The sequence below is a fragment of the Brasilonema sennae CENA114 genome (genome assembly GCF_006968745.1).
GTDB classification, from domain to species: domain Bacteria; phylum Cyanobacteriota; class Cyanobacteriia; order Cyanobacteriales; family Nostocaceae; genus Brasilonema; species Brasilonema sennae.
This window is the reverse complement of record NZ_CP030118.1, coordinates 1,417,009-1,474,679: the sequence shown is the minus strand read 5'-3', so window position 1 is coordinate 1,474,679 and position 57,671 is coordinate 1,417,009. Positions and strand designations below refer to the sequence as shown.

Below are 57,671 nucleotides of genomic sequence, written 5' to 3'. Positions count from 1 at the left end.
CGTCTTAATGATAAGTCTTTCACCGGACATGATATCAGCCCTGCTGGGTCATTTCTTGTTGCTTAGTCTAAACTCCAGTAAAAATGAGCGGATTTTGAATTGAGGAATTAATTCGGTCCTAGAAGGACGGGGCTTGTACCGACCAACCCCCAATCTAAAATCTAAAATTTAAAATCTAAAATCGTCCCGGTCAAATTACTGCGGAGGATTACTATATCTTCTGCAATAAGTTGAGTTATATCGTTTCACTTTAAGGTTGATACAATTAGACCGCTCCCCCGCATCTTGTGCATCTTGTGCAAGTCAGATGAGGGGAGGAAGACGTCCTCGCCGCTTTTTTCCCCTGCATCCTTGCACCCTTAAATACATCTGTTGCGCCTGCACACCCACTCACCTTCGCCCACCGAACGTGATTGATTGGTTTGTCGTCCTCATTACCCACAGTTTTCATAAGGCTTAGCTGATTTTTCCATCTCATACCTCTACTGGCAGATTTTTCGCTTGTTTTAGCCAAGCACTTCAAACATCCGCAACATCACGAAGGCAATTCAAAGAAATATATTAGTTAACAAGTGTACAATCATACCATTTCATCTTTTTAGAAAAGTTATACTGTTTTTTAGGTTCTACCTGGGAATTACGCAGAAGTGGCTTTGCCACTTCTTTTTCTAAAAGGTAAGGCAAAAATAATATCCTTAAGAAAATGAGAGCTGTCGCCGACACCCCAAAGAACACAGCCATACCACTCAGCAGTTCACCTATACAGTACTACAGATTTAGTTAATGATCGCCTGCGTAGACTGCTATTGCGTTTGACCAATAGCTTTGGGTGTAGGAGTGTAGGGGTGTAGGCGAGCCACTGCCCTTCGGGTATGCCCTTGGCGTGCGCTTGCGCTTACGCCAGATGCCTGGCTGTCGGGAAACAAGGACCGCAGCCGGTTGTCGTCACCTCCTGCGCAGCGCTGTCTCACCGTGGGCTGGTCTCCCGCGTTGAGGCATGTGGCGTGAGCCAGTGGGGTTTTTTATGAGCTCGTCTTTAGAAGTCAAAACAATACACAAGTATCTACAACAATAGTAGAGTATCCACAAAACGACTATGTATAAACAGCACTTTGCAGGCGCATCCTTGCTTTGGTATTGGCGGACTATAGTTACGTTGTTCCAGGTAAGTCCTCTAGATGCTAAATCTAAGTTAAGAGACTTATGGTATACTAAACTCTTTAGTTGAGTAGAGACTTTAGCAACGCATAGAAAAATTTTGTTGACAATTAGCAATTAATAAGTAAATCAACCAAATTAAACGTAAAGGGTAGCAAAGCGATCGCAAGAATCGTATTTTATGTTTTTTCAGGTTGACTTATGAAGTTTTTTTGCTTGTTAGCTTACATCTTAAAATAAAGAGAAAACTCTACGCATAAGGTATTTGACCTGTGTTGAATCAAGATGAAAATTTGTTTTTAATTGGTCAGGTGACTGCTTTGAGCGGAGTTCCTATTAGGACAATTCGCTACTATGAAAGTTTGGGTTTAGTTCAGTCTATCGGACGAACAGAAGGAGGTTTCCGCCAATTCTCATCAGATGTGTTGACTCGTCTTTCTTTTATTAAATGTGCTCAAAGTTTAGGTTTAAGCTTGCAAGAAATCGGCGAAATTCTTGAAGTTTATGACGGAGGTAAACCAGCCTGTGATCAAATTCATCACAAGCTGAAAGATAAGATATTAGATATTGATAAACAAATTGAACAGTTATTGACCTTGCGAGAAGAATTGAGAGGATTACTGTCCGGATGGAACAGCTTATCAACAAAGCCGCAAGATACAATCTGTCCCATAATTCAGAACCATTGAACAACGGTAGGGAGATACCCTAAAATGAAAAGCTGTTTTCACGCCCCCGGTTTGTTGTGTAGCTGAAGCTACGGGCAATATAAGCTGTCGCGGGTGTTGCGTCCTGTAGTTGGATTCGTACCTGAGGCGACTTTGCACAATTTCTCTTGCTCATATTTACGCAGCAGCACATCAGTGAAATCTGCTCCGTCAATAATAGCACGATCAAACCTGGCGTTAGCAGCAGAAGCACCCTCCAACACCGCATTTGTCAAATTTGTCTTAGTGAAAAGAGCCGAGTCTAAAATAGCATTTGTTAAGTCAGCTGCTTCAAAATTTACTGATTCCAGTTTTGCAGAAAACAGACTGACGCCGCGCAAATTAGAGTGACTAAAGTTACTGTTGCGGAGGTTAGTTTGATTAAAGCTGGAGTCTGTCAAGTCACGTCCTGAAAAATCAGACCCGATCAAAGTTTCTTTATTGTAGTCAATTGCTAGAGCTTCTGGAGCAAAACCTGCAAAACCAACAAATGCAGTGATGCAAATGACAACCCAAAGTAATAAACTGAGTGTGTTTACCCAAATTCGATTGCTGAACTTACTCATTGTACTTTTCACCAATGGCAGACGATTCTCCATATCATTATCTCGATATAGGTATCGCAGGAGAAGACCTGGTAGCTGAATGGTTACAATCCAATGGTTGGGTCATTTTGCACCGTCGATGGCGTTACCGTAACGGAGAAATTGATATCATTGCCCAATATGATGGACAGCAACAGCCAAGGAAACAGCAAGAAAGAGCACAGACAAACACACAGAGTGAAGGAACAAGGGAAACCTCACTCCTTCACTCTTTGACTCCTTCACTTTCCTCATCTCCCATACTGACATTTGTGGAAGTGAAAACTCGCAGCCGAGATAATTGGGATGCAGGGGGAAGAAACGCCATCACAAAACAGAAGCAAACAAAACTCCAACAAACGTCTTTAATGTTCTTAGCTAAATATCCCCAGAAGGCAGACTACCCTTGTCAATTTGATGTTGCTATTGTCTACTGTCAACAAATATCACAAGGGTTCAGCCTAAGCGCAGCCGAAGGGTTCACTGCGCCTACAATTTCTGAACAAGCTATAGCCACTTTATCAATAAATGGATATTTGTTGATGCTACAAGAATATATTCCAGCAGCTTTTGATACTTAAACCTATATCGTCATATAACAGGTAATATAAGTCAAAGGTATCAGGCTAGTGTTTCTGGACAATAGCCCAAACCTCTGACAAACTGTTGCCGGAACGCCTCTATTTCCTCTTTTTCTGGGTTACCATGAGAGACGATCGCTACCTGATAGCGACGCATCACGTCAACTGGACACTGTCCTGCTTCTAAACTCCAAAACGCCATTTGTACCCGCATTTTTGGCTCGTAGCTAATTCCTAATTCACTGAGAAAAGCCCGAATATCCCCATCTTCTTGAGGTGAGACGTGACGTCTTAGTTTGACTCTCACCACCCAACCATCAATCTGATGAATGACGGTGACGAACGAAACAGGTATTTGGGGTTTACCGTGCAAGAATTGAACAACTCTTAGAGTTAGACTGGCATTTGCCAGGTAATATAAGTATTCCATCGGTGTGTTTGGGATCAAAGCCAATCCTACTTTTTTATTATCCGTATAAAGACCCTAGTGCTGGCTAGGGTAAAAGCCCCCGTTTTTAGATAGGGAGGTTTACCCAATTTTCATACAGGTATTTCCGTGTGAGCTAATTGCATTCATGACAAAGTTATAGAAGGATAATTCGGTGGGGATCACGGGATTCTCTATAAAAAAAGCCAAAACAAGTTTTTAGACAGTCGAAATATAAATGCAGCAACAACGAGCCAAAACCAATTTAAACCCAATATCTAGTCCTCACAAGGAAGACTTGGAATTAGATCGTTCCCTAACTGGATATGACTATGAATTACCTCAAGAACTCATAGCCCAAAACCCAGTGGTACCCAGGGATCATTCCAAGCTTTTGGTAGTAAATGCCCAGGATACAGGTATAAAAGTAGAACCAAGACACTGTATTTTCCGAAGTTTGCCAGAACAACTCAAATCTGGTGATTTACTGGTAATGAATAATACTAAAGTTTATCCGGCACGTTTGTATGGTCGTAAATCTACTGGTGCGGAAATAGAAGTATTGTTGTTAGAAGAACGCCAGCATAATTGTTGGTTAGCCTTAGTCAAGCCAGGAAAACGTTTCACACGGGGAGCGAAGATTATTTTTGAAGCAAAGGCAAATTCCTCATCTTCCCCATCCTCCCTCACTGCGACAGTCTTAGAAACAGACGAGGCGACTGGAGGGCGTCTTTTGCAATTCAATTTACCAGAGGGGATGTCTTTAGTACAGATGTTGGATGTATTTGGTGAAGTTCCTCTACCACCTTACATCACTGCATCTGATGCCCAAGGCGCTCAGTATCAGACAGTTTATGCTAAAGTTCCAGGAGCAGTAGCAGCTCCGACAGCAGGGCTTCACTTTACGCCAGAATTACTACAGAGGTTGGGCGATCACGGAATTCATCAAGCTTTTGTCACATTACACGTTGGCGTAGGAACATTTCGCCCTGTAGAAGTGGAGGACGTAAAAACCCATAAAATGCATGAAGAATGGATTTCAGTGCCTTCCTCCACGGTAGAGCAAATCCGTGCAACTCAAGCATCTGGTGGCCGAATTGTTGCTGTAGGTACAACAGTAGCACGCGCATTAGAAGGAGCTGCAGCCAAAGGTGAGTTGCAACCATTTTCTGGCAAAACCGATTTGTTTATCTACCCCGGCTACCAATGGCGAGTTGTAGATGGTTTAATTACCAATTTTCACCTACCGCGTTCTAGCTTGCTGATGTTGGTGAGTGCTTTAATTGGTCGGCAACGTTTGTTAAATATATATCAGCAAGCGATATCATCTCAATATCGCTTTTATTCTTTTGGTGATGCAATGTTGATTTTGCCAGAAGCAAGAACGCTTAACAGTGAACAGTAAACAGTGAACGCTTAACAGGGAACAGTGAACAGTGAATACTTACCAAGGTTATGGGAAACAAATACTGATAACTGATAACTGATAACTGATAACTGATTCAAATAGGTAAGCGATTAATATCCTTATTGCAGCCAATCACAACCATTGCCGAACCGCGATCAAGACGCTGACTGGGATTAGGATTAATTTGGAATTTACCATCTTGACTAACAGCCAGCAAATTTAAACCATAGCGGTTGCGAAGTTGTAATTCAGCGATTGTTCTGCCATGAAATTCGTCTGGTACAATCAACTCTACAATACTGTTATCTGGATCAAGATCAAATCTGTCTAGGATAGAGGGTTTTGTAAGTGTTCGCGCTAAAGCAGAACCCGCTTCATACTCCGGAAACACAACGTGATCTGCTCCCACTTTGTGCAACAATTTGCAATGAACTTCACTAGAAGCTTTTGCAATGACATGAGGTACACCACCTTCTTTGACGTTCAATGTTGTGATGATGCTTTCTTGGATGTAATTTCCGATTGCTACAATGACCGTATCAAATTCAAAAATTCCAGCTTCTTTTAGTGCTGCTGGTTCAGTTGAATCTAATTGTAAAGCATGACCAGTTATATGCTCAGTCAAGGCTTGAGCTACCCGTTTTTCATCTATATCTGTAGCTAGCACTTGATAGCCGAATTTGTGCAGTGTTAAACAGACTGAACGACCAAAACGACCTAACCCAATAACAGCAAACTGCTGATTGTCCTTACGCAGACTACGAAAAAATCCTAATGATGCCAAATTCACAGTTGTTATCCTTATTAACACTGTTTTTTTAGTACAAACTCGGTGATAACAAGTTTGTAAAAACTATTTTTTTCTTATTCTGTAGATTTTATCATCTTGGTATACAAGATGATAAAATCATTGATTATGAGTGATTTTTTATTTCTTCTTCTGTCAGTACTCCATTATCCTACAAGTAAGTTTTCTTCTGGGTAATGAATCCTAGTCGGTTTGGGGTCTCCGAGCATAGCTGACATGAGTAGTAAAATACCGACTCTGCCAATATACATTGTCACAATTAATATGAGCTTTCCGGCAGCAGATACGCTGCCCGTAATGCCAGTGGAAAGACCCACCGTAGCAAAGGCTGATACAACTTCAAAAAATATTTGAATAAATTCTAATTTTGGATCTGTTAGTGCAATTAAAATAGTAGATGCAATGACAGTTGTTACAGAACCAATAAAAACTCCAACAGCTTTTAAAATGACATTTATTGCTATCTTGCGATCGTACAATAAAACCTCTTCTTTTCCCTGAAGAATTGCCTGAGTACAACTGGTCAGAACTCTTAAAGTTGTCGTTTTAAGTCCGCCTCCTGTACCGCCTGGGCTTGCACCAATAAACATGAGTGCAATCATAATAAACAAACCAGCATTTGTCATTTTACCTATATCTATGGTATTAAATCCAGCAGTTCTAGGAGTTACAGATTGAAACCAAGCGACTAATAATTTGTCAGGCAAACTCAAATTACCAAAAGTTTCCGGATTTCTTAATTCAACAAAGAAAAACGCAACTGTCCCAAGGACTAAAAGAATTAATGTTGTGCTAGTAGCAACTTTAAAATCTAGAGATAAGAAGAGATTTGTTTGTTTTTTGAGTAGGCGATGCTCCAGCAGGGAGCCGCGCAAGGCGCGATCGCGCAACCAAAAGTAACTTTCTAAAATGACCTGATAACCAATACCCCCAAAGATAATTAATACCGTTATCGTGAAGACAACTAAAAACGATGATTGGTATCCAATTAAGTTATCTTTAAACAAACTGAAACCAGCATTATTCCAAGCGTTAATGCTATGAAAAATCGCTAACCAAAGTCCTTGATTCCATCCATACTTGGGAACAAAAGCGAATAGTAATAAAAAGATACCTGTGATTTCAAAAATCAACGTTGTTGCAATAATAGAGCGGATAATTTGAGCACTCCCTTGCATTCCAGGTCTGTCTAAAGCTTGTTGAATGGCAACTTTTTGTCGTAGGTCAAATTTACGACCAATAAGCATAATCAAAAATGTGGTGGTTGTCATATAGCCTAAACCACCAATTTGTGCTAAAAGCGCAATAAAGAATTGACCCCAAAAAGAGAAATAGCTGCCTGGATCTACCACTGATAAGCCTGTCACACAAACTGCTGATGTTGAGGTGAATAAAGCAACTATTGGGTTATTCCACGCACCATCACTGGTAGAAAAAGGCATCATCAGCAGGATAGTTCCTACAATAATGACTGCGAGAAATCCTAAGCAAATCGTCCGAGAAACAGTCATAGAAATTAGTCTTTTTTATAACGCTTTATAGTTATATAAAGATAGTTGTCTTTCGCCATAAGCAAAAACATCCTAATCTAATTAAAAACACACATGGTAGCCTACTGTATGTGTTTATTTATGTCTTCATTATTGCTTCCGTTATGAGTCCAACACTTTACGAGCAAATTCAGCAGTTTTACGATGCTTCCTCCAGTCTGTGGGAACAGGTTTGGGGCGAACATATGCACCACGGTTACTACGGTGCAGATGGTACACAGAAAAAAGAGCGTCGTCAGGCGCAAATTGATTTAATTGAAGAAGTTATCAGGTGGACAGGAGTCCAACAAGCTGAGAACATTTTGGATGTCGGTTGTGGAATTGGTGGAAGTTCTCTGTATCTGGCAGGAAGATTTAATGCTAGAACAACAGGAATTACTCTGAGTCCAGTACAAGCTGCAAGAGCAACAAAACGCGCTTCTGAGTTTGGGTTGAGTGCAAGAAGTCATTTTCAAGTGGCTGACGCTCAAGCAATGCCTTTTACTGATAACTCTTTTGATTTAGTATGGTCACTAGAATCTGGTGAGCATATGCCGGATAAGAGCAAGTTCTTGCAAGAGTGTTATCGTGTGCTGAAACCCGGTGGAACCTTGATTATGGTGACTTGGTGTCATCGACCAATTGATAATTTACCCCTGACGGCGGATGAGGAGAAGCACTTAGCTGAGATTTATCGAGTGTATTGTTTGCCTTATGTGATATCTTTGCCACAGTATGAGGTTATTGCTCGTGAATTAGGGTTACAAAATATTCGGAGTGCTGATTGGTCGAAGGCTGTTGCTCCTTTTTGGGATGTTGTGATTGATTCGACGTTTTCTCCAATGGCGATTTGGGGTTTGCTGTGTTCGGGTTGGGGTACTATTCAAGCTGCGCTGTCTTTGGGGTTGATGAGTAGGGGTTATGAACGCGGGTTGATTCGGTTTGGGTTGTTGTGTGGGAATAAGTAACGATTAGCAACAAGACAAGCCAGTGCGTTGGGCGGGCAACGAACGCCCGACTTGTAGACGCCGGAGGCGGTGAGACAGCGCTGCAGGAGGGTTTCCCGACCTAGGCGACTGCGTAAGCGCAAAGCGCACGCCAAGGGCGAACGCGTAGCGTCTCCGCAGGAGATACCCGAAGGGCTTCCCGCTTTCTTAGCACCTGGCGTGCCAAGAACGCCAAGACAAAAACGCCAAGAGGAGAAAAGAGAATGGATCAGGTTTCATCAAGAGGGTTTCAGGGGAATTGGTTTTATAGTTTTTGGAAGTTTTCGCGTCCGCATACGATTATTGGGACGAGTTTGAGTGTGTTGGGGTTGTTTTTGATTGCTGTTGCTGTTAGCGATGGTAGTTATTCTTTATTTCCCCTTTTGGGTGCATGGGTTGCCTGTTTGTGTGGCAATATTTACATTGTGGGGCTGAATCAACTTGAGGATGTGGCAATTGACAAGATTAATAAGCCTCATTTGCCTGTTGCTGCTGGGGAGTTTTCTTTAACGACTGGCAAATGGATTGTCGCTGTGACTGGTGTTTTGGCGCTGGTTGTTGCGTTGCTTCAAGGATCATTTTTATTTGGAATGGTGGCGATTAGTTTGGCGATTGGTACTGCTTATTCTTTGCCACCTATTCGTTTGAAGAGATTTCCGTTTTGGGCGGCGGTGTGTATTTTTTCGGTGCGTGGGGCGATTGTGAATTTAGGACTGTATTTGCACTACAGTTGGGTTTTTGAAAAGAGTTCGTCAATTACAGCGGCGGTATGGGTGTTGACGGTGTTTGTTTTGGTTTTTACTTTTGCGATCGCCATCTTCAAAGATGTCCCTGATATGGAAGGTGACTTACTGTACAATATCAAAACTTTGACTCTCCAAATTGGTAAGCAAGCCGTTTTTAATCTTGCTCTTTGGGTGATTACTGTTTGCTATTTGGGGATGATTGGAGTTGGTGTGTTGCGGCTGGCTGAGGTGAATTCTGTTTTTTTGGTGATGACTCATCTCGTCGCGCTAGTTTTGATGTGGTGGCGGAGTAGACAAGTTGATTTGCAAGAGAAAAGTGAAATTGCTCGTTTTTACCAGTTCATCTGGAAATTGTTTTTCTTGGAGTATCTGGTTTTCCCTATGGCTTGTCTTTTGGCTTGAAGATTTCAAGAAAATATTACGAACAATCCAATTTATAAAAGTGAGGTAAGTAAGTGGAAATAATTAAACGCGAATTGATATTCTGTTTATTTACGCCCATCTACTTATCATTAGTAAAAAAAATAGAAATTACTTTAATACCTGTTATATCATGTCCGGGTAATGACTTACGATTAAGCGCCAGTTTTCAGCCACCAATGAAAAGCCGTTAAGCCACGGATTAAATCTGGCTGTTGGAGTAAAGATTGACACCGATTAAATAAAACATCCTCTAAATCATGGAGTGTCTCAAAAGATTGATTAGCAATTGGTTCGTCTACTAGACTCCACAGCCTTTCTGCGGGCTGTAATTCAGGTGAGTGAGATGGCAAAAATGTTAAATGTAGCCCTTCTGGAATCTCTAAACTCTTACTGGTATGCCATCCGGCTCGGTCAACAGCTAACATAATGCGTTTCTTAGCACCATTACCAAATTCCTGAGCAAAATCGGCTAAAACCTGATTAAACAATTCTGTATTCACATAAGGAAGAATCCACCAATAAGTTTCTCCGGTTTTGGGATGTACAAAAGCATACAGCCATAACCATTTAAACCGCCAATTCACATCAGCGATTGGTGTTTCCCCTTCTGGTACATAAACTCGTCGCAAAATCGGTTTAAGTCCTAAGCGTTCGCGAAGCGTTGCCGAAGGCATTTGCTCATCCTCACACCACAACTGAACTTCTGCATTCGGATAAGTAGCTTGGATTTGTTCTACTTCTGTTGCGAGTTTTTTTTCCAGGCTTCTTGCTCAAAATAATCACTTTTTGTGTGAGATGGGCGGGGTACTCTGAGTCTAAAAGTCATCTGCCTCAATATCTCCCATCCCCTCTGTCGGCTGATGCCAGTTCCTGTCGCTTGAGTTAACCAATCTGCTACCTTTCTCCCGTTCCATAATCCTCCATCCGGTGCTTTTTCTTGTAACACCTGCCATAACTGTGCTTGCTGGATATCATTTACTAATGGCTGTGTACCTTGATTTAACTGTCTGCGTTAAGCGTAGCTCTGCCCTAGGCAATCCCCTAATCCTTCCACGCCTGACTCGTTGTATCTTTTTACCAATGCGTATATCCATGTTCTGCTGTAGCCAGTGATTTCCTCCACTTCTTCCGTTTTTTTTCCTTGTGCTATTAACCAGATAATCTGATACTGACGGCTTTCTATGCCATCTTTAGCTTGACGGTAAAGTTTTTCTAGCTCTTCTAGACTCAGATGTGCGGCTACACTAATTCGTTTCGGCATTAGTCATCTTTGCACTCACTTCTTTTATCATAAGCGATTACCCGGACATGATATTACCCGGAACATAGGTTTTATCGGTTTTTCTGTTGTCACAAATTCAGAAGCACTAACCGAAAGTGCTGCTGCTATATGTAGTGCATCCATTGCTGCCAAACCATCTAGTTGCCAATGCTGCATCTAGGAGCGAAAAACCCCCACATAACTTACAAAAATTCTTAAATTCTATTTGCTGCTTTTCTAGTTGGTTTGTAAAAATATCGGAATTCGCTGCTCGATATCGTAACTCGTTACAAAAACTTCTTTGAGATTATTTTCTAGAGGAGCATTACCAAAATATTGCCTTAAAATTTCTTCTTTGCTTTCGGAAGGATATTTTGGCTGAAGAAATATATCCTCTAATGGGCCAAGTAGTCTTTCAAACAATGGCTCATAAAATATTTCTACCCCATACTCAAGAAATAGCTGTAAAAGAAAGATCCTCAGCAGTGTATTCAGCTACTGGCAAGTTATCAGATACATCGGAAGTTAATCGCGGTTTAGTTAGTCCAAGTGCTAAAATTCCGCCACTGGAAGTGCCAGTAATTAAATCAAACAAACTGAATATAGGCTTTTGTGTCCGCCTTTCAATTTCTGCTAGGAGTAATGCAGGAATAATGCCCCGAATACCGCCTCCATCAATGGAAAGTATTTTATATTTGGGACGGGCTTTTGTATTCATGGTTTCTGGCGATTCTTCCCGAGTTAATATTTGTGCTTGTTGGATATTGACGGGATCTTCAGTTTGGTCTGTTTTGGTTTCCTCGTCATGTGGTTCGAGAGCGATCGCAGTTGGAATAATCTCGGGTTCTTCGCTGTTTATTTCTGTCTGTTGAATTTCCTTTGGTTGGTTTTCGTCGTCGCTTACTAACGATACCGTTGCTGCTAATAAATTTGTAGTTAGTGGTGAGATATTTTCTTCAGGAATAACTCCTGTCTCAGTTTGGATCTCTTGTTGAATATTTTCTTGATTGGATGATTCTGCTACAAATGGAACTGAATTTGATGATTGTGTTGCGAATGGAATTTCTGCTAAAGTCCAAATAGGATTACCACGAAAATTTCCTTGATAGGACTTTCCCTTTTGGTTTTTGACAGTTGTACCTTGCCCTTCGTCTAATTTCCAGTAAGCCACTAATCCTTCTTCATCTGCGACTATTAGCCCACAACGATGAGTCTGGATTTCTGCTTGAGTACAAGGATAATTCCAAACGCTAATGTTTGCTAATTGTCCTTTGAAATAGACTTGTTTATGTAACGTTGCTCCCAGGGTTGTAGAACTTGTGGCTTTGTTGAAAGATGAACCTCTAAGAGAATCCTTGTATTCGCGCTCGTCAAGATATACGGTTAGCTGACCACTATTAAAAACAATAGCAAAAAAGTGCCATTGTCCTATAGTTAATTCTCCTTGCCCAAAGGTTTTGATATTTTTGCTAACACTTTCATCAATGTAGATATCTAGGCTTCCTGCTTCACTGATGCCGAATTCAAAATTATCGCTATATCTCTCTGAAGAACAGGCAAAAAATACATTGCGCGTCCCGTAACTAGTGGCTTTCTTTGTTAATTCATGTGGCATTACCCATCCTGAAACTGTAAAAGCTGAACTTCCTTGAGCGAAAACGCCGCTAATATCGTTTCTGCCAAAATCTATATAATCATTTAGTCCATCAAATGTTAAAACTGTTTGTGTATTTACTAGGTTTATCACAAGAGTTTCATCTCCAAATATTAATAATTCGTACTTTTAAATAAGGTGTTTAATATTAATGAACTTCTTCGTTAATATTAAACACCTTTAAAAATAGAAGACAAGAAAAATACACAAGGCTCAATCCCCTAATTTTTATTAATTCAGTAATACTTCTGCGATCGCCGGCGAAATGGGGCAGTGTGGTGAATATATCTCCATCCAAAAAAATTCCCCGACTGGGTTAACTTCGAGGAATACATGGCGACCATCGGGGGTGACAATAATATCAATTGCTCCATAGTTTAAGCCAAAAGAAGCCATAGTGAACAAGAAAAACCCCAATTTTTTAAAAAAGTCGGGGTTCTGAACAAGGACAATTTTTACAAATCAAAATAGAAAACTATTCTTTCACAGGCGAGAATTCAACAGATTGAACAGATTGTCTAACCGCTAAACTCTCAGCCATTTCAACACACTTGAGTTCTTGTCATAGCGGTACGTCAAGCCATTCCTAGTAGTAATAGAATCTCCTTTGCTTGCCTTACTTTTAATAGTGTTAATGGAATAGTTAGTTAATTGACTTATTTCCTTATGAGTGAGCTTTTCACTTGTGATTGTTTCTGTCAATATTTGAGATTCATTTTGCGACTCACTATTAGGCGCGCTTTGAATATTTATTGCTTTTTGATTTCGATAATCCTGCACAGTCACAAGTTGCCAGTTGGAATCTTGTGAAAGTTCCAAAACCCATTGATGATAATCAAACAGGCTTTCCCGATGCCCAACACTGATAAATGTTGTTTTCGTTAGTTGTAGTTTTTGATACAAGCTTTCCTCATTTTGCAAATCTAAAGCACTCGTTGCTTCATCTAATATAGTAAAGCTAGGATGAGTAACTAACAGTCGTGCAAAAGCCAAGCGTTGTTGTTCTCCTATCGATAATATATTCTCCCAAGGAACTTCTGTATCAAAGCCATCGACTCGACTGAGTAAGTTTTGTAGGTTGACCTGTTGCAAAACTTCTTTGAGTTCTGCATCAGTCATTTGACGACTGGTATTAGGATAGAGCAATTGTTCGCGCAAAGTTCCCAAAATTATGTAAGGACGTTGGGGTAAAAATAAAACTTCCTCTAAAGGAGGTCGCACCAGACGACCAGTCCCCGCGTTCCATAAACCAGCGATCGCTCTTAATAGAGAACTTTTACCTCGACCACTAGGGCCGACAATCAATAAACCTTCTCCTGGTTGAACAGACAACGATAAATCTTCAACGATTACCTGTTCATAGTTGGGCGTTTGTAAGGTGACATTTTCAAAAGCAAGATGCTTTTCTTCTATTATTTTAATAGTACTGATATTTTCGGGTTGCTTAGTTACTTCTTCTGAAGCATCTGAAAAGTCAGATAAACGCTCAACATAGCTAGAAAATCTTCCCGAAGTTCCAAATTCATTAATTCAATCTGCCATAGCGTTAGCAAACAAACCAGTAGCTAAACTGGCTTGACCAACTTGTCCGAAATCAATTTCACCATTAATATATAATGGTCCCAGTACTAGAAACGGAAATATTTGGATAATAGCCTGATATCCTCTGTTAAAAATTTCCTTACCTCTTTCCCAATTAATCTTGCGTTCAATATTTTTTAGGACATTACTGAATCGGCGCTGAATTATATTTGATTCTTGCTTTTATCCTTGAAAAAAAGCTATCGATTCAGCGTGATTACGAAGATGAGTTAGGGAATAATTATATTCAGCTTTAAGTTCAAGTTCCTCTTGATTAATCTTATTCAATTCTTGAGTTAAATAAATAGCAATCAAATTTCCTATAACCGTATAAACAAGCATAACAATAGCGATCTGTTGGGAAATTGACCAAACAATTACTAAAAAAGCCGTCATTTCCAGCACTTTTTCTAAGAAAGTAGCTGAAAACGAGGTGGTAATCCACTCTCCTTGGGGTGTGTATACTTCTAATCCTCCTCCTTGATCCTGAAATAGTAAGGTGATGCTGCCCAAATCAGTGTGTTCAAAAAAGCGAGTTTGTCCTAGTTTTGGCGCTTGGGAAATGTTGGGATAGTAATTGAAAACTCCGGCGTGGTTTTGCTGAGAATGTAAATCGGTAAAGTAGGAATTTGGTAGTTGCAGGGCGATCGCCAATGCTTCTAGTATATTCAAAGCACATTCTTGGCTAGCTTGAAAGAATTGCTGCAAAACTTGACGAAATGCCGGCGGATTTTCTGGCCATTGATTAGGGACATCCAATGACTCTGTATAATCATCAGCCCCGGATTTGTTTGGGTCAAATTCAATAGTATTTATCTAAAAATAGAATTGAATCTTCTGCCATTGCCTGATTCAAGAATTATTCCTCACGCATTAAATCACAAGTGCTACATAGCGGGATCGAATTAAATTCATATTCATGTGTTCTACCAATATAATCTTTAACAGAACCCACAATACCTGTTCCATTTACATCTATACAACAGGTGTTGATACTTCCATTCCACAAAACTACAACTCGCTTTTTAGTTTCAAAAATGCACGGCTTTTGCTTTTTTATCGTACTAGTTAAACTTCTGCGTGATGTAGTTTTAGAAGTTACTTGTCCAGCCCAATCATGCTTTTCCTGCTGATGAGGATTATAGGTATAGACGATAGACAAAGGAATAGATTTTTCCTGAAACATTTGTTGAATGCGTTCTTTCTGCCCAATAAGATGTTCCGACAGATAAATATCGTGTATTCCTAATTCAGACAAGCCCCATGCCATTGCCTCATCAAGGAGTATACCGTTGGTGATAAAATTGCACTCAATTCCTTTTGTTTTAGTATAGGCGATAAAATCTAATAATTCAGGGTGAAGTAGGGGTTCTCCAAAATTGTTAAGAAACAAATCTTTTTGTCCACATTCAATTGCTAATTCAACAACATCTACAAATGTAGAAAAAGACATATTTCCTTTCGTTCTACCTTGAGATGGGTGAGGACAGTAAGAACAGGTTAGATTACAAAAAATTGAGATTTAAACTTGATAGATATACATAGTTTTGAAGCCGTAAAATATTAACAACTACTCAATACAATCATTCATTTGTGCGTGGAGTGCATGAGTTTAGTAACATTTGTGGTAAACGGCGCGATCGCCTCCTGCAACAAAAGTGTCAATGCAGTCTTTCCCACGAGAAACCGCCGCCGGTGCAGAAGTACAGTAACCACCAAGATGCTGCCAATCACTCCAGACGGAACCATCCCAACTCTTGCGGTACATTGCACCATCACAGCCAACAGTAAAGATATCTAGCCGATTTTCCGTAACATAAGTGGCAGCGACACCATACTGGCAATACCCTCCCAAATTTTCCCAACCACTCCAGGTTGAGCCATTCCAGTGCTTGTGATAAATCGCACCATCTCCGCCTAAAACAAAGGTATCAATGCAGTCTTTCCCACGAGAAACCGCCGCCGGTGCAGAAACACAGTAGCCTCCGAGATTTTCCCACTCATCCCAGGTTGAACCATTCCATCGCTTGTGGTACAGCGCACCATCAATGCCAACATTAAAAATATCTAGCAAATTCTCACTACCAGAAGCGGCGGCGATTCCATAGTGGGAATACCCGCCAAGGTTTTCCCAACGACTCCATTTTGAACCATCCCACCATGTGCGGTAAGTAGCGCGATCGCTACCTAAAACAAAGGTGTCAATGCGATTCAACCCCCAAGAAACCGCAGCTGGCGAGGAAATACAATAACCACCAAGTCTTTGCCAATCGCTCCAAGTTGAGCCATCCCACCATTTATGCCATAAAGAGCCAATACTCGCTGTGAGTAAAACATCCAGCCGATTCTCTGACCAAGAAGTGGCTGTAACACCATACTGGCAGTATCCGTCTAAATATTCCCCATCAGTAGAAAATATTGGCATATCTTCTTTAGAGGCGGGACTCATCGCCGGAAATGGCATACCCCGATCCTGAGAAATTGCTGCTGTAGTTGGAAAACTGGTTGTCATTGGCCTGTTTTCTTGCTTTGTGTTCTTTGCGTTCTTTGCGGTTCGTTAAAAAACTGACTTTGACAAAGAGTTAAGCCTTAACTGACCCTTATTGCATAACACTTGTGATAAATTGCGCGATCGCTACCCAACACAAAAGTATCAACACGCTTTGGCGCAGAACCAACCGCAGCCGGCGCAGCAATAGAATAGCCGCCGAGATTATTCCACCCAACCCAATTTGAGCCATCCCAGTACTTCTGGTACACAGCACCGTTACGAGCAATGATGTAAATATCTAGGCGATTTTCAATTCCCGAAGCAGCCGCAACACCATACTGGGAATAGCCACCGAGTTTTTCCCAACCACTCCAGCTTGAGCCATCCCAATACTTTTGATAGATGGCGCGATCGCTACCCAAGGCAAAGGTGTCAATCCGGTTTAATCCCCAATAAACCGCAGCTGGTGTAGAAATACAGTAGCCCCCCAGCCTTTCCCAATCACCCCAGATTGAGCCATCCCAACACTTTTGGTATATGGCTCCATCCCAGTTGACGATAAACAGATCCAGCCGATCTCCCCAAGAAGCAGCCGCCACACCGTACTGAGAATATCCGCCAAGATTTAGCCAATCGCTCCAGGTTGAACCATCCCAGCTTTTATGATACACAGAGCGATCGCCTCCAATCACAAAGGTATCAATCCGATTCTCTCCTCTGGCGATCGCAGCTGGTGCAGAAACACAGTAGCCCCCTAGTCTTTCCCAATCACTTCAGACTGAGCTATTCCACTTTTTGTGGTACATAGCGCTATCTTTGCCAATGCTAAAGACATCCAGCCGATTTTCTGCCCCAGAAGTGCCAGCGACACCGTACTGAGAATAGCCGCCAAGATTTTCGCCATCCATTGCAAAGGATGGCATATCTCCTAACGAAGCAGCCCCCATCATCGGGTATGGGGTTGGTGAAGGATAGGGCATACGTACAGAAGCGTCTTGAAGTTCCATTTCAAGCGGTGGCATCTCGTTAGATATTTCCTCTGCCGTTGTTTGGCTTGTTGTCATTTGCTTTTAATTTTTTCAAAACTAAGTTAATAACTTGGAAGCTGAATTAATTACGAATTACGAATTATCTAAAGTATGTAAAATTACTTTGGCAGCTAGTTTATGTCCCGCCGGATTCCAATGACCATCAATATCAAAGTAAAGCTTTTCTTGCTTGCTATTTTTCTAAAATCATCAGTTAAATTGACACAAGTTACATTTTTTCATTTTGCAACATCACATAAACGCTGATACCCAATATCTTCATTTTTGAGCAAACCTACATTTTCAGGAAATAACTGGACGTAATCTTTGATATAAGCTGATTCTTTTGAAGGTACGATAAAAACAAACAGCTTAACTCGATTTTCTTTGGTCAAACGAATGATTCGTGATAATGCCGCTTCTACTTTGAGAACTCCATCAGATGTCAAATAATCGCTATCTACACCAACTCCTGACTCAGGTGTTGCCAGCGATAAATTAAATAGAGTTCAACCATTTTTTGCTTCTTTAAAGATAGATTTTCCAGTTTTTACTGCCAAGCTTTTTTTACTATTTTTCAAGACAAACTGGTAGAGAAAGGTTTTTTCATACCAAGGCGAAAAACTTCTTTCTTTCAGTGTATCATATATCTTTTGACCAATATCCGATGAATAATTAGTCAAATCATTAGCAACTATAGATAAGACGGCTGTCTGAGGTTTATATTTGGCGATCCATTCATTAAATAATGTTTCATATTGAGCAAAAGAATAACCGGGAACACCTAAATTAATTACTGTCTGCTGCAACTCTGATTCTACCAGTCTGGGAAATATTATTTCTTCACTGACCCATTGACCCCATGTAAATGAATCTCCAATAAAATACAAGTTAGATTTTGTCTAATCTCTCCCTATATTGCGAAATCCATAACTATCTGTATTAGCAACTTCTGTAACTTTTGCTTCTTGCCAAATAGTTTTGAAGTCTTTCAGGTTTGATTTAGGTTTGTAACCTAATTGAGCATCTGGTTGAATAAATTGATAAAAAATTTGCGCCTTGGATTTTTGTGGGGCAGCAACTCCAGTAGTAATGGCAAAAGTTTCGATGATTAACAGCCCAACTATAACTCCAGCCAGCATGAGCAATAAATTTTGTAGCCAACGCTTTATTTTTCCCATTAATTCCTACTCTTAGAGGTTGTTTTAAAAGTATTTGGCTGTGATTTTAGGCACTTATTGATTCCCCCTAACCCCCCTAAAAAAGGGGGGTTAGGGGGAATCAAAGTCCTCCTTTTTAAGGAGGATTTAGGAGGATATAGAACCTTTTGATACCGACAAGAGGACTTTTAAAACATCCTCTTACAATTACGAATTACGAATTATTTTGGACAATCCCTTTTCGCACAGTGTTTTAGCAACAATCTCCCCTGCTAACTGATGTCCCAAAGCATTCCAATGTCCGTCGCAACGAAAAGTATTATCAAACCCATGTAAGCAGACATTATTCTGCTCGGCATAAGCCTGAAAATATTCTCCTAGATTAATAGTAGTAAAACCTTCACGTTCTCCTAATGCTGCAATCCGCTTTTCTGGGTAAAACCAATCTGTTAACCCTGACACTTCCTGATGATGACGCACGACAGGATCGGGATTAACTTGCAGGGGAGTTGTTAGCGTTACTACAGCAAAGTTTGGTTTTTTAGTAATTGTTTCATTATATATTAAACTAATTAGTCCTTCTGTTTGTTGCCATTCAGGATCAGTTGCAGTGTTGTATGCAAGCCATTCTGTTTGCTTTAAGAAATTCTGCCATTCAGGGTCAATATAGGGAGAAAGTGTTGCAGGTTGTGTTGCTAACTGGGGGTCTTGTTTTTTATTATCTTGGTGAGGAAGTGGTAAAGCGTATTTTGCTTGTTTTAAAAGCTGTAAAATCCGTAAACGATCTTGAACTTGGAGATAAGCCTGATGCCACCATGACTTTTGTGAGCGATAAATATCCATATTTACAAATGAGTCATCAAGCACCCAATTATCATCTCGATCAACAAAATAGGGTTTCATGAGGGCGCTATTATCCATAGCAGTCTGACTCACCATTTTTTCGGTGAGACTGCGGGAGTTGTTGATGACATCGTTACCTGGATAAAAATTCAGAAGTACGAGGTCTGGTGAATAGTCCCAGACCTTTTCTTGCAAGGCGATCAGTTCTTGATCGGTTCCATAACCATTCACTCCGAAGTTCATCACTTCTACGTCACGACCTGCTAGGGTGGGACAATTTTTCAGTTCGCGTTCAATAACGGCGGCGATTCCTTGTGGTTGTGGCAGCTGGCGTGCTTCTGTAAAAGAATCTCCCAGCAAGGCAATGCGAAAAGTGTTCTCTGGCTTAACCTGCGGATGTTCTTGGTCGTGAAAGCCGTCGCTGTTGTATTGAACATAAGCTTCTCCTTCGTCCCGAACCCACCCAGCCGCATAAGGTCGTCCTGCCCAACCTCTATGTTCATCAATCGTTTTAATCAAGGTCGTATAGTAGAAAAAATCAAGTTAACATTACTAATTTTTAAACATGTTCTCCGCCAAATATTAATTTTCGATCTATATATTGAGACTTACTCTGACTCAAAATCAATGCAGTTAGTACCAAAGGCGTACCAATCAAACCGCGTACTCCAAACTTCTCACCGAGTAGCCAAAAGGAAAAAACGGACGTGAGTACCGGATCGAGGATACACAATAGCGCCGCCTCGGAAGCTGAAATCCATTGCTGACCTATTGTTTCTAACCAGGTAGTACCAGCAGTCCCTACCAGACCGAGATAGAGGACAATGCCATAGTTATTGCTCAGCGTCTCAAATTGCCCGACGCTTAAATCCGGTACTGCCCAGATGGTACTTAACACTGCTACAATCCACAGTTGGATGGCAGTCAAGGATAGGGTTAAGTGGCGTTGTGCCGTTTGCTGAAGTACCAGCATATAAACCCCGTACATGAAGGTGTCGCCAAACAATAACAAGTCACCCATGCCTAGAGAGCCATTTTCCCAGCACATAATGCCGATGCCTGTGAGGGCAACTCCGGCGGCGAGTAAAGTTTTAAGTAGCAAGGGCTGACCGAATAACGCCCCCAGCAGGGGTACAATGATCACATTTAGGCTGAAAATGAATCCTCCCCGGTTGGCATTGGCAGTTTCCAGCCCCCTCGCTTGGAAGGCGAAGCAGGCGAAAAGTAGAAGTCCTAAAACTATGCCATCACGTAATATTTGAACGTTTAAAGAGCGTAAGTGCGGGGTAAATATTGCTGCTGCAACAGTAAAACGGCTGGCGGTGAGTACAGCTGGTGAAAAGCTAGTGACTGCATCTTTGGTCAGTGGGAAGGTTGTCGCCCATATTAGAGTGACGATCGCGATCGCAATTATGCCCCGAATGTGGAGGGCGTTTTGCGTGCGTTGAGTGCAGTCATCTAGTTTCATGTTATGTTTACCATTCATTTAGACACGTTGCAATGCCCCAGAATTTCTTAGTTCTGCTAAGGTGGCATTGCCAGTACAAAATAAAGCTGTTTCGAGTTCAGCAATCAGAACTTCGACCAACTCATCAACGGCGGATTCCGATTTGACGGCTGCTTCTAAAAAAGGTCGGGCTAAACCTGCTAAATCGGCTCCTAAAGCGATCGCTTTGGCGACATCCAATCCATTGATTAACCCGCCGGAAGCAATCAAGGGAATTGTCGGCGCGTTCCCCCGGATGGAATTGATGCACTCGGCGGTTGGTAAACCCCAATCAGCAAAAGTTTGTCCCAAACGGCGCTGCTTGTTGTCTTTTGCGCGTTGGCTTTCTACTTTTGACCATGAAGTTCCACCTGCACCGGCAACATCAATGGCTGAAACTCCTGCATCAATTAACTTTTGTGCCATCGCCGCAGAAATTCCATTTCCCACTTCTTTGACAACAACCGGAACAGGTAGTTGCTGACAAAGTTGGGCAATTTTACCCAACAGCCCCCGGAAATTTGTATCTCCTCTTGATTGCACACACTCTTGCAGGGGGTTAAGATGCAAAATTAGTGCATCCGCTTCCAGAGAATGAACAAGATGCAAGCAATCATCAAGTCCACATCCATAATTTAGTTGTACAGCTCCTAAGTTCGCTAACAACAAAATGTCAGGAGCAAAGGAGCGCACGGCAAAGGTAGGAGCTAAATGAGGCTGTTCAATCACAATTCGTTGCGAACCAACTCCCATTGCTAATTGGTAGCGTTGAGCAACAATTGCTAAACGAGTGTTGACTAGCTGCGCCAATTCAGTTCCTCCTGTCATCGAAGAAATCAGTACAGGAGCGCCAAGATTTTTACTCAGGAAGGTTGTTTGCAGATTGATATCGCTGCGGTTGATTTCAGGAAGACAGTGATGAGTGAAGCGATAGCACTCAAATCCACTAGTTACCTGCTGAAACTGGACATCTTCTTCTAAGCAGACACGTAGGTGGTCGGCTTTGCGAGTCTCAATTTCAGTTACAGCATTGACTGATGGGACAGTGGTAGTCATAATGGTTTGCGTTGACGACGGGTTATTGGTAGCTTGGTGTAAATAGCCTCCTGAAACTTAGCAACATCAAATTCGGCAATACTAAATACTCCTGTTTTATCGAACAGCCGCGAGGAAACGCTGTCTTGACAGATGTAGTTAACGCGAATTTCCTCATGTAACGATTCCAAAAGCAGTTGGATGTTTGCTAGCTGCGCATCTTCAATGGCTTTACTGTGAAGCTCGTTTGGGTCAAGAACATGACCATAACTGCGAACATGAAAACGGCACTCTCTTGACCGGGCGGGAACTAACGAAAAAGTTTGGACGTGTTCGGGAAATACGCTCAAAGAAAAAGGCATTGGAATTTCTTCTTGCGCTGACATCGAGCAGAAGGCAGAGTAACACAGCGTTTCAGGCAGAGACTCGTTTTCCGCAGCGAAATCTTGTAATTGCTGCTCACGCTCCCAAGAATGTCGAGCGATCGCTTTGGCACAATCATAATATTGTCGCTCGATTGGGGTTAAGCTGGGTGAAGCCGGATCGGGCATCGGAATAATCATGCCGTTAATGCCTTCACAATCACTCGACACTCCAAACCGACGAGTTAAACCTTTGTGCATCATGGGAAAGTGGTAATCTTCTAAAAAGTTTTCCCACAGGAGTTTGTAATCCACCTCCACATTAATGTTATAGCGACCAACTCCACCAATGGGTTGCATATCTTGTAGTTGGTAGGGTTCTAATAACCCAGGTAAATACCAACTATCGGCTAATCTTGAGCCTTCCCAACTAAAGCGAATGAAAATAAATCCATAAAAAATGTCAATATCGATGGGTTCTAAACCGTAGTTGGGTAAACCAAATTTTGGATAGCTTCCCCGTTGTGTGACATCCTGAAGTTTGCCAGCGAACAATTCACCACTTGCAGTGCGGATGACATAGGCTCTTTCACCGATAATATCTAGCCAAGTGAAGTTACCCGGTTGTGGAACTTCGTTGATATGGCAAACAAATTGCCAAGTTGGTTTAATTAAATGCTCAACTTCGAGAGCAAACAATGCTGGATCGCCATAAATCCAGATTGGCAATGCTTGCCTTCTTTGAGATGATTCGGCATATTCTATGTCATCAGCATCAATTTTGGAATACTCAATAGACTTTCCAATGATTTGCTTTTGATCGTCATTGCTGTAAACTCCTTGCAGCACTTCATCCAATTCTGCGGTTGACCCATCACTATTAACAGTCAGGATAACGTGTTTGAGTTCCGCAATCAATGACTCTAATATTAATTGCCGACTATCGCTTCTTCCTTCTGAGGTAATCTCTACAATTAGCTGTTTTATTTTCTCTTCTAAATAACCAATTCTCAACCAGAGGCGGATTTGTTCTGGAAGTGTGGCGCTTTCTCCATCTGCATAGCCTGGACTCACAGAATTAAGCAGATTTATAATTTCTACCCCGATATTTTGATGGCTTTCAGGTTGTGATTCTTGCTTGATATGACTATTTTCTGACAAATTGGCAAAAATTCCCTGATTTTCATCAATTTTGACCTCAAACTCCTGCAAACTGTAGTTTGTCAAATCAAAATCAGCACCAAACTCTCCTCTATTTGCACCTGGTGCATTCTTGCAATGACCATCTATACCATAAGCCCATCCATGATAAGGACAAAGAGCCCATTTATCTACATTTACACAACCCTGACCTTCAAAGACCGGTGCTTGGCGATGAGTGCAGACATTGAGGAAAACGCGAATCCTTCCATCTGCTTGGCGTACAGCCACTAACGGTTCCTGAAAAACCTGAACAGTAATAAAATTTCCAGGCTTGGGAATTTCTGCCGCGCCACAAATAAAATACCAGTTTTTCTCTAGTTCCGATGGTTCAACAAAGATTGAACGTATAATTTTAGCGGCAAAGTAATTATAAACAGTTTTTATCTTAACTTCTGACTGATTTTGTTTGTTAGATTCAGCAACTCCATTTAATAAAAATTTATAAATATATTCAATAGTAGGATTGCCTTTTGCTGATAATAAATTGGTGATAAAACTATTCCATGCTACCTCATTGTTCTTAGGAAAATTAGTTCCCATAGCAACAAGTAAATATTGTTGTTGTCCAACTTCAACAAAAAGTTTACACAGTTCCTTTTCTTTGACTAAAGTCATTTCCTTTTTCCTACTCGATCATCATATTCGGGAGTAATTGTTATGGAATTGTGGCAACAATAGGGAATTGGTGTACCCTAACTCTTCTAATTTAGTCAAAATTTTATTTGCGCTTTGGGAAATACTTTATTGATTAGTTTTGCATTCAACATCAGGTTCAAGAGGTATTTCATATAAATCATCAATTCCAGTGAAATTTTTGATTTCGCCAGCCCTGGCTTTTTTATATAAACCTTTGACATCTCGCTGTTCGCAAATTTATAATGGTGCATTAACGTATACTTCAATAAAATCTCCAATCCGTCCTTTGACTTCTTCACGAATTGCTCGATATGGCGAGATCACTGAAACCAATACAATCACGTTATTTCTAGTTAGGAGTTGAGCTACAAAACCAATTCGCCGAATATTTTCGTTACGATCCTCCTTGCTGAAAGTTAACCCCTTACTTAAGTTTTGGCGAACTACATCACCGTCAACTACCTCAATTTTATATCCTGTGCGTCGCAGTTCTGTTTCCAAAAATTGGCAGATGGTGGTTTTGCCAGCACCACTCAAACCAGTTAACCATATTGTTACACCACGCTGTTTCTCCACCATCCTACCCTTACCCTTTTACTAAACTGCAGTCATAATAACGTAATTTAGCCGCTTTTTTAATCATTCCATGATTAACATGATAGCTAGCTAATAGCTGAGTTTCTAATTCAAAATATTCACCCAGCTTTTGCATATATGATTCAACTTTACAATGCTTGAGATTATGCTCTTCTAAAACAGCCAAGATCATTTCTTGCTTGGAATACCAAGGAGAATGTTGGAGCTTTTCATAGCCTTCACTTTGATTTTTTCAACTTCATCATCAGTTTGATAAACCAGAGCTTCAATAAATCCTAAAACTGGATAAAACCGAAAAAAAACATTCATTGAGAGGTTATAAATGGGAAAATAATAAAGTACGAATTCTCTCAATACTCTGCTAGACCGACGCATACTCTGATAAGAAATGCAGGAGATTTTGGAAGCAAGCTTATTAACTAAAACTCCTGAATCACGCGCGGTTGTGAGTGTAGCTTTCGAGATTGTCATAAATAATGAATATGGTTGGTGTGAAAAATTCAAACAAAGGACAAAGTGAGGACATGTCTTCTCTTAATAGAAATGAGTTGTCAATAACTTCATTCAATTTCTGCTAGCAGTTCGTCCAACGCTTCTTGGCTTAAACCAACTTCTGGGAAATCTGAAGGGGTATAACCTCCTGCTTCTGGGGATAAGCAGTGGAATAGCTTCTAAGACTTTCACATAGTTGTTAGCCAAATTTTCTACAGTAGCCTGATGATGGAAAGCTTTGCTATATTTCCACTCCAGCTGCAATCTACCTTCAATGACTAATCCATTAACATTCAACAAATGGCGGCGCTGTCCTTTGGGGCTGTGAATAGAACCGCTAGACTCTTGGGCATATTTCCAACCAAGGGGTGCTAGGTGCGTTTGATCGAATTGACCCAAGTAATTAAAGCTCACCTGAGCTTGAGGAAGTAGCTCAAGTTGCTTGCTTATGTCTGGGTTAAGATACCGCAGGATGCCATAGCCAATACCTCGGTTGGGGATGCATCGCAGTTGCTCCTTAACCGACTTGAGAGCTTCTCCAGGATGGTGAAGGTTTCCAAGTTTTAAGCAAACCGGGAATATACTGGTAAACCAGCCTACAGTACGGGACAAGTCTATGTCCTCAAACAAGTCCTCCCGCCCGTGACCTTCTAATTCAATCAGTAGGGAGTCATAGCCTGTCCATCCAGCAAAACTTTGCACTAATGCGGTCAATAGTACATCGTTAATTTGGGTGTTATAGGCGACCGGGACATCCTGCAACAGGGTGCGAGTTTGTTCTGCACTCAGGGATACAGAAACAATGTGACTTGAACCGACAGTGTTTTCTGAGGCAATAGCAGGAGAATCCAATGGTAAAGGAGCAACTGCGAACGACCTTGAGTGCAGCCAGTAATCTAGCTCTGAGTGCAGTCCTTGAGTACTGGCATAATCCTGCAATCGGATTGCCCAATCTTTGAAGGAAGTTGTTTTTGCTCTTAGTTCGATGTTGTTCCCACTATCTAACTGTTTGTATGCCCCAGCTAAATCTTCTAGCAAAACCCGCCAGGAAATCCCATCTACAGCCAAGTGATGGATGACGATGAGCAACCGTCCAGGGGAAGATTTGCCTAAGTTAAATAGTAGAACCCGCAGCAATGGCCCATCTGCTAAATTTAGCGATCGCTGTATTTCATCTGCCTTTAACTCAATTGCCTTTGATTGTTCTGCTTGAGTCAGGTTGGATTAATCAGCGTTAACTAAAGATACCGTATTGCACACATCACTGTTGTACTGTTGCCATTGCGCTGCTTGCTGCACAAGACGATCTACTTTTCCATTGGGCGTAATCGGCAAGGTGTCTAGAATTGTGAAGGATGCAGGCACCATATATTCAGGCAGTTTTTCCTTGAGGAACAGCCGCAATTCTTCTTGAGTGTTGTGCTGCTTGTCTTCTGGGACAACATAAGCCGCCAACCGCTTCAAATTGGGCTTGTCTTCCCTCGCAACGACAACGGCATCTTGGACATGGGGGTGTTGAGTCAGTGCTGTCTCTATTTCCCCCAACTCGATGCGGAAGCCACGGATTTTAACTTGGTTGTCGATACGTCCCAGGTACTCGATTTTGCCATCTGGGAGGTAGCGTCCCAAATCACCAGTTTTGTAAAGACGTGCCTCTTGTTGAGGGCTAAAGGGGTTGGGGATGAATTTTGCTTGTGTCAACTCTGGGCGGTTAAGGTAGCCACGGGCGAGACTGGCTCCACTGACGTGTAATTCTCCTGATACACCAATGGGTACAGGTTGGAGATAGGGGTCTAAGATGTAGACTTGCGTGTTAGCGATCGCCCGACCAATGTGAGGTGAAATATTGTGGTGCTGATGAGTAGCTACCACCCCAGAAGTTGTCACCACAGTATTTTCTGTGGGGCCATAGTTATTCACCACCTGGAACGGAACCAAAGCTGATGGATATTTATGCAACTGATCCCCACCGATCAGGATGGTTCGTACAGCTAGATTTTCAGTCCATTCTAGGGACAAAAACTCTTCTGCTAGGGGCGTTGGCAGAAAACTGATGGTAATTTGTTTTGATATCAGCCAATCTCGCAGTTCTATGGGTGAGTTAATTACCTCAGTTGCAACTAAGTATATGCTCGCTCCTGCTGTCAAGTAAGGCCACAATTCCCACCTGCTAACTGAGTGGCTCGATCTAATGAACTGATTTCAAAGGTTTTTTGATGCCAGAACACCAAATTTAGCAGTGCTTGATGGGCAACCACTACTCCCTTCGGCTGTCCGGTGGAACCAGAGGTATAAATTACGTAAGCGGAGTTAGTTGTTTGCACATTGCTGAGGCAATTGTCTCGACTCGACTGAGAAATAATCTGCCAATCCCGATCTAGACAGATAACTACTGCTCCATGCTCCGATAGCTGGGTAACTAATCGCTGTTGTGTCAACAAAACCTTAACTTGCGAATCTTTCAACACGAAGGCGATCCGCTCTGGGGGATATGTTGGATCGATAGGAACATACGCACCGCCTGCTTTGAGGATGCCGATAATCATTTGTAGCGATCGCTCGACGCAAATTCCCACCAATACTTCTGTTCCGACTCCCAAGGTTTGCAGATAGTGCGCTAATTGATTGGCGCGATCGTTCAACTCCCCATATGTCAGAGACTCATTCTCATACACCAGTGCGATCGCATTACTGTTTTGTTCTACCTGCTCCTCAAATATTTCATGGATACATTTTGTGTCAGGATACGCTGTGCAAGTATCATTCCATTCCACTAGCAATTGATGACGTTCATGCTCAGTTAGCAACGGCAATGTACCCACTGATGCTTGCGGATTGGTCACAATTCCCGCTAATAATGTCTGGAAATGACCAGTCATGCGGGCGATTCTATCTTCATCGAACAAATCAGTGTTATATTGCCAAAATGCCTCCAGGGAGTTTCCTTCGTTTGTGTTTGTTTCCCACATTTGTAATGTGAGGTCAAACTTGGCATTGAGGTTATCTAGATGTAGAGGAGCGTAAGCGAAGCTCGCCGTAGGCATCGCTAATTCAGGCGTTTCTAATTGCTCCATTGGAGCATTCTGCAATGCAAACATGACCTGAAACAGGGGACTGTGGCTGAGACTACGCTCTATTTGCAAAGCTTCGACAATCTGCTTTGACTTGATACTGGCGTTCTTGGGGAACTTGTTGCAAAAATTCGAGAATATTTTGATGGCTAATTAGCCAAACGAGTTCAGCGAGTTCTCGCCTATTGAAGGGATGTTGATATGGAAATGTTTGCTCTACTCTGGCTTCTTCATAAGAGCGCATCGTTGCATAAGGATGACGCACAAGGTGTATGTAGAGTGGGCTTTGGAAGTTTATTTCCGCTCGTTTGAGGGTCTCTAAATCTATGGAGTAGGAGGGGGTCTTATCTACCAAGATTTTATCGCCCAGCCATTGCTGTATAAGTTGGTAGAACTGCTTTGTGGTGATATTTTTCGCTTCTAATTCTTCCATAAGTGCGATCGCCTCTTCTGGAGTGCACCCACGGATTTGCATAATTGTCCGAATCGTCCCTTCCATCCAAAAGCTGTAACGTCCAGAAAACGCTGCTTTTCGTTCCCCAAGTGTATTGAACGTCAGCAATTCCAATTCTGGAGGCGCGAACAACTGCGGATTTCCCCCCAGGATAACGCGCAGTAAAGTAGAACCGCTACGATGAGGCGAGAGGATAAAGATAGCTGGCTGGTTTTTGATTGCGTCGTCATCTATTGGGGGAGCTATGGAGGGAATCAACGAGCGCATTTGCAAAACTTTAGCTTCATCAATACGCTCTTGTGGTAGTTCACTAATTGCAGTTATTTCCTTACCCAGGAGTTTTGCTGCTGTTTGTGGGTAGTGTTCTTCTATGTAACTTGCTAGTTTAGCAACTGTCCTAGTATCAAATAGGACAATAAAATGAATAATTTCGTTTAGTTGTGCTTGCAGTTTATTAATCAGAATCGCTCCTCGAATCGAGTCGCCACTTAGTTCAAAGAAGTTATCATCAATACCCACTCTGTCTAGTTTGAGGGCTTCTGCGAATAAATGTGCGATCGCCTTCTCTATAGGAGTGCGAGGAGCAACGAATTCTATATCTAACTGAGGACGTTGGCGCTGTTGTCGTGATGCAATCTCTTTGAGGATGAGTTCGGGGCTGTAGAGATTCCGAGCAATGCGCTCAAAGAAGTCTGCAAAGGAGGCTCTTTTTACCGAGCTATCAGATTTTGGTTCTTGCTCAGGATTTTTATCTACGATAAATCTGTCGGATATAAGTATTTTATTTTATTCGGACGAGGTTGCTTTTACATCTTCTTGAACTACGCCATCTATCTCGGATAAAAGTACTTTTCTGGCTTCGGACGAGACAGAAAAAGGTTGACGTGTAAGGAATGTGCCCTATAGTTTAGACTCGTTTAAAGCTAAAGATTTTACTCAACTAATGTCACTGGTAGGAGGACATCCAGCACTAATTCAGATTAGTTTGTACTATCTTAAGTTTCAAGAAATGACCCTGCAACAAATAATAGAGGAAGCGATCGCCAATGGTGGCATCTACCGCGATCATTTATGGCGACAGTTGATCAAACTACAAGAAAATCCTAGATTGGCAAAGACTTCTGCTGAAATTCTAGCAGCAAAGCAAGGTATTTCTCTTAATCCTATTGACACTTACAAGCTTGAAGGTTTGGGATTAATTCGCTTTGAGGGCGATCGCATCTTACCGCGTTACGGACTCTACCAGTCCTATTTTGCAAAACAGCTATCGACAATTGTTTAATAGAGCAACAGTAAGGCACTCACTCAATCAACATCGAGTACTGTAGCCTGAGCCTATTTTATTAGCCCAAATTTTTGCCAAGCTCACTTCTTTGGGAGGTATCCATCCCCTTTCCACAGGCGTTGAACCCTCGTAAATTGGCTAAGGTATTGTAGCTATAATATGTTTTCAGTTTAAAATAATTTTTTGCTAACTTTCTTAACTGTCTTAACTATCCTTGCATTTTCGCTTCTTAGCTGAGAATATCTAAACGCTTAGTACAGGTCGCTGCAAAAAAGGGTCGGAAATCATGCCGCGATGCTCCAGCAGGGAGCCACCCAAAGGGTGATCGCTTCGTCAGATCGAGTCGTGTTAGGAGAGTTTTGAGTTTGGTATTTAGCTAAAAATTTCGCAGTTGACTTCTCACTCCAACCAAAAGGGTGTGCTGTAGTATTCCACGAGCGCAATAAACGCTTCTAATCGCTCACTTAAAGCTTTTTTATCAGCTAAATCACCTATTTTAAAACGTTTTCGCTGTAAAATACTAAACCACTGTTCAACTTGGTTCATCCAAGAACAAATGTTAACTAAAATATACGGTAAGTTCATTTTTGTGCTTATCCTTTCTATTTTTCAAATTTGGGATGCTTCCGAGTCACACAGATAATTCATCTGTGTTAATCTATGTTAATCTGTGCTTATAAATCTTAAATAGAGGTTTTGGCGAAAAATTATCTTTTATATATGAATTATGTTTGACAACTTTCAACCAATATCTATTATTGCAATAACTGCTGTTATTTCTAGTATTGCACTCCTCGGTTATTTCTCCTGGAAAACTTTGATCACCTCAAATCTTTTTCAAAAAGCAATCAACCTCTATCAACAAGAAGATTACAAAAGTGCTGAAGCAGCTTTTCGTCAAGTCATTGCTCTGAACTCAACTAATGATGTTGTTCACTTGCTACTAGGAGATACTTTGATACAGCAAGGTAAAATAGAAGAAGCAAGGCAACAGTTTCAAGAAGTGATTGACCGTGCTCCTAAAAAAATTGATGCTTATTTGCGTCTGTCAAATGTTTTAATGCAACAAGAAAAAAAAGGGGAAGCAATTGTAACTCTGCAAAAAGCTAAAGATTTATGCCAAGCACAACGTCAACCAGAAAAAGCAGAACAAATTAATCGTATTCTTCAAAAAATGACTAAGAATAATTCCTAACTCATGGCTGAACAAAGGGGCAAAGTCTACATCGTAGGTGCTGGACCTGGAGATATAGGATATCTAACGCTCAAGGCTTACAGGCTGTTATCAAGTGCTGAGGTTTTGGTTTACGATGCTCTGGTAGATCCTGAGTTGTTGCAATGTGTACCGCCTGATTGCTTGAAGCTGAATGTGGGGAAACGTGGTGGTCAAGCGAGTACACCGCAAGCTGAAATCAACCAGTTAATGGTAAAGTATTGTCAACACAGAAAGCAAGTTATTCGCCTCAAGTCTGGTGATCCATTTATTTTTGGTCGTTGTAGTTCTGAAATTGAGGCGTTGAAAGCAGCTGGTTGTGAGTTTGAAGTTATCCCAGGAATCTCCTCAGCAATAGCTGCACCGTTGCTGGCGGGAATACCTCTGAGCGATCCAGTTATGAGTCGGTGTTTTGCTGTGTTTACTGCTCATGATCCAGATGCTTTGGATTGGGAGGCGCTATCACGGTTAGAGACATTAGTTATTTTAATGGGAGGACAGCATCTAGGAGATATTTTACACCGGCTTGTGCGACAAGGACGCTCGCGCTTAACTCCCATAGCCATTATCAGATGGGCAGGAACACCTCAACAAACAATCTGGACAGGTACTTTAGAAAATATACTTGAGCAAACATCCGGTGTGTCGTTGTCGCCAGCGGTGATTGTGATTGGTGAAGTTGTGGGGCTACGTAGTTATCTGCAACCTGAGAAAATATCATTAGATAATTCCTCAGTCGCTGACACTTCACACCCTGAAACTATGCAGACTAACCTCGCCCTCTCCTCCTCTTCACGCCCCCTGACTGGTAAAACAATTGTAGTCACACGAGCAGCTGGACACTCAAACCAGTTTACCCAAACTCTCACCTCATTTGGCGCAAATGTCATTGAAATGCCAACATTGGAAATTGGTCCGCCTTCGAGTTGGCAGGGTTTGGATCATGCGATCGCCCACATATCTGAGTTCCACTGGTTAATTCTCACTTCCACCAATGGTGTAGGCTATTTCTTTGAAAGACTCTTTGCACAGGGTAAAGATGCTCGTGCTTTATCTCAAATCAAAATTGCCGTTGTTGGTGAAAAAACGGCTCAACGTCTCAATCAACACAGCTTACAACCAGATTTTATTCCTCCCAACTTTGTTGCAGATTCTTTGGTGGAAAACTTTCCGGAAGAACTCACAGGTAAAAAGGTTTTGTTTCCCAGAGTAGAAAGCGGTGGACGGGAAATTTTAGTCCAACAATTCACAGCCAAAGGCGCAGAAGTGATAGAAGTCGCGGCTTATCAATCTTGCTGTCCCAAAAGTGTTCCTCCCTCAGCAGAGTTAGCCCTTGAAAGTGGAACTGTAGATGTTATTACCTTTGCGAGTTCTAAAACTGTGCAATTTTTCCATCAATTAGCACAAAAGATATTCTCTGAAGACTCTCAAAACAATCCATCTTTGGTGACTGATGCGTTCGAGGGAGTTTGTATTGCTTCGATTGGTCCCCAAACTTCTAAAACTTGTCATTCCATATTTGGACGCGTGGATGTGGAAGCTGAGGAATATACCTTAGATGGATTGACTCAAGCACTGATAAAATGGGCAACACATTCATAATCATAACTGCGGATGCACAAGCTTTGCACAGAGATAATTTATCTGCGTCCAAAACTCGTGCATGTGCGGTTTCATATTCAAAAAACTAAAAATAACTCATGACTAAACGCATCATCGGGTTAACAGGAGGAATTGCGACAGGCAAAACAACTGTTGCCAATTATTTGGCTAATGCTTACAATTTGCCCATTTTAGATGCAGATATCTATGCCAGAGAAGCTGTATCTGTCGGTTCAGCCATTTTACAAGAAATTGCTCAACGCTATGGAGAAGAAATTTTACTTCCTGACGGTAACCTCAACCGCCAAAAGCTGGGTGAGATTATTTTTAACAATCAAGAAGAACGCATCTGGGTAGAGGGTTTAATTCATCCTGATGTGGGCGATCGCTTTCTCAAAGAAATTGCCCTATCGCCTGCACAAACATTGGTGTTAGTCGTCCCTTTACTCTTTGAAGCCCAAATGACCGATTTAGTCACAGAAATTTGGGTAGTCAGTTGTTCTGAACAACTGCAACTGCAAAGATTAATGCAGCGGAATCATTTAACTTTAGAGCAAGCACAAGCCCGTATCACAAGTCAAATATCAATAGCAGAAAAAGTAGCCCATGCTGATGTTGTTTTGGATAATTCTTCCACTCTTGAAGTGCTGCTCAAACAAGTGGATGCAGCACTGTAAGTATATAAGCTGCCTGCTTACAAATCTGCTAGTAATCTAGCCTTTCTCAAAATAAATGTTAGCACCGTCTCTTTTTGGGAAATAATATCTGCTGTAACTTCCATACCTGGTTGAATGGGATATTGCTGATTTCCTTTCTCTAAATAAAGTTTCTCTGGTTCGATAGTCACTTCGTAGAAAGGTGGTACTAAGACGCTGCCATTATTTTGTGGTGTAATGGCATCGGCAGTTATTGCTCTGATAGCTCCTTTGAGGATACCGTAATCTGGGTAAGGATAAGTAGAAACCCGCATCTGGACTTTACCCTGTATGCAATCTGCAACTTGTGAGGCTTTACAAACTTTGACTTTACTAATATCACTAGCAGTAACGCGGGCTTTTATAACCAGAGGGGCGTTGCTGGGGGCAATTTGAGCGATCGCCTGTCCAGGACGCACAACCTGACCGGGATTTCGCAGTTCCAGTTTGAGAATAGTGCCTGTCTCTGCTGTGCGAATGATATTTTTTTCTAGGTCTTTCAGGATTTGTTGAAGTTCTTGATAGTCACGGCTAATTTGATTTTCAATTTCAATCCGACGCTGAAGCAAGCTTTCTTTTTCTTTGTTCAATCCAGCAAGGGTAGACTGACCCCTTGCCGTTTGTTGGGCAATACTTTCTTGTGCGATCGTTACTGCAGATTTACTGGGATTAAGCCCCGGTGTGGCGCCTTGGAATCTCGCTTGGGCAGCTTTGAAGGATTGTTCTTTCTCCTTAATTTGTAACTGGGAAATCGCCCCTGTGTTTCCTAGCTGTTGATATCGCTTCATTTCTTCTTTTGCTAACTCCAAAGCCGCTGAGGCTTCTTGCACTTGGGCTTGAGTGATAAGTTGTCTGTCTCGATATTCCCGTTGACTGCGACTGAGTTCAGCTTCAGCAGATGCGATCGCCCGTCGCATCAAATTGGACTCAGCCGTGATTTGAGTTTGTAGCGCCTTCATCTGGGCATCAATTTGGGCAAGTTTTAACTTATTTTGGCGAATATTGAGGTCTATATTACTTCTTCTGGTTCGGAGTTGGGAACTGTCGATAGTGGCTATCTCCTGACCTTTGTCAACAATCTGATTTTCTTTCACCAAAATGCTGTTTACGACTCCTATAGTTGGAAGCTAACTATCATAGCCACTTTTATGGCTGGATTGATGACTTTATCTACGATTGTTTTTCTTCCAACACTACAGCAAAAAACTCGTAATCTCATAATTTTGGAAACAGAAAACCAAGGTTTATTAGTAGAAACATTTAAGGGCGCATTAACATTAAAAACAACGACAGCAGCTCCTCAATTTTGGGAAGAATTACAAATTAGATTTAGTCGTCTAGCCAACCTAGCATTTACCACTATGAAAATTGACATTATCAATCAACAATTTTCTAGATGGGTTTCTGAAATTGGCGGTGCAGTCTTACTCTGGATCGGCAGCAACCTGGTTATTAGTAAAGAATTAAGTATAGGTCAATTGCTAGCATTCATGAGTCTGAATCGTAATGTGATTTCTTTATTTGATTTTTTGATTGATTTTGTAGATGATTTAACTCGCGTACAGACAGCAACTTCCAGACTAGAAGAAATTGTCAAAGCTACACCAGAAACCTTAGGTGATGAGAAAAAAGCTTGGGTTAACATTCCTGAAAATGCAGAGATAGTTTGTGAGGAGCTGAACTTTCATTATCCTGGTAGAATGGAATTACTAGAGAATTTTTCTCTAACAATTTCTGGTGGTAAGGTCATTGCCCTAATTGGCGAATCGGGATGTGGTAAAAGTACGCTAGCAAAAGTGATTGCTGGTTTATATCAAACGAAATCTGGAAATATTCGCATTGGTATGTACAACCTGCAAGACCTTTCTTTAGAATGTCTGCGACAACAAGTTGTACTTGTTCCCCAAGACGCTCACTTTTGGAGTCGATCTATTATTGAAAACTTCCGGCTAGGTTCTCCTAATGTTAGTTTTGAACGAATTGTTAGAGCTTGTCAAATTGCTGAAGCAGACGATTTTATCAGCAAGCTACCCGAAAAATATCAAACCGTTTTAGGAGAATTTGGAGCCAATCTTTCTGGTGGACAAAGACAACGTTTAGCTATAGCACGCGCCATCGTCAACAATCCACCTGTGCTAATTTTAGATGAATCAACCGGCGGACTCGACCCTGTCAGTGAGGCACAAGTCCTAGAAAAGCTGTTGTTTTACAGGCAAGGAAAAACGACAATTCTAGTCAGTCACCGCCCAAGAGTTATTGAGCGTGCCGATTGGATTGTACTGTTAGATCGCGGCAAAGTAAAAATGCAAGGTTCTTTAGAAAAGTTGCGTTTCTTGCCAGGTGAACATTTAGACTTTTTAAATCCGTGATTCAGCTTTAATTTACCTTTTACTTTTCTTTCCTTTCTGCCAACTTTGGCTGTTAGGTTGTTTGGTAAATTCCCCTTTAGGAAACAGTCGCGTTTCTAGTTCTTCATAACTTCCTTCAAAGTCACACTTTCCATACAAAGGACATTTTCGACAATAAACGCCTTCGGTGTAGCGTTCCAGGTTTTCGCGGTTGAAAAAATAAGGTTTGTGGCTAAAAGTGCTGGCTACCCACTGCCATGACATATTATTGCTTGCTGGATCACCATCTAGAAGATGTTCCAGAAACCATTTTGCCCCCGCTTGCCAACGAATGCGTCGCCAATGGATGATATAAGCTGCCATCCACATTCGTGCATGATTGTGCAAGTATCCAGTTTCTCGTAAATCCTGACTGAAGCTGTCGATGCACACTCGTCCTGTGGTGCCTTGTTTGATATCACCAGGTAATTTTGGGGCATATTCAGCGATAGTGTAGCCAGTTTTGTATTCTTCTTCGTCTTTCCAGATCTTATCGCCCAGCTTCACATAAAGCCTTTGCCAGTAGTCACGCCAACCCAACTCATTAACGAGTTTAGTTGCATCGTCTTGGTGTTTGACGCGCCCAAGGACATCATCCCGAATTTCTCGCAAGCTAAGGACGCCATAGCGAATATAGGGAGATAATCGCGTCACAGCACCTGTGAAAAAGTTACGTGTTTTCGCGTAGCGTGCTGGATCTACTTTTTGTAGTGTCTCAACAGCAGCTTTGCGTCCGCCCACAGTTTCGCTGATGTGATCATCCCGTTCTGTGGCTTTGGGAAATTGTTTGCGGAGGTAGGCTACCAACTCATCGCGGTTGGCAAAGTCGCGTCGCATATCTTTAGTCATTGTGTATCAGGCGTTGCAGGTATAAGATTGCCGAACGACTAAAGTCGCGGCTAGACACTCGCTTATATGCTAGCTAATCCTCACTTAGAAAAACCTTTATTTGGATTACTCCCTTTCCGCCAGAAGAATATCTAATTTAACGAACCGCCAAGACGCCAAGGACGCCAAGAAAATCAAAAAGAACATAGGTAATCTTGCACCGGGAAGGGAGTAGTCATGAATGGTAGTGATTTTATTTTTCTGAAACTTACTAGGGTAAATCAGCCAGAGTATGCTTTCTCTGACCAATTTACACTTTTGAGACGCGAAAATGAATTATATAAAGTTCTCACTATATTAAAGAAACTGGGTACAATTTTAATTTGATAACTATGTCTAGTCGCCCTATCTACCTCGACTCTCACGCTACCACACCTGTTGATGAACGGGTAGTAGCAGCAATGCTACCCTACTTTACCGAACACTTTGGTAACCCCTCCAGCATCAATCACCTTTACGGCTGGGAAGCAGAAGCTGCTGTCAAGCAAACACGAGAAATTCTTGCAGCAGCAATCAACGCCACACCAGAAGAAATTGTCTTCACCAGTGGTGCGACAGAAGCGAATAATTTAGCTATCAAAGGTGTTGCAGAAGCCTATTTTCAAAAAGGACAGCATATTATTACTGTTGCAACAGAACACAGTGCAGTTCTTGACCCTTGCAAGTATTTAAAAACTCTTGGTTTTGAAATCACAATCCTTCCAGTCCAAAAAGATGGACTGCTTGATTTAACTGAGTTAGAAAAAGCTTTTCGTCCTGAGACAATTCTTGTTTCGGTGATGGCTGCGAATAACGAAATTGGGGTTTTGCAACCATTAGCAGAAATTGGTGCAATGTGTCGAGAACGAAATGTCCTTTTCCACACCGACGCAGCGCAAGCTATTGGTAAAATCCCTCTTGATGTGCAGGCGATGAAAATTGACTTAATGTCGCTAACAGCACATAAAGTCTACGGCCCCAAGGGTATTGGTGCATTATATGTCCGTCGCCGCAATCCCAGAGTCCAACTTGCTCCTCAACAGCATGGTGGTGGACATGAACGGGGAATGCGTTCTGGCACTTTGTATACACCGCAAATCGTAGGATTTGGTAAGGCGGTTGAGATTGCTTTAGAAGAACAAGCCACAGAAAGCCAACGCCTGACACAGTTAAGACAAAGATTGTGGGAAAAAATTTCTCAATTAGAAGGAATTCATCTGAACGGACATCCTACGCAGCGACTCTCAGGAAATTTAAGTATCAGCATTGAGGGGGTAGATGGATCTGCACTGTTGTTAGGATTACAACCAGTGATGGCGGTGTCTTCTGGTTCTGCTTGCTCCTCAGTCACAACTGCACCTTCTCATGTTCTCATGGCATTGGGACACTCGGAACAACAGGCTTATGCGTCGATACGCTTTGGTATAGGACGCTTCAACACAATTGAGGAAATTGACAAAGTTGCAGAACATACGATTTCTACGATTCAAAGTTTACGCAAGCAGGCTTTAACTGTGTAAATGTACTAGTCAGGCGCGCTCTAGAGCCGTTGATTTAATATGAATGAGTTTGAAGCCAAGCTGCGATCGAAGGTGTTTTACTTATGATCAAATGTAGCGCATTAAGCTTCGGATATGGCTTAAGTAGTTCTTTTGGGGGTCGTAACGGTCCATGCGGCTCTGGTATGTAAAAAAATGATGGAGTTGTCCAAAGTTTTGCAGTTTCATCCAATGTAGATAGAATATCAAACACTGCTAAATCAGCCCATGTTAGTGATGGACCAACAAGAAATGGAGAGCCTTGGTTGCTCCCAATCATCTGCTCAAACCTTTTGAAGTGCATCGGCACAGTTACGGCGAAGTACTCACACAGACGCTCCACTTTTACCGATGCATCCCTCATTTTCATGATTAAGCGATTATTCTGCACAATCCGATCAACATAGCATCCGTACAAAAGGTCTAGCAGATCTCTCCATGCATCGACCACCATGTCTGATATGGCTGCCTGCACACTGTCTAATGGGTATAATCCTGCTTGTTTTGCAGCATACCGAGCGATCGCGCATGATTGACCTATTATGGTGTTACCAACTTCAAGGGTAGGTAACTGGTCGAAGGCGAGTTCCCCACTCTCCCGCATCCGTCCATATTCCTCAAACGATACTGTTCTATCTTCAAATAGAACACTACCATAAATGAAGATCAGGCGTGGAAGTTCAGCTCTGCCCTTTCCATCATCAAAATACCGTAAGATTGGACGCAAATTTGTCATTGTTAGCAATGATGTCAGGGTTGGTTATTGTTTAATTCTACATTGTTTAGCTCTGAGCAAATATGCAGGGCAAATAGCGAATGATTTATTAGCAGTGCTAAGCTGTCGCGCTTTTAATTTGCAGCCTTATTATGGTTTAGTCAATCATTGAAACCCTCTTCCCTTCTGGCTTCTGTGTTGAGCATAGCTGCCTTGCTGTTGAGTGCTTCCAACATAGCTTCTATAGCTCGTTCTTTTTGCGGATCTGCAGCTTGAGCATATTCCAATGAAAATGGAACGTTAATATCAGGTGCAACTCCTTTACCTTCCAACCGTTGTGTTTCGTTGAGAAACACATTTGAAACTGCTAAATAAACGAAGCTACCATCAGACATCAGAAAAGGACGACCAGCAACCACTGCTCCTGTTGTTTTAGAACCAATCACAGGTCCTATTTTATGTTGCTTGAAACCATAAGCCAAAATTTCTTTACTACTTCTGCTTCCCTCATTTATCACCATAACGACAGGCTTTTTCCATTGAGAAATAGAAGTATATCTTCTCCCATTACGGGGGATACTAGTTATGCTTGGACCTTCCTTTGCAGTGAAGATGTTGAGATAACCGATATCTCCTCCACCCCAGCCATCTCGTAAATCCAAAACCAACGCTTCTGCATTTCTCAAGCGACCGTAGATTAAATCTCCTCGAAGTTTCTCCTGGTCTGGATCAGCGGCGTTTGACCAAATATGAACGTAGCCGATTTTCTTACCGTTGCGTTGAATAACCTGAGTACTGGCTTGTTGTGCTTCCAAAAACATAGAGGCTGCGTCATAGATTTTGGGAGTCACAGCAATGTTTTCTTGGCTGTTGGCATCAGGCTTTCTTTGAATCAACAAAGTGACTTTTTGATTTGCTTTGCCTGCAAAAGATTTTATCGGTTGATAAGGACCACCTTCCACGCTCAATAATTGATCACCCACTTTTAACCCAGCTTTTGCAGCCGGACTTGCATCTAAAATGGCACTAATAAAAGTTTTACCGTTAATGTCTTTGGTGAATGCACCAATTCCACTGTACTCAATCTTACCTTTCGGGAAAAACTTTTTTAATTCTTTCTGGAAATCAGGGTTATTTGCCTGAAAAATCCCTAAAAGCTGGTAGTATGCTGGCTCATCTTGAGTGTAGAAGCGGGTGTGAGAAGTTCGCAATTCAGAAAGCATCTGATTGATGACAGGAGCAGCTTCTTGAATAGACTTGGTTCGCGCTACTTGAGGTTCATACTTTTGCCGTATTGCTTTCCAGTCCACTCCGTTAAGTTTGGGGTCATAAAAGTTTTCGTTAACAGTTTGCCAGACTTGTTCAAAAACTTTTGTCTCAGGTTTTGCTAGGGTTTTAGGTAATGGATAAATTAACCAGAGAAGGAACAATACTGCAAAAGACGTCAGCATTGCTATAGTTAAGTTTTTTAACTTAAAGAATCTAAGTTTTTTCATAGTGTCTGCTTGATATATTTCTATTTTAGATGTTCTTCAAAACTATATTTCCAGTGGAGATAAATCTATATTTTGCTCTAGCAACTAGCACAAAGGATTTATACCTTTAGGACTGCTATATTATGTCTGCTTAATTGCGCATAACTTAAGAGTAGACCCAACCTTGCTAGCAAGATCGGGTCTTCGGGCAATTGTAGAATTTTAAATGAGCAGCGATTATTACCAAACGACTTGCGATCGCTCTTGCATCACCCGCTTGTACACATCCTCAGTTTGCTTGGCTAATTTAGACCAACTGAAGCGTCTGTCTAAATCTTCATAAGCGTTATCAATTAGCCATTGCCGATAACCTGGATTTTTCAACACTTCCAGGATACCCCAAGCCAAGGAATCTGGGTTATTGGTATACGTAACTATGCCTGTTTTGGTATGTTGCACCACTTCTGGAAAACCACCTGTATCAGAAACTACAACAGGAACGCGAGAGGCAAAGCTTTCTAATGCAACAATACCAAAGGGTTCATACAAGCTAGGAAAAACAGCACAGTCAGCAACGGTTTGAAATTTATCTAAGTAGTCATCAGACATAAAACCGGTAAAATAGCACTTGTTCGATATTCCTATATCCCAAGCTTGCTTTTTGAGATGGTCGGTATTGCCGCCACCGATGATCACAAACTTAACATAACCTCCCATTTGCCCTAGAACTTTGGGAGCAGCATTCAGTAGTACAGAGACGCCTTTTTCATAGGTCATGCGACCGACGTAGTAAACAATTTTCTCACCGTCTTCGGCAAATTGGCGGCGAAAATCCAAAGCGTGAAAATCTTGGTGGTGCTGTTTTTTCTCCGGTCGGATACCGTTATAGATAACATCAATTTTGTTCCACGGAGAGTGTAACGCCTGTTCTACTTCCCGCCGCATATAGTCAGTGCACACGATAACTCGCCAAGCGTTGAAAGCAAAAAGTTCTTCTTTGCCATTAATATAATGTTGAATATCAGTGTGAACACCGTTGTAGCGTCCGTATTCAGTTGCGTGAATAGTGGCAATCAGGGGGATTTGAAAGCTGTGCTTGAGGGCGATCGCCGCATCCCCAACAAGCCAATCATGTGCGTGAATGATATCGAACGGTCCTTCCTCCAGCATCAACTTACCGCCGTGATGCCCAATGCTTTGGTTGAGATTAACAACCCAGTGAAAAAAGTCATTACCAGCAGCCACAGGCACGCGATGAACCCGTAATCCCTCTACTACCTCATACATCGGTGCATGACCGAACTCTGGTGTAATCAAGTGGATTTCATGTCCTAGCTTGACCAGTTCCGGGTATAACTCTGCCACATGACGAGCAATTCCCCCAACTATTCGCGGTGGAAACTCCCAACTTAACACCAATATCTTCATATAGTTCTATGCCCAACTCTTTACAAATCTATAATCTTCTACATTTATCTCAAGATACAAGCCTTGATACTATAACAAGTCCCAAAATGGAATTTTTTTGATTTTTCTTAACAATCTGAAGAAAAAAGTAGTGGTGGAGAGACTTTTAGAGAAAAAGTCAAAATGGAGAATTGTTTGTTCCCTCCTAGTTCCTAATTTTTCCTCTTTATTATGTTGCCCTGTTTTGTATTAATTCTCTCTCAAGCTGTTGGCGAAAAGCTAACCAAGCTGCTGTGGCTTGTGGGTTGGGGGTTGCAGCTTTTTGAAGTAAAATAACACCATCCCGAAAACCAATGACTCCGTATTCCGGAGTCTTCGTCTGCTGGTCAAACAGTTGTACGAGTTCCCGTAAAAGATTACGCTCTTCCTTAAATGCTGGTTGATACTGTTTTAACTACCACAGATCGGCGATCGCATAATCAACTTTTACGATTTGGCGTGCATCATTTCGCAACTCCAGCACAGGTAGGCGAATGATTTCCCTGCGACTGGAAAGCTGAGGGACAAGGTAAGTCGTTGCAGGTAAAGACACATACACCAAAGGATTAAAAGAATCTGGTAAGAGAAAATAAAATGCTCTATTTAAGCTAGAACTACTGGAAGTAAAATAAACCAGGAACCACAGTTAAAGCATAGCGAACATTGATTGCTAGCACCGTCTCTCCCTTCCCCAAAAAGAGTTTCAGCAAGGGGAAGCCAGCCACCATCCAAGATGCAGAAGAAACAGCAGGGACAAACGCCAAGCGTGTCTTTAAGTACAAGTCTGGGTTTTTTTGTCGCTGATTTCGTAATTTTAAAAACATCACTTACTAACCCTGATTTAGGAACGCGGGGAAATTTATTTTAACAGTTATCCGTTTGAAGAAGAATTCAGCAATTCTGCAATTTTTGATTCAGAAGGAAGAAATAAAGAATTGCGACTTCTGACTTATAAACGGCAGTTGCTTTAAGTCGGCAGAGCCGCCCAAGGCAGTGCCTCCTCCTGACTTCTTCCCTGTTCACTGTTGATTTATTTATAATACTAAATTATACAACTTTTTTCAAAAAAATAGTGATTATAAATCATTTTTTAAAACCTCTGTTTATATCTTTTCTATCCAAAAATTACGCGATGTCTTTCGGGCGTCTAGATTTTTTTGCTGTTTGTCAAAAAAACCTCACAAGAAAATAGAATAACTCTATGAACTATGCGTTTTCATTTTTATTAAAATGATTTGTAAAATAAGTATCTGTTTTTCTTTTTCTGAAATAGTAATTATTATTTAAGACAAAATATTTGTGATACAAAACCCTGACAAACGAGAAGGTTTTTGTAAATTCTGTTGTCAAAAACTAGATATTTACTTGAGGAAATCAATACTGATGTTTAGTCGTCTTGGTAGTAACAGTTCTCTTTTTGAGCAAGGGCAAAATATTACTTCTCTATCCTCAGTAGATACCTTTGATTATAACAACAATTACAACATCAACCTTAACGGTCATAGTAGCTTTAACTCAGCGATGAATGGGCTAGAATCTAATGCTCAAGAACAATTGTTCAATGACAATGGGTACAGTTTCAACTCTGGCTATGGCTTGATAGATGCAGCCGCAGCAGTGGGTAAAGCAGCTGGTCAAAGTACCTTTGCTGATGTTCCTAACCTAGGTGGTAATAATTGGGGAGCCGACCTTGTGAAGGCTCCAGAAGCCTGGGCACAAGGATACACTGGTCAAGGTGTAGTCGTTGCTGTTCTAGATACTGGGGTTGACTTCAACCACGATGATTTAAAGGATAATATCTGGACAAATCCAAAGGAAATTGCTGGCAATAGCATAGATGATGATGGCGATGGTTTGGTTGATGACGTTCACGGCTGGAACTTTGTTGATAACAACAACGATGTTTCAGATAAATTCGGTCATGGAACCCATGTCTCTGGAACTATTGCTGGAGAAAATAATGACTTTGGCGTAACTGGTATTGCCTACGATGCCAAAATTATGCCAGTCAAAGTCCTTGGTGATGATGGTTCAGGCTCCTATACTTCGATTTCTAATGGCATTCACTATGCTGCAGATCATGGAGCTAACGTGATTAACCTTAGTCTTGGTGGTGGTTCTTCTGACAGTACTTTAGAGAAAGCTGTTGAATATGCTAGCAGCAAAGGAGTGATTGTCGTTATGGCCGCTGGTAATGATAGTGGCTTGCAACCCAACTATCCAGCCCATTATGCAGATAAATCAGGAATTGCAGTTGGAGCAGTTGATAAAAATAATCAGATGGCTAACTTCTCCAACAAAGCGGGAATAAATTCACTTACTTACGTGACAGCCCCAGGAGTTAATGTATACTCTACAATTCCGGGTAATAAATATGCTTCCTATAATGGCACGTCTATGGCGGCTCCTCACGTTGCTGGTGTAGTTGCTCTCATGCTCAGTGCTAACCACAATCTCACTGATGCTCAAGTACGTCAGATTGTCGCAGAAACAGCGGTACACGACACACAAATGCCAAACTTTGGCCTGAGCAATTTTGTAACCAACAGCAGTGCTACAACTTCTAATTTCAGGGTTAGAAACTACGAGTATGGTTCTTATGGATCACAAAACCAGTTGGATGATAGCAATACTGTGGAATTTTCTGGGTTGAGTGTTAGTTGTACGGCGAATTCAGAATTCTCAAGCTACCAAACACTACTAAACAACCTTAACTATAGTATCACTGATTCTGATGACAGCACTGTTTCTGAAAATATACTCAAGCAACGCAAAGAAATGTTGGAGGAGAATTTGCAAATGGTAACTTAAGACTAATGAATTGAAGGTGCATCGTGGCGCGCAGCGCCTTGCACGATCGCACCGACCAAACCTACCTCACAGAAAATGCCTCACTGAATCGACGAGTAATTGGCTCAATTAAGAATGTCAAAATTGACTTCTTGCGAGTGACAATCTCACCATTTGCAGTCATCCCAGGAGTGAATGTCACTTCTTGTCCCTGAGCCATTATGGAGTGTTTACTCAGCTTAATTCTGGTGGGGAAAACTAAGCCCATTTCTTTGTCAACAATCGCATTGGGACTGACTTGCACGACCTCACCATCAATAATGCCAAATTCTTGAAATGGGAAAGTTGCCATCTTGACCTTCGCTTTCATTCCCTCGCGAATAAAACCAATATCTCGGTTGAGGACTTTCACCTCTAACAGAAGTTCTTCTCCTTCTGGTAATATAGATACTAACTCTTCACCTGATTGCACTGGTCCTCTTGTGGCTTTGATTCTATAGATAGTACCTGTGACTGGAGCTTTGATAGTTTCTTTCTCTTGCTGCTTCTGCGCTTGCTCAAGTTGACCTTGAACGGTGGTCAGTTCTTCTTTACGTTTGTTGATCTGGGTGATAATTTCACTTTGACGCTCTGATTCTATACGCTGTGCTTGAGTAAGCGCAGCTTGATATGCTTCTTGGGCTTGGCGAATTTCCTGAACTTGAGCAGCTATATCCTTTTCAAAGGATGTAACTTTATCTTGAGCTTCTGTCACCTTATTTTGGGAGTTTATCACCTCATCATTCGCTCGGGTAATTTCCGTAGTCGCTCGATTGAGTCTTTCTTGGGCGTCCAGGTAATCGATTCGAGGAATAGCACCAGGAGTCACTAGGGTTTTAAGGCTTTGTTCTCTTTTTTGAGCAATTGTTAAGCCGCTTTCAACTTTCGTACGGATATTTTGAGCGTTAACCAAGTTTGTTTTGGCGTTGGCAAGGCTAGTTCTTGCGTTTACCAGATTTTCTTGTAACCGAGTCTGGCGGACTTTCGCCTGGTTAGTCAGCGCTTGTTGGCGATTTGCTTCCGCAACGGAAGCTGCTTGACGCGCTTGATAATCTCGTAAACGAGAGTTTAACAATTGATCTTGAAGTTGTGTTCCAGCAATTTTGCCTCCCGTACGTTCTGCATCTAAACGTCGCAAATCTTCTTGAATTAATTTAGCAGATGAGGCTAAGCGAGTCACATCGACTTTTTGCAAATCTGGATCACGTTGAATTAGGGTTTGACCTTTGATGACGCGATCGCCTTCTTTAACGTTGACCTTGACAATTGTTCCGTTACCTATCGATGTCACTGGTCGTACTTGTGTGGAAGCGATTAACTCTCCTGGCGCTGTCGCCACTTCATCAATCTTGGAAAAATTAGCCCAGGCGATTGTCCCTAGTACCACTACACTCAGTGTTCCCGCTAACAATCTAGTGTACAGTGGTGGCAATTCTTGTACTGCTTTGCCCAATTCATAAGATAGGTGTTCATCAGGTTTTGCAAATCGCTGTTTTGTTTTACGTGATTGAGCACTATTTGCAGCTAGGGAATATCTCATAAGAATTAAGATTTTGGATTTTAGATTATAGGTGAGTTGTCACTCATAAACAGTTATCAGTTATCAGTTGTGAAAAAACAATAACTTGATAACTGATAATCAAATCTTTATATGGCACTTCGCGCCACATGAGATCTTGCACCCTTCAGGTGGGCACTGCACACAACCGAAAAAATAAGGATTTGAGCGCACAGTTGGCAGTGCCCACCCTACAAAAATGGCTGCCAAACAGTTATCAGTTATCAATGAACAATAACTTGATAACTGATAACTGTTCACCCTATGGCTAACGCCACGCCTTACGGTGAGTCCAGCGCTGGGGGAGGGTCTCCCTCATGTGCCACTTCTGTGCGGAGAGCAGCGCCTTGCGGGGGTTCCCCCAAAGTCTGCCGGGGGAAGCTTCCCCCGGCGAGCTTTGACCGTTGTGGCGACTGCGGGGGGTTCCCCCCGTTGTAGGCGGAACGCCTTCCCGCAGGGTAGAATGTGGCGTCAGGCGACGGGCGTTCCCGGAGGGCTATCGGGGAGAACCTCCGGTTCCGCTGCGCTTTAGACCTGACCTCTGGGCGTGCGCTTTACGCATACGCCAGATGCCTCTGTCGGGAAACAAGGACTGCAGCACTGGACTCACTGTTTACTGATTAAACCGCCAGACGACGTCGCAAGAAACTTTCTAGTGTTTCCAGCTCAAAATTGAAAGTAGTTTCCAATTTCGCAATTTCTTCTCTTGTACAGAAAAATTCGTTAGCTAGTAATGTACGAAACGTTCCCAAAGCTTTTTGTGCTTGGGGATTGAAAAAACCTAATGCACCCCGCAGCCCATCTACAGCTAAGAGTGGCGGGTTAATTATCAGTGGCTCTCGGTTAAAAATGCGACTAATAATTTTGGGAATATCCTCTCGCATTAAAATCTCTGGTCCCCCAACTGATAATATCTGATTACGAGCAGCTTCAACTGTCACAGAATCTACTATTATCCTTGCCAAATCATCTGTACTAACAGTAGAGGTACGGTTTTTGGGGTCGCCAACAAGCAGGTAAAACCCCGTTTCACGAAAACGTTCTGCTAATGGTAGTAAGTCGGATGCTAATCCAGATGGGCGTAGAATAGTGTAGTTTAAGCCACTACTTTCCAGGTATCGCTCCACTGCTCGTTTTGCCTTAAACACAGGAGCATCTTCGTATCCCCTGTCTGCTCCTAGCACGGAAATAAAAACAAAGTGCTGGACTTGATTAGCTTTTGCGGAATCTATAAGTTCGATGTTAGCGCGATAGTCTAAAGCTAAAGCATCTCCACCAGAACCGTGAGCGCTGATAATGTACTGTACGCCCTGACAAGCTTTTTGAATATCTTTTTCTTGGCGCAAATCACCAATAAAGATGTTAGCTCCTCGCTGTTCTAACTCGCTATAGCGCGAAGTGAGACGGACAAATGCTCGCACCTGCTTTTCCTGTTCACGTAAAAGTCGCACAACTGTGCGACCTATTCCCCCTGTGGCTCCAGTGACTAGAAACATATCAATTTTGGATTTTGGATTTTGGATTTTGGATTAATCAACACTCATGACTAAAACTATGGGTGTAGGGGAGCCACTGCCCTTCGGGTTCGCAGTCGCCTACGGAGGGAGACCCTCCTGCAGCGCTGTCTCACCGTGCGCGGGTTCCCCGCGTTGAGGCATGTGGCGTGAGCCAGTACTGTTCGCGCAGCGTGGCACTTTGTGCCATAGGAGGGTTTCCCTCACTTGGTATCTGGCGTGTGTAGGGGTGTGGGGTGTAGGGGAGCCACTGCCCTTCGGGTATCTCCTGCGGAGACGCTACGCGTATCTCCTACGGAGACGCTGCGCGAACGCTCTTAGCGTGCGTTTGCGCTTACGCAGTCGCCTAGGGAGGAGCCAGTACTGCGGGAGGGTTTCCCGACAGCCAGGTATCTGGCGTTGGAGACCCTCCTGCAGCGCTGTCTCACCGTGGGGGGGTTTCCCGACTTGAGGCATGTGGCGTGGGAAGAAAAGATTTTCTTTTTGTATATCCTATTCCCGAAACTCGTTGGTGTGATAGCCCTCAGCAAAATCATAGATTTTGCTCGTCTACAACCAGTAGGGACACCAAGCCACCACTGATTGCAACCCTTACACCCTTATACCCTTATACCCTTATACCCCTAGTTGTTGACTAAATTCTAAAATTCAACAATCACTGGTGCATGATCGCTGGGTTGAGGTAACTTTCTGGGAGCTACATCAATAGTGCAGCTTTTGGCACGCTCATACAAAGCAGGCGTAAGATAGTGATGGTCAATTCGCCAACCCAAATTACGGCGAAAAGATGCTGCTCGATAGTCCCACCAGCTGTAGTGTCCCCCTTCCGAGGTAAATTTGCGAAAAGCATCAGCAAATCCTAATAAGAGGATATCTCGTAAGGCTTGGCGCTCTGGTTCTGATGCCATGATGTGATTTTCGCTCTTTGCACTGTGATGAATATCTTTATCTTCCAGAGCAATGTTAAAGTCTCCACATACACAAATAGCAGCTTGTGATAAAAGAAGCGATCGCAAATACTCCTGCAGTACTGCTAACCAGCCCAGCTTGTATTCATATTTCTCGCTTCCCACTGCTGAACCATTGGGTACGTAAAGATTAACAATTGTTATACCATCTATCTTACCGGTAATCACCCGTTTTTGCTCATCCCAATCTGCTTGGATGTTCAATAAAGTCGGCGCAAAACCACAGCTGACATCTAAGAGTGGTTGACGGCTGGCGATCGCAACACCGTTGTAAGCTTTTTGCCCGGAAAAATAAAGGTGATAGCCCAATTCCTCAAAAGGTGCGCAGGGAAATTGTGCGTCTACAACTTTAATTTCTTGCATGCATAGGACATCTACGTTACTCTGACCCAGCCAATCAATAACTTGCTCTAAACGAGTGCGAATCGAGTTGACATTCCAAGTCGCAATTTTCATTTTAATCTGTCGTCATTCTCCACGTTTTTGCGTCTTTTCGTCACCTATCTCCTCCTCGTGCAATATTCTCCATCATTGCTTTGGTTTCCAGATTTTCCTATTTTTAGTTAAAAAAAAGTTAAATTATTATGAGCCTCAGGATAGATGATTCGTCATCCGGGCAAACTGTAATCTGAAAGTATACTCCCGCTATAGAAAAAATGGCTAGTATGAAATTAGCCAACTACTTTGTCAGGGTAGCGTTAACCGAAATTGCACTCGGGTGAGTCAGCCAGGTTAACTGAAAAATCAGATGATTAAGTACAAATGCTTTATCATCAGATAAATGTCCTAGTAATAGGATTATCTCACTTGCTGAACCAAAACAACCTATGAAAATTGCTCAAGTAGCCCCCTTGTGGGAACGAGTTCCACCTCCAACATATGGAGGAATAGAGCTAGTCGTGAGTCGCTTGACAGATGAACTAGTACGTCGAGGTCACGATGTTACTTTGTTCGCATCAGGCGATTCGCAAACATTGGCGAAGTTACAAGCAGTTTATCCTCGTGCATTGCGCTTAGACCCGAACGTCAAAGAGTATGGAGTGTACGAAATGCTGGAACTGAGCCAGGTTTACGAGATAGCAAAGGAATTCGATATCATCCATTCTCATATGGGGATTACGGCATTACCCTTGGCGAGTTTTGTACAAACACCCACCGTGCATACAGTGCACAGCAGTTTTACAACGGATAACCAGAACCTATACATCCACCATAACCAGCAAGCATACGTTAGCATTAGTAACGCTCAACGTCAAATAAACCTGAACTACGTTAACACAGTCTACAACGGAATTGATCTAGAAGATTATCCTTTTGTTGCCCAACATCAACAACCACCATACCTGGCATTCTTAGGACGCTTCGCGCCAGAAAAGGGACCGCAGCATGCGATCGCCATTGCGAAAAAAGCTGGCTGGCCTCTAAAAATGGCAGGAAAGGTTGATGTAGTGGACTCTGAGTTCTTTGAACAAGAGATTGCTCCACAGATTGATGGTGAGCAAATTCAATACCTAGGCGAAATCGACCACGCCCAGAAGGTTAAGCTGTTGGGCAATGCTGCGATAACTCTGTTTCCAATAGCCTGGCAAGAACCGTTTGGTTTAGTGATGACTGAATCAATGGCAACTGGTACACCAGTAATTGCCCTGAATTTAGGTTCTGTACCAGAGGTTATTGACCACGGTGTATCAGGTTTTGTCTGTCAAACCTACGATGAAATGGCGGCAATGATTCCAGCAGCTTTGGAACTCAATCGTCAAACTTGTCGAGAACATGTAGAGAACAAGTTTAGTGTCAGCCAGATGGTTGATGGATACGAGGCGGTCTATAAAAAAATCATACAAGGCCGCATTCATTCAAACGGTCGCATTCATGATGCAAAAATCAAAGTTTAATTAACGATTTTTTAACGCATCTATTACATCTATAAATCAATAGCTTTTCAAAAGGAGAACATAAATATGAGTTTGAGAGCCAACGATTGCCCGTGTTGTGGGGGTTCCCTGCTACGTCATATTCGTCATGGTGAACTCTACTGGTTTTGCAAAACTTGTCGGCAAGAAGTGCCAGTGTTAAGTGTGAGTCAGATGCCGAACTTGGAAGGAAGAAGTAAGACATCTGTTTCTCAAACAGCACTCAAAGCGTAGTGTTAGAAAAACAGTGAGCAGTGAACAGAAAAAGCGATTTATTGACTTCCTGATAACTGATAACTGGTAACTGATAACTGGTAACTGATAAAGTTCTCGGCTCCACCTGGTAAAATCAAGTGGAGCAAATTATTGGTTAAAGCTCGCGTGTTAGCAGCGTTACTTTACGGCAAAGAAAATTTACGTTTAGAACAAGTTGCGTCCCCCACACCTGGCGTTGGTGAAGTTGTCATGCAAGTGGGAGCTGCAACAACTTGTGGTACAGATTTAAAAGTTTGGCGTCGCGGCGGTCATGCTAAGATGCTCAAACCACCAACACTGTTTGGTCATGAAGCTGCTGGCGAGATTGTCGCTGTAGGCGTTGGTGTGACGAGTTGGCAAGTGGGCGATCGCCTAGTCGCAAATAATTCTGCTCCCTGCATGAATTGCTTTTTTTGTCAACGCCAAGAATATTCCCTCTGTCCAAATTTGACATGGAATAATGGCACTTTTGCCGAATATTTAAAAATTCCTGCACCGATTGTGCAACATAATATGTTGCCAATTCCTGATGAGTTGCCTTATGAGTTGGCAGCAATGACTGAACCTCTGGCTTGTGTGCTGCATGGAGTCGCCCGTTCCAACGTCAAACCAGGTGATTCTGTGGTGGTGTTAGGAGATGGGGCGATCGGGCTGATGTTTGTAGCTAAATTGGCTCATGATCTTAAAGCTGAGGTGTTACTCTTTGGAGGCAATGACCAAAGGTTAGAAATTGGAGAAAAACTGGGTGCAGCAAAGACATTTAATTATCATCAGTTCCCAGAGATTCCTAGTTTAGTTAAAGAACTGACACAGGGATGGGGTGCAGATGTGGTGATTGAAGCAACTGGTGTACCAAGTGTCTGGGAAACCGCAATTGCTTGTGCTCGTCCTGGTGCAACTGTTAACCTGTTTGGTGGTTGTCCACGAGATACAACTATTAGCGTGAATACAGAACAATTGCACTACAGCGAACTGACTCTCAAAGGAGTTTTTCATAATACTCCAGAGTATGTTCAAGCAGCACTGTCACTGATTGCAAGTCAGAAGATTCCCTTTGAGTTACTCATCAGCGAACACCGTCCATTGCAGGATTTAGAACAGGTGTTTTGTGATATGAGAGATCGTAAGGTGATTAAAGTAGCAATGATTCCCTGAGGCAGTTCTAGGAAATTGCTCCTGCGTGTGGCTATGGATTCTGCTAAACACGCTCATCAAACCTTGTGCGAAAACCACCGTATTTCAACCAATATTGCTTTAAGGTATGGTGGGGCGTATGTAAACTTGCCTTCGCTCGATAAAGAATCACCTGACGATGATCGCCCATCCAGATTTTGCCAATGGGTTCAATGGATAATAACGCCCCTCCCAGCGCCGCAATACACTCTGAAAATCGTTCGACTGCACTGTAATCAACTGATTCAAAAACAAAAAAATTTCCAGAGCTGATCAAGTGTCGGCTCCTGATCCAGCATTGCATTTTTTTTTCCGCTTCCGGTGGCAACATTCCTATTTTCACCTCAGCTTCTGTTTGCTCACCTAATACGCTCATAAAACTCTTGCTTCAAACACGATCCAGGGGAAGTTCATGTGCAAAACTTTCACGCTTTTCAAACTCCAACGCCCCAAACGTAGATCCCCAAACTTGTTGATGGGTATTGACATCCATACCTTTGTCAAGACTAACCCAGGTTGTTGCCGTCAGCTCCACATCACTGATTAGATACGTTAAACAGCCCTTTCGTTCAAGCAGGCACTTGTTTCCTGGCTCCACACTACCTAGAAACATCTCCCCCTCTCGTTTGAAAATCATAGAACAGTGATACCGTCGTTCAATACAATCAGGTGTAATAGTTCTGAGAATGCTTAATTCCCGTGCCGCTCCTGCATACAGCAATGGATCGTTAAGACTGTAATTTTCAATATAAATTTGATTTCCCTGATCAACGAATCGATGCACTCCCTGACGATACGGACTCCATAAGTCGTAATCGTAAACCTGTTCTGAGTAAAAACCAATCGTATTGAAAAACTCAAAGGGTAAGGGACGAAAAAAGATATGGATATGAGCAAATTGCTGAGGGTTATGGTAGGATTGCTTATAGTTGCTGAAATCACCTGCCATCCACTGAGCCAGCGTTGTTAAATCATTGGCTTTTATAGAAGTCATGAGCGCGCGTTATAACAGTTATCTCAAACAATTAAGAATTGAAAAGTGTTGCTTTTTGCGATCAAGAATTTTGCATTTTGAATGAAAATGATTGATTTTAAAAAGTAACAAGTAAGTAGGTCGGTACGAATAAAGTTAACTCGTTAAGCCAGTCATTAGGAGGCTGTGCAGTGTACTAGTTCCCCGGCATAAAGGAGCCAGTGCGGATGCCACATGCCTCTGTCGGGAGACCCTCCTGCAGTAGTGGCTCGTCTTGGGGTATCCCCAAGCGGAACACCTGGCGTCATCTGCCGTTCATTAGTAAGGATTTGGCAGCTTTTACATTTCTTAACGTAGCTGTATTTATTTCCACGTCTGTACTTAGTTAGTCATGAGTAACGAGTGAGAACTTAGCCTTGGTGCATGTGCAAGCACTTTATGGTGGCTACTTACTACTCGAAGAACGAATTTCTGAAGCAAATGATGCAGTCAGCACTCCAGTTCCAGCACTCGTTTTGATCAGTGACACCCGAAATCGCAAGTTTGGATTGGCAAACCAAATTTTCTCTTCAGCCGCTGCCCGATCATATGTCGTCAGCAGCACAAATGTCCCGTCTTCTGTCAGGTGATAGTCACCAGCTGCTGCTATTGTTTCAGCGTATCCCTGATCTCTAAGTAATTTGCCTCGATTGGGGACATCAGGATCGGGAACTGGTACCAATATACTACTGCCTTTCATTTGTGCGTCTTCATCCCAATCCGACTGTCCTTCCCAAGTCATTTGAAAGGGAGACATAATCTGGCTGAGATCAATATTGTATGACTTACACAAATCAACAACAGCTGGATCATCAACAGAGAGTGGAATAATATCAATCACCGATTGTACAGCTTCAAAGTGGCTAAATGCTAAATGGTGGGCGCTGCGTTGCGATCGCCAACGCCCAATAGAAAGTTCAACAAATTGCGTAATATCCATCGATTTCATGCAATGAATTTTAAGAGCAACAGAACAACCACTAACTTTTTGGATATTTGTTTGCCACTTCGCCGGTGATTTTAAAACGTTGTGTGACTACTCCCTTGCGACCTAAAAGATTACCAATCTGAAAACCCCACTAGAGCGCAGAGAAAATACGCAACGCTTTGGCAGAGGTAATTTTAGAGCAGCGAAGGGAGTAATTACCATCTAAAAACGCAGCGAACAGTTATCAGTGAGCAAGGTAGGATAACCCAACGGCAGAGGCAGAGCCAGCATGAGGGAAACCCAAAGCCAGCTACTCATCTATATCTGTTCACCCTATGGCTAACGCCACGCCTTACGGCTATCGGGTGTGCGCAGAGCGCACGCCTTACGGCGAACGCCCTTCGGGTATCTCCTGCAGAGACGCTACGCGTAAGTCCCAAAGGGACACGCTTACGCGTTCGCTCTTAGCGTGCGCTTGCGCTTACGCAGTCGCCTAGGTCGGGAGAGCCGTCATTCGCGCTGTCTCACCAGATGCCTAGGTCGGGAAACTCTCCTGCAGCACTGGACTCACTGATAACTGCTCACCATATTATTCTCTAAGCAACTTCAGTAATACTGAGAATCTTGCCCCCAGTTTTTTGGATGTTCTGAATCTTCTGGGACATTTGGTTATAGCCGACTTCAAAGGTAACTTTGCCCATGCTTATACGAGGAGGATTAGAGCTACCACTTGCAACAGTAATCCGGAAACGCTTACCAGTATTGCTGTAGGCTCCAGAGCCAGTTGCTGGGAATTTGATTTTTGTTGGCAGGTTACTTCCTACATCACTAATCAATTTCGCGTTTTTGCCAGCAGCATCATAGGCAGCAAATCCGCGATCTAGAGCGAAGGTGCGATTAAAGCCGACATTCTTAATGCCAGTTTGAGTACGATTACCGCGTGAGTAAGGAACCACGTTTTCACCAAAACTCGCGATATACTCATCACTGTCAATGTAGGAGTTAATCTCCGCTTCGTAGCCCTGCTCATTGTAAATGAGAACATGTCTAGAAATCTCAGTCTGCTCAACCGGAGCGCGTCCTAACAGATGCTTGAAGTTTAATTCAATAAAACGGTAGGAGGATGAAGTCTCAAAAAACAACGAACGGTAAAGTTCGGATTGGGCAACGGCTCTAACAAATCCTCGAACGGTAATATCACGATTGCGCAGCAAGGATTCTGCACTGCTGAGGCGCTGACTTTCCATAACGTGGGCATTGCCTAGCACTTGCCGATACACCGCCCGAATGATCGTCTGTAGATCATCTTCTAAGGTGTTGGGGCGTAGTTCAAGATACTCTGCATCTGCAATCCAAAGTGCCATGGGAATTTTTCCTAATGAAGTGTTTTATTGTTCAGTTTGATAAAGTTGAGAAATCACAAGAGTGATTTCATCGGTAAGCTGATTAGACAATAGGTTCAAAGCTGTTTTTCTATTCCTATGGCGAATGATTAGTATGAGTGATTTCCAATGGAACGACTCAATTGGTCATTGCACATAGTCGCTAGCATAATCTTATCGAAATTTCAATCTCTTAAACCAGAGCTTCAAAGTTTTTTTTATTGTTTTTATGAAAACAGATCCAAAGGAGCATCGCCCGTTGGGCAGATCTTTGCGCAAGAATGGCGTTTGTTGACAGTTTTTGAGCAGCGCTTTTGGGCGATGCTCCCTTGGCGCACCAACTCCATCGAATCCAAGATTTGAGGCAACTAAACTTCGTTTGGTTGGGGCGTAGGACGCTTGACGCTCTGCATAGCGGCAGATCGCCACCAAAGGCTCAGTTCACAGCAGGAGCATCGCTCTCAAGAATTACAAAGAACATGTCCATGCAATTCTTGAAAGTTCATGCCTAGACAATCTCAGTGATGCTGACAATCTTAGCGCCGGTGCGGTTAATCCGCTGAATTTGAGGGGTCATGTTGTCACCAGAAACAATGTATTCGGTGTTGCTAATCCGACGAGGGCTATCAAACTTGGAACCCCGCACTAAAATCTTGAATTTCTTTTTGTTAGCTTCACCCGAACCACCGAGGTTTACATCTGCTGCTTTTATTTTGTTCGAGCTGTTGGTTGCCACTGGATAAACCAGTTGAGAGGACTTAACCGCGCTACTGATTTGAGAAGGACCACGATCCAGAGCAAACGTACGGTTATAGGTAACCTGACTCCGCCCAACCTCCGTTTTTGCCCCACGATTGTAGGGTACAACGTTTTCGCCAAAGGCTGACTGGTACTCTTCGCTATCGATGTAGGAGTCGATTTCAGCGTCGTATCCTTTTTCCACACAACGAACGATGTGCTCGGAAATCTCCGCTTGGGACTGGGGTGGACGACCGAGGAAGTGCTTGAAATTCAATTCTACAAAACGATAAGGAGCACACGATTCAAAATAACGCGAGCGGTAGAAATCCGACTTAGCTACTGCGCGGACAAACTCCCGTACAGAGATAGTGCCATCTTTCAATTGTGATTCTGCACTCACCAAGCGCTCACTTTCCATCACATGGGGGTTGCCTAAAACCTGCTTGTAGACTGCCCGAATGACTGCTTGTACATCCTCTAGGTCGCGGGTGGGCCAGAGTTCTATTGGTGCTATTGTTGCCATAATTAAGGGAATACTCCTAACACTTGTTTTGCTGAGAATTCAAAACTCAGTTCATACTGACCAGTGATTAGCAACTGAAGTAGCAATTACCAACTTCGCTATGCCTGACGTTACGCACTCGATGATTGCTGCGTAAAGGTTAGGGTTTGCAGTTTCAACTGCTTAAGATCACTCTGGGAACAAGTACGATACATTATCTGGACGTTGGGAAAGCACCCCTAACTTCAAAACTTGGGAGGTACTCCAGGGCGAACGCACAGTCGCGTCTGCTTTTTGGGCAATAAGCTTTTTTGCCCAGAGAGATTCTTAAATAATCTCTCTAGCCAAATCGAATATTTAGAGCATAGGGCGATCGCGGCGCGCCCTTCTTTGTGCAGAGGGTTTTCTGGAGGAAAACTTTCTGCACACAGGGCAGGCGAAGCAATCGCCGTGACTCAACAGTCTTGCCTATTCCCCAAGTCTGGTGCTATCAACGCCTCTGCTAATAACCGATCAGCATTTTCTGCTATACAGGCGTGATACTAGCGATAACACCACCCTGTCTGTGAATCCGTTGATATTCTTCCGAAAGCTTCTCGAACGGTACCAAGTAAACCTGATTGCTGCGGCGGAATTTGGAAACTCGGTTAACCGCATTTGCTCGGTAGCCAGTGACTTCGATGCGGAAAACTTTGCCTTCTTCGCTTGCTCCCACACCAAGACGGACACGTGAGCCTAGTGGCGGGTTGCGGAAGGTTGATCCTGGTGGAACAACAGGGGTTGGTATTGCACTAATGACTAGTGAGTTGAGTTTTGGAGACTTCCCTGCCAAATCTCCCTTGAGAGAGCTAGTGGAAGCACCCCGCACCAACTGGAAGGTATGGGTAAAGCCAATCATATGGCTTAATGCTTCGGTCTTGTAGCCTCTAATGTAAGGTACCAGGTTTTCACCAAAGGTGTTC

At 42.4% G+C, this 57,671-nt stretch carries 49 protein-coding genes and 8 pseudogenes (1 of these 57 running past the window's edge); 15 read left to right on the top strand and 42 right to left on the bottom strand.

Translation table 11 applies throughout. From position 1 onward, the window contains the following. Positions 1-1,430 precede the first annotated feature (1,430 nt). A complete protein-coding gene (locus tag DP114_RS06325) occupies positions 1,431-1,847 on the top strand; it encodes a heavy metal-responsive transcriptional regulator (RefSeq protein WP_171975719.1) in 417 nt (138 codons plus the stop codon). A 68-nt stretch (positions 1,848-1,915) separates the two neighbouring features. Here the strand turns inward: DP114_RS06325 and DP114_RS06320 are convergent, their stop codons facing one another. After that, complete coding sequence (locus DP114_RS06320; RefSeq protein ID WP_169268621.1) at positions 1,916-2,431, bottom strand: pentapeptide repeat-containing protein; 516 nt, start codon at positions 2,429-2,431, stop codon at positions 1,916-1,918. Positions 2,432-2,445: 14 nt separating this feature from the next. Between DP114_RS06320 and DP114_RS06315 the strand changes: the two genes are divergently transcribed. Next, complete coding sequence (locus DP114_RS06315; protein ID WP_169268622.1) at positions 2,446-3,030, top strand: YraN family protein; 585 nt, start codon at positions 2,446-2,448, stop codon at positions 3,028-3,030. A gap of 40 nt (positions 3,031-3,070) precedes the next feature. Here the strand turns inward: DP114_RS06315 and DP114_RS06310 are convergent, their stop codons facing one another. Beyond that, entirely contained in the window at positions 3,071-3,460 is a 390-nt protein-coding gene (locus DP114_RS06310; protein WP_169268623.1) for a hypothetical protein, read from the bottom strand. 235 nt (positions 3,461-3,695) lie between these two features. On the opposite strand from DP114_RS06310, the gene queA reads away from it, so the two are divergent. Beyond that, on the top strand, positions 3,696-4,862 hold the full coding sequence (queA, locus tag DP114_RS06305; protein WP_171975718.1) for a tRNA preQ1(34) S-adenosylmethionine ribosyltransferase-isomerase QueA: 1,167 nt from the start codon (positions 3,696-3,698) through the stop codon (positions 4,860-4,862). Positions 4,863-4,959: 97 nt separating this feature from the next. On the opposite strand, the gene DP114_RS06300 is transcribed toward queA, so the two are convergent. Both DP114_RS06300 and DP114_RS06295 read right to left on the bottom strand, forming a co-directional pair. Then, a complete protein-coding gene (locus DP114_RS06300) occupies positions 4,960-5,655 on the bottom strand; it encodes a potassium channel family protein (protein ID WP_169268625.1) in 696 nt (231 codons plus the stop codon). A 164-nt stretch (positions 5,656-5,819) separates the two neighbouring features. Continuing rightward, positions 5,820-7,184: a TrkH family potassium uptake protein gene (locus DP114_RS06295; protein WP_169268626.1), complete on the bottom strand. Its 1,365-nt coding sequence runs from the start codon at positions 7,182-7,184 to the stop codon at positions 5,820-5,822. 143 nt (positions 7,185-7,327) lie between these two features. Here DP114_RS06295 and DP114_RS06290 point away from each other — a divergent pair, with 143 nt between their 5' ends. Together DP114_RS06290 and DP114_RS06285 are read left to right on the top strand one after the other, a co-directional pair. Then, positions 7,328-8,170: a methyltransferase domain-containing protein gene (locus tag DP114_RS06290; RefSeq protein ID WP_169268627.1), complete on the top strand. Its 843-nt coding sequence runs from the start codon at positions 7,328-7,330 to the stop codon at positions 8,168-8,170. 242 nt (positions 8,171-8,412) lie between these two features. Beyond that, complete coding sequence (locus DP114_RS06285) at positions 8,413-9,336, top strand: homogentisate phytyltransferase (protein WP_171975717.1); 924 nt, start codon at positions 8,413-8,415, stop codon at positions 9,334-9,336. A gap of 173 nt (positions 9,337-9,509) precedes the next feature. Here the strand turns inward: DP114_RS06285 and DP114_RS06280 are convergent. From DP114_RS06280 to DP114_RS06180, 22 genes and pseudogenes are all read right to left on the bottom strand, one after another. Further along, positions 9,510-10,618 (bottom strand): annotated as a pseudogene (locus DP114_RS06280) (IS630 family transposase). A gap of 27 nt (positions 10,619-10,645) precedes the next feature. Further along, on the bottom strand, positions 10,646-10,795 hold the full coding sequence (locus DP114_RS06275; RefSeq protein ID WP_169266136.1) for a hypothetical protein: 150 nt from the start codon (positions 10,793-10,795) through the stop codon (positions 10,646-10,648). Between the two features lie 274 nt (positions 10,796-11,069). After that, a complete protein-coding gene (locus tag DP114_RS06270) occupies positions 11,070-12,365 on the bottom strand; it encodes a LamG domain-containing protein (protein WP_465251440.1) in 1,296 nt (431 codons plus the stop codon). Positions 12,366-12,503: 138 nt separating this feature from the next. Beyond that, positions 12,504-12,677 (bottom strand): annotated as a pseudogene (locus DP114_RS06265) (MvdD family ATP-grasp ribosomal peptide maturase); the annotation flags it as partial. 120 nt (positions 12,678-12,797) lie between these two features. Continuing rightward, positions 12,798-14,507 (bottom strand): annotated as a pseudogene (locus tag DP114_RS06260) (ABC transporter ATP-binding protein/permease). 205 nt (positions 14,508-14,712) lie between these two features. Next, positions 14,713-15,369, bottom strand: coding sequence for a radical SAM protein (locus DP114_RS06255; RefSeq protein WP_256379392.1), 657 nt, complete (start codon positions 15,367-15,369; stop codon positions 14,713-14,715). Positions 15,370-15,465: 96 nt separating this feature from the next. Then, positions 15,466-16,365 (bottom strand): PLL family lectin, encoded by a 900-nt coding sequence (locus DP114_RS06250; RefSeq protein ID WP_171975716.1) that lies wholly within the window; start codon positions 16,363-16,365, stop codon positions 15,466-15,468. 77 nt (positions 16,366-16,442) lie between these two features. Further along, positions 16,443-17,105, bottom strand: a pseudogene (locus DP114_RS06245) (PLL family lectin); the annotation flags it as partial. A 12-nt stretch (positions 17,106-17,117) separates the two neighbouring features. Next, positions 17,118-17,408, bottom strand: a complete 291-nt coding sequence (locus tag DP114_RS06240; RefSeq protein WP_169266139.1) for a hypothetical protein — start codon at positions 17,406-17,408, stop codon at positions 17,118-17,120. Positions 17,409-17,611: 203 nt separating this feature from the next. Next, positions 17,612-17,821, bottom strand: a complete 210-nt coding sequence (locus DP114_RS06235) for a hypothetical protein (RefSeq protein ID WP_169266140.1) — start codon at positions 17,819-17,821, stop codon at positions 17,612-17,614. A 60-nt stretch (positions 17,822-17,881) separates the two neighbouring features. Continuing rightward, complete coding sequence (locus tag DP114_RS06230) at positions 17,882-18,262, bottom strand: SGNH/GDSL hydrolase family protein (protein ID WP_169266141.1); 381 nt, start codon at positions 18,260-18,262, stop codon at positions 17,882-17,884. A gap of 12 nt (positions 18,263-18,274) precedes the next feature. Continuing rightward, positions 18,275-18,553: a hypothetical protein gene (locus tag DP114_RS06225; protein WP_169266142.1), complete on the bottom strand. Its 279-nt coding sequence runs from the start codon at positions 18,551-18,553 to the stop codon at positions 18,275-18,277. A gap of 186 nt (positions 18,554-18,739) precedes the next feature. Continuing rightward, positions 18,740-19,894, bottom strand: coding sequence for an SGNH/GDSL hydrolase family protein (locus DP114_RS06220; RefSeq protein WP_169266143.1), 1,155 nt, complete (start codon positions 19,892-19,894; stop codon positions 18,740-18,742). A gap of 40 nt (positions 19,895-19,934) precedes the next feature. After that, positions 19,935-20,843, bottom strand: coding sequence for a DMT family transporter (locus DP114_RS06215; RefSeq protein WP_171978127.1), 909 nt, complete (start codon positions 20,841-20,843; stop codon positions 19,935-19,937). 18 nt (positions 20,844-20,861) lie between these two features. Further along, the gene (gene fni / locus DP114_RS06210) at positions 20,862-21,917 is read right to left on the bottom strand and encodes a type 2 isopentenyl-diphosphate Delta-isomerase (RefSeq protein WP_169266145.1); all 1,056 of its coding nucleotides are present in this window, start codon (positions 21,915-21,917) and stop codon (positions 20,862-20,864) included. Continuing rightward, positions 21,914-24,076 (bottom strand): Rieske 2Fe-2S domain-containing protein, encoded by a 2,163-nt coding sequence (locus DP114_RS06205; protein ID WP_171975715.1) that lies wholly within the window; start codon positions 24,074-24,076, stop codon positions 21,914-21,916. Before DP114_RS06205 ends, fni begins: the two co-directional genes overlap by 4 nt. Positions 24,077-24,205: 129 nt before the next feature. Beyond that, a pseudogene (gene cysC / locus DP114_RS06200) lies at positions 24,206-24,676 on the bottom strand (adenylyl-sulfate kinase); the annotation flags it as partial. Between the two features lie 7 nt (positions 24,677-24,683). After that, entirely contained in the window at positions 24,684-24,860 is a 177-nt protein-coding gene (locus DP114_RS06195; RefSeq protein ID WP_171975714.1) for a hypothetical protein, read from the bottom strand. Positions 24,861-24,862: 2 nt separating this feature from the next. Next, a complete protein-coding gene (locus tag DP114_RS06190) occupies positions 24,863-25,165 on the bottom strand; it encodes a hypothetical protein (RefSeq protein ID WP_171975713.1) in 303 nt (100 codons plus the stop codon). A 93-nt stretch (positions 25,166-25,258) separates the two neighbouring features. Continuing rightward, positions 25,259-26,356 carry a condensation domain-containing protein gene (locus DP114_RS34760; protein ID WP_246163259.1) on the bottom strand — a complete coding sequence of 366 codons (1,098 nt, stop codon included), beginning with the start codon at positions 26,354-26,356 and terminating at the stop codon, positions 25,259-25,261. A 132-nt stretch (positions 26,357-26,488) separates the two neighbouring features. Continuing rightward, a pseudogene (locus DP114_RS36550) lies at positions 26,489-28,347 on the bottom strand (non-ribosomal peptide synthetase); the annotation flags it as partial. Continuing rightward, positions 28,313-29,269, bottom strand: a complete 957-nt coding sequence (locus DP114_RS06180; protein WP_256379391.1) for a sulfotransferase family protein — start codon at positions 29,267-29,269, stop codon at positions 28,313-28,315. The pseudogene DP114_RS36550 and the gene DP114_RS06180, both read right to left, overlap by 35 nt. Before the next feature lie 337 nt (positions 29,270-29,606). On the opposite strand from DP114_RS06180, the gene DP114_RS06175 reads away from it, so the two are divergent. Next, positions 29,607-29,993 carry an AAA-like domain-containing protein gene (locus DP114_RS06175; RefSeq protein WP_256379343.1) on the top strand — a complete coding sequence of 129 codons (387 nt, stop codon included), beginning with the start codon at positions 29,607-29,609 and terminating at the stop codon, positions 29,991-29,993. Between the two features lie 402 nt (positions 29,994-30,395). Here DP114_RS06175 and DP114_RS06170 read toward each other — a convergent pair whose 3' ends face one another. Then, the gene (locus DP114_RS06170) at positions 30,396-30,581 is read right to left on the bottom strand and encodes a hypothetical protein (RefSeq protein WP_169266151.1); all 186 of its coding nucleotides are present in this window, start codon (positions 30,579-30,581) and stop codon (positions 30,396-30,398) included. Positions 30,582-30,723: 142 nt separating this feature from the next. On the opposite strand from DP114_RS06170, the gene DP114_RS06165 reads away from it, so the two are divergent. From DP114_RS06165 to coaE, 3 genes are all read left to right on the top strand, one after another. Beyond that, positions 30,724-31,191 (top strand): tetratricopeptide repeat protein, encoded by a 468-nt coding sequence (locus DP114_RS06165; RefSeq protein WP_169266152.1) that lies wholly within the window; start codon positions 30,724-30,726, stop codon positions 31,189-31,191. Positions 31,192-31,194: 3 nt separating this feature from the next. After that, entirely contained in the window at positions 31,195-32,811 is a 1,617-nt protein-coding gene (gene cobA, locus DP114_RS06160) for a uroporphyrinogen-III C-methyltransferase (protein ID WP_169266153.1), read from the top strand. A gap of 98 nt (positions 32,812-32,909) precedes the next feature. Further along, positions 32,910-33,488, top strand: coding sequence for a dephospho-CoA kinase (gene coaE, locus DP114_RS06155; protein WP_169266154.1), 579 nt, complete (start codon positions 32,910-32,912; stop codon positions 33,486-33,488). Positions 33,489-33,505: 17 nt separating this feature from the next. Here coaE and DP114_RS06150 read toward each other — a convergent pair whose 3' ends face one another. Then, entirely contained in the window at positions 33,506-34,600 is a 1,095-nt protein-coding gene (locus DP114_RS06150) for an HlyD family efflux transporter periplasmic adaptor subunit (RefSeq protein WP_246163256.1), read from the bottom strand. Positions 34,601-34,621: 21 nt separating this feature from the next. Here DP114_RS06150 and DP114_RS06145 point away from each other — a divergent pair. After that, positions 34,622-35,875 (top strand): annotated as a pseudogene (locus DP114_RS06145) (peptidase domain-containing ABC transporter); the annotation flags it as partial. A 12-nt stretch (positions 35,876-35,887) separates the two neighbouring features. Here the strand turns inward: DP114_RS06145 and DP114_RS06140 are convergent. Then, positions 35,888-36,742: an FAD-binding domain-containing protein gene (locus DP114_RS06140; RefSeq protein ID WP_171975712.1), complete on the bottom strand. Its 855-nt coding sequence runs from the start codon at positions 36,740-36,742 to the stop codon at positions 35,888-35,890. A 371-nt stretch (positions 36,743-37,113) separates the two neighbouring features. Between DP114_RS06140 and DP114_RS06135 the strand changes: the two genes are divergently transcribed. Beyond that, entirely contained in the window at positions 37,114-38,280 is a 1,167-nt protein-coding gene (locus tag DP114_RS06135) for a cysteine desulfurase family protein (protein ID WP_171975711.1), read from the top strand. A 34-nt stretch (positions 38,281-38,314) separates the two neighbouring features. Here DP114_RS06135 and DP114_RS06130 read toward each other — a convergent pair whose 3' ends face one another. The 4 genes and pseudogenes from DP114_RS06130 to DP114_RS06115 all read right to left on the bottom strand — a co-directional run. Next, entirely contained in the window at positions 38,315-39,034 is a 720-nt protein-coding gene (locus DP114_RS06130; RefSeq protein WP_171975710.1) for a glutathione S-transferase family protein, read from the bottom strand. A gap of 140 nt (positions 39,035-39,174) precedes the next feature. Beyond that, positions 39,175-40,509: a S41 family peptidase gene (locus DP114_RS06125; RefSeq protein ID WP_171975709.1), complete on the bottom strand. Its 1,335-nt coding sequence runs from the start codon at positions 40,507-40,509 to the stop codon at positions 39,175-39,177. A 219-nt stretch (positions 40,510-40,728) separates the two neighbouring features. Continuing rightward, a complete protein-coding gene (locus DP114_RS06120; protein ID WP_171975708.1) occupies positions 40,729-41,916 on the bottom strand; it encodes a glycosyltransferase family 4 protein in 1,188 nt (395 codons plus the stop codon). A gap of 208 nt (positions 41,917-42,124) precedes the next feature. Continuing rightward, positions 42,125-42,698 (bottom strand): annotated as a pseudogene (locus DP114_RS06115) (DUF2079 domain-containing protein); the annotation flags it as partial. A gap of 619 nt (positions 42,699-43,317) precedes the next feature. On the opposite strand from DP114_RS06115, the gene DP114_RS06110 reads away from it, so the two are divergent. Then, positions 43,318-44,745, top strand: coding sequence for a S8 family serine peptidase (locus DP114_RS06110; RefSeq protein ID WP_171975707.1), 1,428 nt, complete (start codon positions 43,318-43,320; stop codon positions 44,743-44,745). A gap of 61 nt (positions 44,746-44,806) precedes the next feature. Here the strand turns inward: DP114_RS06110 and DP114_RS06105 are convergent, their stop codons facing one another. The 3 genes from DP114_RS06105 to xth all read right to left on the bottom strand — a co-directional run bounded on the left by DP114_RS06105 (position 44,807) and on the right by xth (position 49,259). After that, the gene (locus tag DP114_RS06105) at positions 44,807-46,303 is read right to left on the bottom strand and encodes a putative HlyD family type I secretion protein (protein WP_171975706.1); all 1,497 of its coding nucleotides are present in this window, start codon (positions 46,301-46,303) and stop codon (positions 44,807-44,809) included. Positions 46,304-46,941: 638 nt separating this feature from the next. Next, on the bottom strand, positions 46,942-47,817 hold the full coding sequence (locus DP114_RS06100; RefSeq protein WP_171975705.1) for an SDR family oxidoreductase: 876 nt from the start codon (positions 47,815-47,817) through the stop codon (positions 46,942-46,944). Between the two features lie 659 nt (positions 47,818-48,476). Further along, on the bottom strand, positions 48,477-49,259 hold the full coding sequence (gene xth, locus DP114_RS06095) for an exodeoxyribonuclease III (protein ID WP_169268782.1): 783 nt from the start codon (positions 49,257-49,259) through the stop codon (positions 48,477-48,479). A 371-nt stretch (positions 49,260-49,630) separates the two neighbouring features. Here xth and DP114_RS06090 point away from each other — a divergent pair, with 371 nt between their 5' ends. From DP114_RS06090 to DP114_RS06080, 3 genes are all read left to right on the top strand, one after another. Beyond that, positions 49,631-50,698 carry a glycosyltransferase family 4 protein gene (locus DP114_RS06090; RefSeq protein WP_169268781.1) on the top strand — a complete coding sequence of 356 codons (1,068 nt, stop codon included), beginning with the start codon at positions 49,631-49,633 and terminating at the stop codon, positions 50,696-50,698. 66 nt (positions 50,699-50,764) lie between these two features. Next, a complete protein-coding gene (locus DP114_RS06085; RefSeq protein ID WP_171975704.1) occupies positions 50,765-50,950 on the top strand; it encodes a hypothetical protein in 186 nt (61 codons plus the stop codon). A 147-nt stretch (positions 50,951-51,097) separates the two neighbouring features. Beyond that, a complete protein-coding gene (locus DP114_RS06080; RefSeq protein WP_169268784.1) occupies positions 51,098-52,126 on the top strand; it encodes a zinc-dependent alcohol dehydrogenase in 1,029 nt (342 codons plus the stop codon). Between the two features lie 43 nt (positions 52,127-52,169). Here DP114_RS06080 and DP114_RS06075 read toward each other — a convergent pair whose 3' ends face one another. The 6 genes from DP114_RS06075 to DP114_RS06050 all read right to left on the bottom strand — a co-directional run. Further along, positions 52,170-52,520 (bottom strand): CpeR family transcriptional regulator, encoded by a 351-nt coding sequence (locus DP114_RS06075; RefSeq protein WP_246163073.1) that lies wholly within the window; start codon positions 52,518-52,520, stop codon positions 52,170-52,172. Between the two features lie 12 nt (positions 52,521-52,532). Then, positions 52,533-53,138 (bottom strand): chromophore lyase CpcT/CpeT, encoded by a 606-nt coding sequence (locus DP114_RS06070; RefSeq protein ID WP_169268779.1) that lies wholly within the window; start codon positions 53,136-53,138, stop codon positions 52,533-52,535. 424 nt (positions 53,139-53,562) lie between these two features. Beyond that, a complete protein-coding gene (locus tag DP114_RS06065; protein WP_169268778.1) occupies positions 53,563-54,096 on the bottom strand; it encodes a phycobiliprotein lyase in 534 nt (177 codons plus the stop codon). 584 nt (positions 54,097-54,680) lie between these two features. Then, positions 54,681-55,448, bottom strand: a complete 768-nt coding sequence (locus tag DP114_RS06060; protein ID WP_171975703.1) for a phycobilisome rod-core linker polypeptide — start codon at positions 55,446-55,448, stop codon at positions 54,681-54,683. Positions 55,449-55,974: 526 nt separating this feature from the next. Next, positions 55,975-56,730 carry a phycobilisome rod-core linker polypeptide gene (locus DP114_RS06055; RefSeq protein WP_169267476.1) on the bottom strand — a complete coding sequence of 252 codons (756 nt, stop codon included), beginning with the start codon at positions 56,728-56,730 and terminating at the stop codon, positions 55,975-55,977. 505 nt (positions 56,731-57,235) lie between these two features. After that, positions 57,236-57,671, bottom strand: the 3' portion of a protein-coding gene (locus tag DP114_RS06050; protein WP_171975702.1) for a phycobilisome linker polypeptide. Its footprint extends 413 nt past the window's final position; 436 of the gene's 849 nt are visible here — the last part of the coding sequence; its start codon lies off the right edge, out of view — the gene reads right to left on this strand; it ends in the stop codon at positions 57,236-57,238.

Coding starts and splice junctions, on each gene's coding strand:
- DP114_RS06320 (WP_169268621.1), bottom strand. CDS start 2,431: ATGAGTAAGTTCAGCAATCGAATTTGGGTAAACACACTCAGTTTATTA.
- DP114_RS06315 (WP_169268622.1), top strand. CDS start 2,446: ATGGCAGACGATTCTCCATATCATTATCTCGATATAGGTATCGCAGGA.
- DP114_RS06310 (WP_169268623.1), bottom strand. CDS start 3,460: ATGGAATACTTATATTACCTGGCAAATGCCAGTCTAACTCTAAGAGTT.
- queA (WP_171975718.1), top strand. CDS start 3,696: ATGCAGCAACAACGAGCCAAAACCAATTTAAACCCAATATCTAGTCCT.
- DP114_RS06295 (WP_169268626.1), bottom strand. CDS start 7,184: ATGACTGTTTCTCGGACGATTTGCTTAGGATTTCTCGCAGTCATTATT.
- DP114_RS06290 (WP_169268627.1), top strand. CDS start 7,328: ATGAGTCCAACACTTTACGAGCAAATTCAGCAGTTTTACGATGCTTCC.
- DP114_RS06285 (WP_171975717.1), top strand. CDS start 8,413: ATGGATCAGGTTTCATCAAGAGGGTTTCAGGGGAATTGGTTTTATAGT.
- DP114_RS06275 (WP_169266136.1), bottom strand. CDS start 10,795: ATGCAGCATTGGCAACTAGATGGTTTGGCAGCAATGGATGCACTACAT.
- DP114_RS06250 (WP_171975716.1), bottom strand. CDS start 16,365: ATGACAACCAGTTTTCCAACTACAGCAGCAATTTCTCAGGATCGGGGT.
- DP114_RS06240 (WP_169266139.1), bottom strand. CDS start 17,408: ATGACAACAAGCCAAACAACGGCAGAGGAAATATCTAACGAGATGCCA.
- DP114_RS06225 (WP_169266142.1), bottom strand. CDS start 18,553: ATGGGAAAAATAAAGCGTTGGCTACAAAATTTATTGCTCATGCTGGCT.
- DP114_RS06215 (WP_171978127.1), bottom strand. CDS start 20,843: ATGAAACTAGATGACTGCACTCAACGCACGCAAAACGCCCTCCACATT.
- fni (WP_169266145.1), bottom strand. CDS start 21,917: ATGACTACCACTGTCCCATCAGTCAATGCTGTAACTGAAATTGAGACT.
- DP114_RS06205 (WP_171975715.1), bottom strand. CDS start 24,076: ATGACTTTAGTCAAAGAAAAGGAACTGTGTAAACTTTTTGTTGAAGTT.
- DP114_RS06190 (WP_171975713.1), bottom strand. CDS start 25,165: ATGACAATCTCGAAAGCTACACTCACAACCGCGCGTGATTCAGGAGTT.
- DP114_RS06170 (WP_169266151.1), bottom strand. CDS start 30,581: ATGAACTTACCGTATATTTTAGTTAACATTTGTTCTTGGATGAACCAA.
- DP114_RS06165 (WP_169266152.1), top strand. CDS start 30,724: ATGTTTGACAACTTTCAACCAATATCTATTATTGCAATAACTGCTGTT.
- cobA (WP_169266153.1), top strand. CDS start 31,195: ATGGCTGAACAAAGGGGCAAAGTCTACATCGTAGGTGCTGGACCTGGA.
- coaE (WP_169266154.1), top strand. CDS start 32,910: ATGACTAAACGCATCATCGGGTTAACAGGAGGAATTGCGACAGGCAAA.
- DP114_RS06140 (WP_171975712.1), bottom strand. CDS start 36,742: ATGACTAAAGATATGCGACGCGACTTTGCCAACCGCGATGAGTTGGTA.
- DP114_RS06135 (WP_171975711.1), top strand. CDS start 37,114: ATGTCTAGTCGCCCTATCTACCTCGACTCTCACGCTACCACACCTGTT.
- DP114_RS06130 (WP_171975710.1), bottom strand. CDS start 39,034: ATGACAAATTTGCGTCCAATCTTACGGTATTTTGATGATGGAAAGGGC.
- DP114_RS06125 (WP_171975709.1), bottom strand. CDS start 40,509: ATGAAAAAACTTAGATTCTTTAAGTTAAAAAACTTAACTATAGCAATG.
- DP114_RS06120 (WP_171975708.1), bottom strand. CDS start 41,916: ATGAAGATATTGGTGTTAAGTTGGGAGTTTCCACCGCGAATAGTTGGG.
- DP114_RS06110 (WP_171975707.1), top strand. CDS start 43,318: ATGTTTAGTCGTCTTGGTAGTAACAGTTCTCTTTTTGAGCAAGGGCAA.
- DP114_RS06105 (WP_171975706.1), bottom strand. CDS start 46,303: ATGAGATATTCCCTAGCTGCAAATAGTGCTCAATCACGTAAAACAAAA.
- DP114_RS06100 (WP_171975705.1), bottom strand. CDS start 47,817: ATGTTTCTAGTCACTGGAGCCACAGGGGGAATAGGTCGCACAGTTGTG.
- xth (WP_169268782.1), bottom strand. CDS start 49,259: ATGAAAATTGCGACTTGGAATGTCAACTCGATTCGCACTCGTTTAGAG.
- DP114_RS06090 (WP_169268781.1), top strand. CDS start 49,631: ATGAAAATTGCTCAAGTAGCCCCCTTGTGGGAACGAGTTCCACCTCCA.
- DP114_RS06085 (WP_171975704.1), top strand. CDS start 50,765: ATGAGTTTGAGAGCCAACGATTGCCCGTGTTGTGGGGGTTCCCTGCTA.
- DP114_RS06075 (WP_246163073.1), bottom strand. CDS start 52,520: ATGAGCGTATTAGGTGAGCAAACAGAAGCTGAGGTGAAAATAGGAATG.
- DP114_RS06070 (WP_169268779.1), bottom strand. CDS start 53,138: ATGACTTCTATAAAAGCCAATGATTTAACAACGCTGGCTCAGTGGATG.
- DP114_RS06065 (WP_169268778.1), bottom strand. CDS start 54,096: ATGGATATTACGCAATTTGTTGAACTTTCTATTGGGCGTTGGCGATCG.
- DP114_RS06060 (WP_171975703.1), bottom strand. CDS start 55,448: ATGGCACTTTGGATTGCAGATGCAGAGTATCTTGAACTACGCCCCAAC.
- DP114_RS06055 (WP_169267476.1), bottom strand. CDS start 56,730: ATGGCAACAATAGCACCAATAGAACTCTGGCCCACCCGCGACCTAGAG.